This is a genomic window from Paenibacillus sp. 2003 (genome assembly GCF_031455635.1).
GTDB lineage: Bacteria > Bacillota > Bacilli > Paenibacillales > Paenibacillaceae > Paenibacillus > Paenibacillus amylolyticus_B.
In genome coordinates this window covers 230687-288357 of the sequence record NZ_JAVDTB010000005.1, presented here as the reverse complement: position 1 = coordinate 288357, position 57671 = coordinate 230687, and the positions used below count along the sequence as shown (strand labels likewise).

Here is a 57671-nt window from a genome sequence, read left to right as displayed (position 1 = left end):
ACCCATAACAGGAGAAATGGCAGAGAGTGTGACAATCCCCGATGATTCCGAATGTAAAGCGAATTGCTTTTGAGACGTAACGCAGTATCGATGTCAGGGGCCTGGGAACCGGCGATCGTGCCAACCATTACCGCAGCTGCAAGCATGGGACTAGCCGCGACAACAGGGTCGACATAAGCCAGACCGGCTAAACCAATCCCCATGACAAAATGTGTAGAGGTATCCATAAACGTCTCCTTTGTGTGGTGTATCGTTCTAAGGCATATTACTTCTCTATCTAGGTGATACCCATATATAGTGTATAATATCCGTCTGTCAGGATGCAAAACATCCCTAATTTCAAAGTTATGACAATTTCCTGTGACATACCCAATAAATGTACGTAGTTTGTCAAACTATTTTGGCAGTTCCTATGATAAACTTTATATCGGATACAGTGAGAAAAAGCGCCAGAGAACGTACGATACTATTCGAATGATATACAACGCTAAAATAATTTATGGGCATTGTTCCTTTTAACCGTTACAATATTATAGAATCTCATAATAAGTAGGTTTCTTTGAATACATATGTCACAGTAGATGGATGAAGCGAAACAAACGTGATTTTGGGTTCACATATGTATGCGTATTCATAAGAGAAGATACAGAAGGGACGAGGAAGATGCTGAAAAAGTACAAATGGACATGGATGCTGCTCGGGCTCGCACTGATAATGGCTGTGTATCTGATGTGGGGCACCGTATTTGCCAGTAAGGAAAAATTACCCGAGATTCGTGAAATCCAATCCTTTTCCATGGAAAATGTAGATGGCAGTACGGTATCACTGGAGGATACTCAAGGGAAAGTCCGATTGTTCTACTTTTATTTCACCAGTTGTCCGGATGTCTGCCCGATTACGACGTTTACATTATCCCAGGTGCAGGATCTGTTGAAAGAGGACGACACCTTCGGTAAAGATGTCTCATTTGTCTCTATTTCATTCGACCCGAAAGTCGATACAAGAGAGAAGATTAAGACGTTTGCGGACCGCTTCCACGCGGATTATTCCGGATGGTACTTCTTGCGAGGGGATATGGACAAAACCAAACAGTTGGCCAGGGATTCATTCCAGATCCTGATCGAAGGAGAGAATAAGGACGATTTTGCCCATATGAACATGATCGGGTTGGTGGATGAGAACAACCAGCTGCGCAAGGTATATAACGCATTTAATACAGAGGATGTTGTGCCAGCTGTCATTGCCGAGGATATTCGTAATCTGATAAAGGAATAATCATCTGATCATCATACTGTAAAGGCTGCCTTCAGGTTGGATATCAACCTAAGGCAGCCTTTTGGCATTTCTTTTAAAAGGAAGGATGTTCAGGGTATTGGATGTATGTCTCTAACCCGGCTTTCTCCAGCTGGGCAATGATATACTCATCAGGTGTTCCTTCCACACCCGCATATCCTCGTCGTGTATACATCTGTACTGCATCCGGGAATGCATCCCGAAGCACACCTCTAATTTTTTTGCCGGAACTGTCATTATCCATAAATAAATAAACTTCATCATATCCGACTTGTTTGCGCAATGTCTCCAGCTTAAGTGAATTAAGCGTTCCAAACGTGCATAAAATGTTGATTTCGGGTCCAACCAGACGTTTCAGTTTGCTTCGATCATTCTTACCTTCCACAATGACATGAATAGGCATGATATTCACCTCTTGTTCGAGAGCTTATGTCGACATTCCCCGGGAAATGTTGCAGCGAAAATCGACTGATTATATAAAAAGGACTCCTTTCTTTACACTGTTCACCACGCGGACAGGAGCACGTCTGATTTCTAAATTCTTCTTCACATACATCAGGAATTATTTCTGATCAGTAGTGGTCGTTACGGTTACGGATCGTTCCTTCGATCGCTGTTGTCTCCAAATTTCTGATTGATTTTATTTTTTATAGGTTGAAATATGGAGACAAAGGCGAACGCTACCGCTTCTTCAAAATCGATTCCGTCCCCTTCACTACTTCCAATGATCGTCCATACCTAATGATGATATTTAAGAAAAAGTTGAAATCTTGAAGACAGCGCTTATGCCCCCTAGGTCGTTCCGTTCGTGTGTAAAACGTTAGTCCATTTTATATAGTTTAGCTGTAAATGGGGGAATGATGCAAAGCTAATGAAAATACTGGCCTAATTGCTGTCATAACGGTAGGGAAGAAGAGCTTGATACAGGCCTAATTTAATATACTTTTGGGATCGGTGAGGGATGCTTCGCGTCTGGATGTATAGTATGGAAGCAGCAGCATACCAATCATTAATAAAACAAAGGCGATGAAATATGGCGATAACCCGACACGGAGTTGTCCAGCCGTGATGGGGCCGATAAATGAACCGATGGAAGTTGCAATGGATTGCAGCGAGAAAATGCGGCCCAACCTGCTTCCTCCACTCAGACGAATAAATAGGGTAGCCATAGCTGGAAAGATAACGCCTTTGGACATCCCGAGTGCAAACAATACGGTGGACAACGGAACCTGCGGAATAGCTGCCATCACAAAAAAACACAAGGACATTAACAGCACGCCCGCAACCAGACGCAGCTTGGGGGAATACCGGTTGAGGAATAACATGCTGAGTGTGAAGAGTGCCCCAATACTGATTATAGAGAACAGCAGTCCGGTAGACATGATGGACGATTGTCCTCCTCCCCGCAGGGGTAATTCGAAGAAGAGAATCCCTTGAGCACAGGCAATCACCAGAGGCAAGGCAAAGTATCGCCAGGACACCGGCAGGAATGCACTTGTGGCATCTGCTGGTAAAACGTCAGGTTTGGCAGGTACCGTTACTTTCTCATGCTGCTTGATGATGCCGCGGGGCATGGTCATAAAAGCAATGACACCTGTGAGAATAAGCAGATAGCCCAATCCTGAGAATGTAGCAGAGAATCCCATGGAACCCACAATGATCGCACCGGCTGCTGGCGATACCACAGATGCGAGGGTATGTACTACCCCATGACCTGACATATACTTCCCCTGTTTCACCGGATCGCTGGATAACTGTGCAAGCAGGGCGAGACATGCAGGAGACAGGAAGGCCAGCACAAACCCGCTGATGGAACGCAGCGCCAGCAGTTGCCATGGTGTCTGGACATAGGCTTGCAGGAGCAGGATGAATCCTGCACCGAGCAGACTGAATACAATGTAGCGGCGACTGCCATGTTTATCGATTTGTGTTCCAGCAATCAGATTGCCAGGAAGATGCGTTAAGGAATAGATGCCCATCATCCAGCCAATGAAGGTAGGGGCGGCTCCCAGCGAGATGGCAAAAGGGGTCAGAATGGGATACTGGGCGTGCAGATCAAATACAGCAAGGAACAAAAACAGGTATAGCCAGATGGCCGTTTTCACATAAGCCCCTCCTTGTTAAGCGATGCTTGTTCAAACTACAGGCCTTGAACGTGTTCCCCGTTCGCCCGGCAGAACCTCATGGTACTACTTGTACGCCCGGCGGGACGAACTTAGACCGTTTATTTTTAAGGGAGAGGGCTTAGCTGACAGCAGCTTCGGAAATCATGTATAATATTCGGGAGTGTTACGAATGAATTCTAATACGGAAGGTGTAGTCATGAACATAGAAGTAATCAAAGAGTTTGTAATGCAGAACTGGCTGGTGATCGTGGTTGCATTGATCATATTGTTCTTTGTTCTGAATGTGGTCAAAACCGTATTGAAATGGGCGATTGCCATCATCATTATTGCGGCTCTACTGATATACAGCGGCATCTCCATTGATCAGATCAAACAGACAGTGACAGACGTACAATCCAGCACGATGGACACATTGAAGAAGGAAGCAACCAGCATGATGCTTAAAGAGGCTTCCAAAGCGAAATACGTCAAAGGACAGGATGGAGCGTTCACCATCACAAGTCCCAATGTGGAGATTAAGGGCAGAACTCAATCGGATAAAGTTGATGTGACCTTCCGCGGAATTTCACTTGGCGAATGGAAACTCGACAATGAAACTATACGTACGTTTGTCGAACAGGCACAGGAGAACAAAACAGCACCAGCATCGTAGTAAAGGGGGAATCGGTACGTGCTGCAGAATTGGCTGGACAGCCTGAAGGAATTGAATGGCATCACGATTATGCTGTTGCTGATTGTGGCTGCTTCATTATTGCAGGGTTGGTCCAGAGGGGCTTCGCGTTCAGCAGGCAGACTCTTTGGGTTCCTGATGGATGGCATTATGGCGGTCATTGGTATTCTGTTGTCGATCGGTTTAACATTGTGGCTTGCACCATATGTACAGCAGTGGCTGTCTGAGTATGCTTCTGCCATGCCTAATCGTGAGTTGAACCGGTGGGAACAGATGTATTATACGTTGGTTACGGCGATTGCAGATTTTCCGCTGATGCGGTTCGCTGTGTTATTTGTATTAAGCTATGGACTCATCCGACTGATTCTCGGGTTTCTCTCTTCATTTATTTTTAGCAGCAGGCAGGGGTCAGCCGAGGAAAGTGCGCCTAAAGGTATGTTTAGTCGGTTGACGGGTGCATTCATTGGCACGATCATAGGCTCCGTCCGCGGAATGATTGTCATTGCGGTTTTGTTCATGATTGTCAGTCTTTACCCCGGGAGCATGTTCAGCCGATATGTGGAAGCATCTCCGATCTATATGCAAGGGGCCAAATCGGTTATCGAACCGTTGTCTGGCACGTTTATCAAGGACAAGCTACCCGTATTTACGCAGGCTGTGCAGAAGGAACTGGGCGGCATCCTGCAACGCAAATATGAAGTCATTGACCATAATATTCCGACGGATATTGAATCAGCCGCGAGTGAGATTGTCAAAGGCCAATCGACAGATGAAGCCAAAGCAAGAGCGCTATACGACTGGGTAGGTTCACGTATTCAGTATGACTATGGTAAAGTGGATGACTATGAGCAAAAGGGCATATGGCATGAACAGAATCCACAGAATACATTTGATACACGCAAAGGCGTATGTATTGATTATGCCCGTCTTTACGCCGTAATGGCCCGTTCACAAGGACTTGAAGTCAAAGTTGTTACAGGGCTTGGTTATAACGGCCAGGGAGGGTACGGTCCACATGCGTGGAATGAGGTGTATTTGAGTGATTCCGAGAGCTGGGTTCCGCTTGACCCGACATGGGCGATCAGTGGAGACTGGTTTAATCCTCCGAATTTTGCCGACACCCATCTAAAGGATCAATCAGCTTAGCAATACAACGGACAAGGGTCCGGAATATGACGACGTTGCCAGGTTATCATGCCGCGAAGAATCAGTTTGAGCGGTATGCATCAAGTCATGAAAGAGGTAGGATGGATGAAAAAACATTCCAATGAGAAGGATGAACTTACGGACAAACGGCGCTTCAGTTACCGAATGAACGTATTTTTCTTCGCTTCCTTTGTTATTTTTAGCGTTATTATTGTACGCTTGGCCTTTTTGCAATTCGTGGAAGGGCCGGAGCTTAGTCAGGAAGAAGCCAGTAACATTACCAAGGATGTACCACTTCCTCCTGTGAGAGGCACGATCTATGATTCCACAGGTGAAGTGAAGCTGGCTTATTCCAAGCCCATTCAGTCGCTATACTTGACGCTGTATAAAAACTATGGGGATGTTGATGGGAAACCAAATCCTAACATAGGGGAAGTGCAGGATATTGCAACCCGGTTGCATGATGTATTTGAACAGTACAAGCTGAAGGATTCAGAGTCACTTACAGTGGAGAAAATTATTGAAGAGATGGATTTGAACTCCCGCAAAGCGAACGGTTTTATGCCGCGTCTGATCAAGAGTGATCTGTCCGAGGGAGAAGTCGCTTATTTCCTGCAACATAAGGATGAGTTCAAAGGTATTCAGATCGTCGAGGAGAGTGTACGATTCTACGATCCGGATACGGTAGCGGTTCAGACCATCGGTTATCTGAAGAAGTTCAGAAGTTCGAAGTCCTTGGACAAATACAAAGAGGTGGACGAGGCCAATAAAACGCAAACGGATCCGGGCCTGGTGTATACGGAGAATGAATTTGTAGGCTTTGATGGACTGGAACTGCAATATCAGGATGCTCTCCGCGGCAAAAGCGGATATACATCCGTTGATGTTGATTTGCGTAACTTGCCTGAAGGTGTGGCTGGTTCTACCCCGCCGAAGAAAGGTTACGACCTGATTTCCAGCATTAACAAGAACGTTCAGGTAAAAACGGAACAGGCCATTCTGGATCAGTTGAGTTGGCTTCATCGGAATCAGGTATCCGGTCGATTACATCCAAATGCCAAGACCGGATTTGCGGTTGCGATGGAAGTGGATACCGGGAAAATCGTATCTGCTGCCAGTATGCCTGATTATGATACCAACATCTGGAGAACAGGCAGTATCACAAATGATCAATATGATGATATCAAATATGTGTATCAAAATGGTACGATTCGTTCATTCCCTCCGGATGACTCTAAAAAGCGAGCTGAATCGATCGTGCTACTTGGCTCCACCATCAAACCGCTTAGTGTCTTGATCGGTTTGAAAGAAGGTTTCTTCACTACAAATACCGTATATTCGGATAGAGGTTCAACGACCTTTGGTGGGGACAACCGCAGAGTCCAGAATTCATCAGGGCATGTGTACGGTGCGATGCGCCCGCATGATGCGATTCGTCATTCCTCGAACGTATTCATGATTGATGAGATTGGCAAGAAGATGTACTCAAAATACGGTGCGACCGGAATTGACAAATGGGATGAATACATGAAGCAGTTCGGCCTTGGGGTATCTACAGGGGTTGATCTGCCGAATGAATTCCTGGGCATACGGGATTACATGAACGAAACGGAAAGCTCGCTGACACGTCTCGTGTATGGCTCCTTTGGACAGCAGGGGAAATATACAACCATGCAGTTAGCACAGTACACTACAATGCTGGCGAACAAAGGAAAGCGGATGGAGCCACAACTGGTTAGAGAGTTCCGGGATTCGGAAGGCAACGTGGTCGAGAAAGTAAAACCGAAGGTACTCAGCACGGTGGAGTTTAACGATGCCTACTGGAATGAAGTACAACGAGGCATGGCAACGGAGGTATCTGCATTTAGCGGATTCCCTTATGACTTTGCCAGAAAAACAGGAACATCGACACAGGTAGTAGGGGGCAAACTGGTGGATAATGGGGTGTTTATCGCCTATGCACCACGTAATAATCCAAAGCTTGCTGTCGCTGTGGTTATCCCCGAAGGGGGCTTTGGTTCGAGCAGTGCGGCTCCGGTTGCGCGTGCAATCTTCGATGCCTATGACGAGGAATTCGGTCTCGACGGTGTTCCGAAAAAGGACAAAAATAAAGATTCAGATTCGGAATCAGGCACACAGTGATGTGAGGCATTGGTTACAGAGGGGACCCTTCGTGGGTCCTCTTTTTTGTTTTACGTGGAGAATGATCGTAAGAGTGAACTAATTAGTTGCATTAATATGTAACCATATGAGCTGTATCACGTTTATATAAGGGAAGGGTAAACGCGATCTGGAGAACGGGACAACGTTGATATGTCAGTGTTTACATTGAAATCGGTAGATGGGGTAGTGCAACGTTTCTGTTTACGAAAATGTAACCAAAAATTGAAAGACGTGACAGCTAACCTTTGGTAGACTTGTATGAGAAAGGATTAAATTTTGGATTGAACACGTTCACAATACGGATTAAATATTTTATTTTTATAGAGGAACGGGAGAGGCTTAAAACATGTTTAACCGATTGAGGAAGAAACCCATGACTGAGGAAGATACACCCGTCAACAAGCCTTCCACCGCAAGGCTGAATCTGTTTTTTTTCGCGGCATTTGTCATATTCAGTATCCTTATTTTCAGGTTGGCCTTTGTGCAGTTTGTAGAAGGTCCTGAACTGACGTATATGGAAACGAGTCGTAATACCAAAGACATTCCACTCGCACCTGTTCGTGGTCCCATCTATGATGCTACGGGAGAAATTGCGCTTGCTTACTCGGAACCTGTACAGTCCCTGTATGTGCTGTTATATGAGGATTATCGGAACGATGAACGTAGACAGGAAGCAGTGGAACTGGCTCATGATCTGGCGGCTGTGTTTAAGCAGTTTAATCCAGGGGACAAAGAGCAACCGGATGCGGAAGAGATCATCAAACGACTGGATCTGGATTACCAGAAAACGTTTGGCTATGTACCGAGGCTGGTGAAGTCGGATCTCTCGACCAAAGAAATTGCCTTTTTCATGGAGAAAAAAGCGGATTACCCAGGCGTTATGGTGCTGGAAGAAAACATAAGAAAATATGACCCGGATGGCGTAGCGGTTCAGGTTGTGGGATACACAAGAGAGTTCAAACGGGCACCAGATTCCATTGCCAAATATAAGGCCATCCGCGAGGGGGCAAGTACCCAGCGTGATCCTGGTCTTGTGTACCATGAAGAAGAGAAGGTTGGGTTTGATGGGTTGGAGCTTCAATACCAGGAAGAACTCCGTGGACGAAGCGGATATCAGTCCATTGATATTGACGCACGTAATCTGCCAGATGGAACGATGTTACAAACACCACCGGAGAAAGGCTACAGTCTGGTTTCCACCATTAACAAGGAAATTCAGATGGCCACACAAGAGGCAATAACGGACGAATTGCGAAGACTCCCTAAGGCAATTACCGGATACGCAGTAGCCATGGAAGTGGATACGGGGAATGTGGTGGCTATGGCGAGTATGCCGGATTATGATCCGAACGATTGGGATTATGACAAAATCAAATATGTGTTCCGGAATGGAACCACCGAGTCGTTCCCACCGAATGATGACAAGCCTAGTCGGGCGGAATCCGTTGTACTTCTTGGATCGGTAATCAAACCGCTAAGTGTGCTTATTGGATTAAAAGAGGGATTATTTACAGCAGGAGAGACCTATCACGATCAGGGATATGCGGTTTTGGGGAAAGACGGACGACAAGTGAAGAACTCGCATTCTGCTTATAATGGTTCTATTACGGCGAGAAGAGCGATTGAGAAATCCTCCAATGCCTTCATGATTGATATGGTGGGTAAACGTTTGTTACGTAATTATGGCTCAGAGAAAGGCATCGATGTCTGGCACAAACACATGCAGGAATTTGGCTTGGGTGTGTCCACTGGTGTAGATCTGCCTAATGAATTTCTGGGTAGGCTAGAATATACTAATAAAGACGAATCGGCTCTAACACGTTTGGCATTTGCCTCGTTTGGACAGCAAGCCAAGTACACCACGATGCAACTCGCACAATATACCACCATGCTTGCCAATAAAGGCAAACGGATGGAACCACATCTGGTGAAGGAAATCCGTGACGCGGACGGCAATGTGGTGAAAGAGATCAAACCTAAAGTGCTCAATGAAGTTGATTTTGCCGATGCGCACTGGAATGAAGTGCACAAAGGAATGGTCACCAAAGTAAGTTCATTTGACGGTTTCCCTTACGATTATGCCCGGAAAACAGGAACATCAGAACAGGGGACCGGACCGAACAAAAAAGAGAATGGTGTATTTATTGCCTTTGCACCACGAGATAATCCGAAGCTTGCTGTCGCTGTTGTTGTACCGGAAGGTGGATTCGGGTCAGTCAGTGCTTCACCAATAGCACGGAAAATTTTCGATGCATATGATGAAGTGTATGGTCTCGATGGAACGCCGAAAGGTAAGAAAGACGAAGGGAAAGACAAAGAGTAATGCAAAAGAACGTCTCGGAAGTTAGCTCTTTTAACATCGTGACCGAAAGGTTTATGAAGTGAATTAAATATATTTGGACAGGCAGGGGAAATAATCCCTTGCCTTTTTTTTTGGCTTCGGATAAAATTTGCACAAGGGAAACATTATTAGTCTTGATTAAAAATTAATACCTTGTACAACAAAATTAGATGTAGACAAGTATTTTAGGAGAGGGAAAGGGGACGGTTGAATTGTTAATGGTGAAAATGAGGAGTATCCAGAGGGGGTTCATTACGCTAGCGGCTCTGGTTCTGGTTATTGTACTTACGGCATGTTCCAGTGGTGCAGAGACGAGCAGTGGTGGCAAGCTACAAGTAACCGCTACAACGGGAATGATCGCTGACGTAGCACGTGAGGTAGGCGGGGCATATGTTGATGTTACCGGGCTAATGGGCCCGGGAGTTGACCCCCATTTGTACAAGGCATCCCAAGGTGATATTCGCAAACTGGAACAAGCAAAAGTCATTTTCTATAATGGACTGCATCTCGAAGGCAAAATGACAGACATTTTGGAGAAAATGTCCTCAAGCAAGCTGGTTACTGCTGTTACAGAGACTATTCCAGTCGAGGAGTTGCACTCAGGCAAAGATACAGGCGGCACCGAATATGATCCACACGTCTGGTTTAACGTCAGCCACTGGATGCATGCGGCAGAAGCCGTACGCGATACTCTCGTGGAGGCGGACCCGGACCATGCGGAAGAATACAAGGCTCAGGCAGAGGCGTATCTGGCGAAGCTCGAAGCACTGGATGCCGAGGTCCGTGAGAAGATTCTGGAGATTCCGGAAGCAAGCCGGGTATTGGTTACGGCGCATGATGCATTTGGATATTTCGGTCAGGCTTATGGCATGAAAGTGATGGGGCTTCAGGGCATCAGTACAGCAGCCGAATACGGTGCAAAAGATGTTAGCGAACTGCGGGATTATCTCGTAGATAACCATATCAAAGCAGTATTTGTTGAATCGAGTGTGCCTGCAAAAGCGATGGAAGCCATCATTGCCGGAGCAGCTCAAAAAGGACATACGGTCAACATTGGTGGAGAACTGTTCTCGGATGCCATGGGAGCTGAGGGAACGGAAGAAGGCACATACATCGGTATGATTCGCCACAATGTTGAGACGATTGTAGAAGCTCTGAAATAATGAATCACATGAGAGAGGAGTTACAGGATTATGGAAGATACAACTTTATTGGAACAAACTCCTACGAAACTGAACAATAGTCACTTGCAGGGAACGCAGCCAACATCGGCTCCTCTTAGTGTGAGGGATCTGGCTGTTGCGTATCACAAAAAGCCGGTGCTTAGCAGCGTATCCTTCGATATTCCGGAAGGACAGCTCATTGGTATTCTTGGCCCAAATGGCGCAGGGAAATCAACACTGATCAAAGCTGTTCTGGGACTGGTACCGAAGATGCATGGAGAGGTACGGATCTTCGGACAATCGTACCGGGAACAACGTCGCCGCATCGGTTATGTACCACAACGGGAATCGGTGGACTGGGATTTTCCAACGCATGCGCTTGATGTGGTGATGATGGGACGGTATGGTCATCTGGGATGGTTCCGTCGTCCGGGGAAAAAGGAGCGGGACCTGGCGGCACACTGCCTGGAGCAAGTCGGCATGGGCGATTACATGTACCGCCAGATCAGTCAGCTGTCCGGTGGACAGCAGCAACGTGTCTTTCTGGCACGGGCACTCGTGCAAGACGCAGATCTGTATTTCATGGATGAGCCATTTGCAGGTGTCGATGCCACCACAGAGAAAGCGATCATTTCGCTTTTGGAACAGTTGAAGAAACAAGGCAAGACGGTACTGGTTGTTCACCATGATCTGGCGACAGTCGAGGAATACTTCGACCATGTGCTGCTGCTCAATGGACGACTGGTGGCAGGTGGACCAACAAGTGAAGTATTTGTACCGGATACACTGCAAGAGACGTACGGAGGCCGGATTGCGATGATCGGAAGCCGGACGGAGAAAGGCCAGGTGTAGTGCATGTGGAACTGGATCGTTGCCATTTTGTCTGACCCCAATACACGTTGGATATTGCTCGGCTGTCTGTTGTTAGGATTCAGTAGTGGAATTATTGGCTCCTTCACCTTTCTTCGTAAACAGAGCCTGATGGGGGACACCCTTGCTCATGCTGCTCTGCCTGGGATCTGTATTGCATTTATGTTGACGGAAACGAAGTCGGTCGGATTATTCCTGTTCGGTGCTCTGGTGGCTGGCATTGTCGCTACCTTCGGAATCTCGTGGATTACACGCTACTCCCGAATCAAGCAGGATGCGGCGATGGGAATTGTGCTGACCGTATTTTTCGGGGTTGGTGTAGTGATGCTGACGCGCATCCAGCATGGGGCGAGCGGAAGTCAAAGCGGACTCGATAAATATTTGTTTGGGCAGGCGGCATCCATGGTCATGACGGATGTGTATGTTATGGGTGGCGTATGTCTTGTATTACTGATTGCCTGTCTTGCCTGGTTCAAGGAATTTAAATTGGTGAGTTTTGACCCGGGATTTGCACGTGGTATGGGTCTGCCAGTTGCCATGTTGGAGCAGCTCATCCTGCTCTTGACGGTAATCGCGGTGGTGGCCGGAATACAAGCCGTTGGTGTCGTGCTTGTTGCGGCTTTGCTGGTAACCCCAGCAGCAGCGGCACGTTGCTGGACCGACTCACTTGCACTGATGGTGGTATTGGCAGGCATATTTGGTGCACTGAGTGGTGCAACAGGCACGATCTTCAGTACGCTTGTACCTAATCTGCCGACAGGACCTGTAACCGTTCTTGCGGCTACAGTGTTGTTTGCCGGGTCAGCCTTGCTTGCTCCGCGTCGTGGATTATTAGCTCGACGGTTGCGTAGTATTCAGGCGAAGTCCGCATATATGCGTGAAGAGCGAGCTACACTTCACACTCTCGCTGCACAGCGAAATCAGCAGGAACGGAGGGAGGTGTAATGGCAACGTTTTGGATTATCTTGACGGCCGTATTGGTATCTTCCGCCTGCGCCATCCTCGGTTGTTTTCTGATTCTGCGGCGAATGGCTCTGGTCGGTGATGCGATCAGCCATGCGGTTCTCCCCGGTATTGCGATTGCTTTCCTGTGGAGCGGTTCCAGGGATTCATTGTGGATGCTACTTGGTGCAACGGTGTTTGGACTACTGACGGTGTTCTTCATACAGAGTTTGCAGGCGGGAGGACTCTCGTCTGATGCCTCAATCGGAATTGTGTTTACTGCACTCTTCGCAGTAGGTGTCATTCTGATTAGTCTGAACGCCCAGCATATTGATCTGGATCTGGACTGTGTCTTGTTTGGTGAGATCGCTTATGTACAGTGGGATACACTAACCCTTGGAGGTACGGATGTCGGTCCGAGGGCGGTCTGGATGCTGGGTATCACTTTGCTGGTCATCCTCGTCGTCATTGGGCTGTTCTACAAACAGTTCAAGCTATGTGCTTTTGATCCGGCGCTGGCTGCGGCCTGCGGCATTCCAGTAGTGCTGTTCCACTATCTGCTCATGGGACTCGTTTCGATGACGTCCGTAGCTTCATTTGAAAGTGTTGGTTCGATTCTCGTCGTGGGCATGCTGATTGTACCTGCGGCGACGGCTTATCTGCTCACAGATCGTCTGGGCAAAATGATTTTATATGCCGTCCTGATCGGAGCAGCATCCTCGGTTGGAGGTTACATCATGGCATACGCCCTGGATGCTTCCATTGCGGGCTGCATGGTAGCTGTTGCTGGAATTTTATTTGTTCTTGCACTGCTGCTGTCACCGAAACACGGCATCATATTCCGATACGCTCGTCGCAAATTCGCGGCACGTTAATTCATAGAGATTGTTAGCCGCCTGCTTTGCAGGCGGTTTTTTTGATTGGACTGTAAACGAAGAAAAATTCAATAGCAGCCCCTCCTGCTGGAGTGAGCTGCTATTGGGATGCCTAAAGTTTGAATGAGGTAGAAGAATATAACAATCCTTACGGTTTCAAAGGCAACCGATGAACCCCTTGGCTTCCTCCCGGTGCGGTTCCGAGATATAAATATTTCCCTTGGCTTACGGCCGTGGTGATGCCATACAATGTTCCTTCCGGATCATGCCAACTACTAATAAGCTCTCCTTCTGGTCCATATTCTGCAACAAGTCCGTGTTTCACCGGGGCACTGGCTCCATTTAACAAGGACTGTGGAACTTTGGACATCGTCGCTGCTAACCAAGGGTGACTATGCATGTAATCGGCAAAAGACAGACGGGTTGTGAATACCCCTACCCAGAAGTGTCCCTGTGCGTCACGGGTGATATTGTCCGGAAACCCAGCCAGATTCTCCGCAAAAATATCAGAGGTGCCTTGTTTGGGGCCTTTTAACCAGTACCGGGTCAACTGATAATGATACGATTCTGCGACTAGCACGAAGTCTTCTTCGGCAGACAGTACGACCCCATTGGCAAAATATAAATCCTTAAGCAGAACGGTCGTCTGCTTGGTCAGTGGATCATATTTCAACAATCGTCCATGCGGTTTATTCTCGGCAATTTCTTTGAACATGACTTTGCCATAGTTAGAGGTATCGGAGAAATAAATCGATCCGTCTTGCGCGATGTCCAGTTCGTTCGCCAGGTAGATCGGTCCCCCATCTACTTCAGTGGTTAGTACTTCGATGTTTCCGTTCGGGTCAATGGACAGGAGCCCTTTCTGAATATCCGCCACAATCAAATTTCCGGCAGCATCAAATTTCAGGCCGTTAGGTGTTCCGTGGGTATCGGCGAATACCTCTGCTGGCTGTGCCTTGTCCTCGGCGTCAAAGGTTACTCTGTAGATTTTGCCGTCGGAGTCACCCGCATACAGTCGCCCTTCTTTATCAAAAGTGATAAATTCCGGGAACTTCGCGCGGTCTGTAACCAATTCAGCGGAGCTAAGTTTGTTGTTCTCTTTCCAGGGACCCTCCTTCTCAAAAGAAGGAGCAGTAGGTGCAGACCAAACAGCGGGTTCTACCGGGGCGGGCATTAGCAGGAATACAATGATTCCCAGCACAATTACCCCTAGCAGGGTCAGGCTCCATCTACGAATTTGTTGACCAGTGGATCGTTTGCGTTGTTTTTGTTCTGTTGACATATTAATCCTCCTAATAATGTTTCTGTTGTCGTTTTTCATAGCGTGCAGTTAACTGCCACTACATGTTCCGGTGTGTCCTTCGTACCGACAGAGGCGTTATCCCCCTGTACTACTCACGTTGAGAGAGTTATCTCCGTCGAGCCTGGCACAGAAATAGAAATTGCATGCGACGGTTACGATTCTTCCACCCAAAGAGCATTAAATAATACGTTGTTTTTTTAAAGAAACAATGTTACCTTAACTCCAAAAAATAATGCAAATTTAAAAAAAATGAGCATGAGACCATTTTCGGTAACACTGTTTCTTATAAGAATCATAGTAACCAAAAAGAAACTATTGTGTCAAATTATTTTTTTATCAGGATGACTTCATTGACAACTTTTCTGCAAATGGTTAGAATGCCTGTTAGAAGTCGGAAACTTGATAACTAAATGAAGGTGATCCTTATCAGTGACGAAGACAAGCCCTCACCATCCAAGGGGCGGGCATTAAAAACATATCAGCAAGCTCGCCTGCAAAACACGGAAAATCTCCGTAAGCTTGTGGTTGATGCGGCAGCAGCCATTTTGCAGGAAGAAGGGCCGGAGGCTGTTACTGTACGCAGAGTATCGCAAAAGATGGGCTGCTCTACCAAGATCATTTACAGTTTGTTTGTTAATAAAGAGGGTCTGGCCCAGCAGTTGTATCTGGAGGGCTGCAAATTGCTCGCCAAGTGTTTGGAAGAAGTGCCGCCGTCCTCTGACTCCTTGCAGCATTTACTGGATTTGGGGGAAGCCTTCTGGCAGTTTGCGCAGAATTATACCAGCTACTACAAGCTGATGTTCGGAGGGGCTTTTGCCGAATTTAAGCCGGATGCAGAGAGTATGCAGGGAACGATGACTGCCATACACCGCTTGCTGATTCTAATTAGCACTGCCCAGAAGCAAGGACAGATTTCGGACCAGGAAGAGACCGAAACTCTTGTCAGTACTATATGGGCATCGCTGCACGGTGTAATCCACCTGCATATGGGCGGGTTCCTTGGTGATGTAAAGGCAGCCCATAACGTATATAAACAAACTATGAATTTGATGTCCCAATCCTTGTTTGCAGTATCCAAACCAGACAGAGGAGCGGACAGGGGATAATTGGATTTAATCTTGGCTACGGGTTAGGCTGGAAAACAGGCAAAGTGACAAAGGTTAAGCTAAAAGCGGTTCATCCTGTAGGAGGTGGATCGTTTTTTTATTTAGGAAATTATACATTACATAAAATGTAATAACTTCGAAGTGTAATCCTGAGCGGGTTATTTTGTTGCATACAGATGATCTGTGGTAAAATGTCGTTAGCTGTGACGTCCGGAGCGTCCGTTTTTACGGATGCCGGGCGATCTTGTTGTGAAAGAATGTTTAAAATAGATAAAGAGAACCTTTAAGTTGAACTGGAGATACATGGGGTACGGAGAGGGCAGAAAGGACCTAGAGAAACGAAGTGGTCACGTTTATAACCTGATTTTCTTCATTGTAGATCGAATCAAGAAAATCAGGGGATAACAGCGATCGAAAGGTTTTCTGCCCGCGTAATGCCCCTGATGGATATCCATGAGTTCAACTTGGAGAGAGAGACAACCTAGGAGGAACTACTGTATGAGTGAACTGAAATACAAATTGCTTGCATTGGATATGGATGGAACATTGCTTAACGATAATCATGAAATTACGCAGGAGACCGCCAAGTGGATTCAGATTGCCATTCGTCGGGGTGTGCATGTGTGCCTATCCACGGGAAGAGCCGTATTCCACGCGATGCCTTATGCGGTGCAGCTTGGGCTGGAGACACCGATGGTTACCGTTAACGGCAGTGAGGTATGGAAAGCCCCGCATGATCTGCATATGCGTCATCTGATGGACCCGGTATTGATTCGCAGAATGCAGGAGATCGGTGAGAAATACAACAGCTGGTACTGGGCATACTCCGTGGAAGAGCTGTTCAACCGTGATCGCTGGACGGACAATATTGAAGGTCTGGAATGGCTGAAATTCGGCTTTAATACCGAAGTGGATGAAGTTCGTCACCAGATCATGATGGAACTGCAACAAATGGGTGGTCTGCAAATGACCAACTCCTCACCCGTTAATATTGAGATCAACCCTGCTGGCGTATCCAAAGCTAGTGGTGTAGCGGAAGTCTGCAAGCTGCTGGGCATCGAGATGTCCGAAGTTGTTGCTGTCGGAGATAGTCTGAATGATCTGGCTGTCATTGAGGCCGTGGGTCTTGGTGTAGCGATGGGCAATGCGCAAGAGCAGGTGAAGGAAGCGGCTGATCTGATCGTAGCGAGTAACAATGAAGATGGCATCGTCGAAGTGATCCGTGAACATATTTTGAAGGGGGAGTAACCTTTGCTCGCAACCATTGCCTGGATTTTAATTGTGCTGCTGTTTGCAGTGGGGATGGCTGGAACTGTATATCCCATACTGCCTGGTGCTGTAGCGATTTTCTTCGCGTTTCTGGTCTACGGCTGGTTCTTTAGCTTTGATCCGTTTGGTGTGTGGTTCTGGATCATTCAGATTCTGATTGTTGTTGTGTTGTTTGTGGCTGATTATGTCGTTAGCGCATGGGGTGTGAAGAAGTTCGGTGGCTCCAAGTTATCGACCACGCTGAGTACCATTGGTGTTATCATTGGCCCATTTGTCATTCCGGCATTCGGACTGGTATTGGGACCATTTATCGGTGCTTTTATCGGGGAACTGATCGGAGGGTCTTCACCTTCCAAAGCCTCAAAAGTTGGATTTGGTTCGGTCGTGGGGTTATTTACGAGTACTGTGATGAAAATTATTTTGCAAATCGTCATGATTGTTCTCTTTATTATCTGGGTGGTAAGATTCGCCTAAACGTTCAGGATTAGCTTCAACGGGATGCACGTCCGGTGTGGAGGAAAGAAGGGGAATTGGTTTGTCTAAGAAAGAAACATTCATTAGGGGTACGCTCATTCTGGCGGCAGCTGCGCTGATCGCAAGAGTACTCGGATTGGTTCAACGGGTGCCGCTGGAGCATATCCTTGGAGATGTCGGTAACGCATCGTTTACGATCTCCAATACGGTATATTTAATGTTATTAACTGTAGCAACGGCGGGCATACCGAGTACACTTAGTAAAATGGTATCGGAACGCTATGCGCTCGGACGCGCGGGTGAAGCTCAACAGATCTACCGTGCAGCCCTGATCTTTGCGGCTGTTGCCGGGGTAGTCATGTCTGCTTTATTATGGTTCGCGGCACCTTATTATGCCACGTATGTCTCCAAAGTACCTGCATCGGTCAGCGCCATTCGCGCCTTGGCTCCAGCCTTGCTGCTTTTCCCGGCCATTGCGATGATGCGTGGATACTTCCAGGGACGCGGCAACATGACAGCGGGTGGTATTTCACAGATTGTTGAACAGTTCGCCCGTGTAGGTACAGCCATTATCGTGGCTTATGTCATGCTGCAATGGAATTATGATGACCAAACAATTGCTGCGGGTGCCTCATTTGGCGGGGTATTAGGAAGTGTGGGTGCATTTGGTGTCATGCTGTACTTCACCTTGAAGCTGCGTCGTAGCGACCGTGCGGCCCAATTGAATTACGAGCGTGCAGAGCAGTTACCGATGCGAGGTATCTACAGTGATATCTTCAAGCTGTCTATTCCTATTGTGTTGTCCTCACTTGCAGTTCCAGCCATTAACTTCATCGATTCATCCCTTGTGGTACCACTGCTTAGTGGCCAGATTGGACTCGAAGAAGCGACAGGTGTACTTGCGATCCTGGGTGCGAAAGCCCAAAGTATTGCGGGTATTCCTCCGATTCTGGCTATCGCTTTGAGTCAATCGTTGGTGCCTGTCATTTCAGCAGCATTTGCCCGCAAGGATGAAGCGCATCTGAAGAGTCAGGTTACACTTGCGTTGCGCATTTCGATTCTGACAGGTATGCCGATTGTCATTGCGCTTTGTGCGGCAGCATATTCGGTCAACGGATTGCTGTTTACCAATCTGGATGGAACGCCGATCATTGCCTTGTTAACATTCGGTACCATTTTCCAGATTACGATGATGACCACCAACTCCATTTTACTCGGGGTAGGGAAACCACGGATTACAATGATCAGTGTCGCAGCAGGTGTTGTGATCAAACTGATCGCAAGTCTGATTCTGGCGCCGATCTTTGGCATTTACGGCATTATCATTGCAACGGCCCTTTGTTTCCTGGTCATCACGTACCTGAATCTGCGGGTCCTTCGCAAAATCGTTGATTTCTCCATCATGGGAGATCGTTGGAAAGGGTTTATCATTACAGTGTTGCTTGCAGCAGGTGTAGGATTTGCAACGAACTGGATTGGGAATACGATCTTTGGACTGTTCCTGCCAGCGCGTGTATCCTTCTTGTTTACCTGCCTTGTGGTTGGTGTGCTTGTGGTGGTGGTGTATCTGGTTCTCATGGTTGTGCTGCGTGTACTGCGCAAGGACGAGCTGGGCAGTTACCCCCGTATTCTGCAAAAAATTCTTCGTCCACTTATGCGTCTTCAACGTGGAGCTGGGCAAAGAGGTTAAAAATACAAAGTGCATTATTCAAGCATTAATATTTTGTGAAAATAGGATATAAGCTCATGGATAAAAGCTCTGTCTGCTGTTAAGCGGACAGGGCTTTTTGTATAGTTAAAGCGAGCTGATTGAATGAGCTCGAGATTAGCCCCGTAAGCAAGGATTAGCGGTATATCGGGTATCCACATCATCCGTCTTTGACTGCTCTATATGATCTTTAGCATTAGTGTGTGATCGCTTTAGTATCATGAGCCAGTGCTGTTTTCAGCATGCCATACCGGTGTTCGTGACTCATCTCAAACAGCCATGGGCGGCGAGGTGCCGTCAGATAACCGAGACTATCCCGAGTCTGAAGCCAGTCCTGTCTGGTGATCGGTTCATAAGGCGTGTCTCCCCATACGGCGAGCAGTTCCGGACTATATAATCGCTGTCCTTCTGGAAGCCATTCCTCATCCAGTAACGCCTGAGCGTATAATGTATGTTCACCCGCCTCGTCTTCATGATTGGTAAACAGGCCAGGCCAATATTCAGCGCGTGAGCCACGATGGGGAACCAAACGTGCGAACTCCAACACTTGTGTGTGTACTTGCTCCACGCCAAACAACAGGGCGTATAGGCCTTTGCCAAACATAATTCGCTCATCCAACTTGCCAAAATGTTCAATGACGCGTCCTGCGAGTCCTGCTCCCCGTCCAAGAGGAAAGACGATATGATTCAGACCGGCCAGATTATGCAGATGGAATGCGGGTTTGGAAAGTACTTCTTTTTGAAAATAAGGGTGCTGCACCACCCGGCTCTCGATATAGTTCTGCTCATTAATAATTAATGCCACACTAAGCAGTGAACTGCACCGTTCCAGCCAAAAGCGTTCCCAAAACGGCGTCATAAACGCCGATACGTGAAAGTGCGATAAGAGATGGAAACAGCTTCGTCCGATCCGGCGACTGTTCATATACAGCAAAAGCTGGGGATATGCATCTTGGAAAATGAGTGCATTGCATCGCTCCAGCAGCCGATACATATGCTCGCGATCGCTTTGATTCTGTAGATTATGCATTAAGTCACTTTGAAGATCTGTCATGTGATATCCTCCGTTGCGAGAGACCATATGGGCCAGCAGTGCCCAATGCAGTTCGGGATATTGCTCATAACATTCCAGATAGGCTGCCGTGCGGGTGATATTACTCCGATTATGCTCCTGGGTCAGTGTCTTAATCTCTTCCAGAATGATGCAATCTTCTTCGCAGACGAGTGCGCTTTGAACCTGGTCCGTGCGTGCAAAAGATTTGCCGCTGGCAGGTAACAAACGCTCCACCTCAGACTGTAAGGCAGCTGCTGTATCGGTATCCCACTCGATGTCACGCAATGGGTGACGAAGCTGTGCTGAAGCTTGCCATGCCGCTTGTTTGCCACGCCAGATTTCACGGGCAGCACCCGGAATGGAACGGACAATCTGCAGAAGGGACCCGTGATGCTGTTCGCTGGAAGAATCGGTTCTGGTGGAAGTCATGATGTGACATCCTTTCATGATGTTCTGGGTTTAATTTCACAGACCATGTGGTTTATTCTAAGTATGCGCTGATTATTTGACTTCCACTCGCCAATTTGCTTCACTTAGGGTAAGACAAGGTACAGAAAGGGAGATGAACCGAATGGAACAGATTACTTCCAAACCGGCTTTTGATGTAGCTATCCAATCCCCACGTTTGACGATTGCCGTATTCAAGGCAGACTGGTGTGGCGACTGCAAATACATCGATCCGTTTATGCCTGAGGTTGAAGAGAAATATGCACGTGAACTGACTTTGATTGAGGTCGACGTGGATCAGGTTGGAACGGTTAGTGAAGAGCAGAATATTCTTGGCATTCCAAGCTTTGTGGCGTATTCAGATGGCCGCGAACTCGTACGGTATGTGAACAAGCTTCGCAAGTCAAGAGAAGAGATTGAGCAGTTCCTGGATCGCGCAGTTGAGGTGTACAACACGATCCATAAATGATGTTATACAAGTTCAAATGATGAATATTCACACAGACACTCCGATGACAGAATAACCTTTTGATCGCTGTTATCCCCAGATTTCTTTGATCCCTTTTATTAGGGGGAAATCCGGGGATAAAGGCGAACGCTTCGCTTCTTCAGGCTATTTCTGTCCTCTCCGTTATTGTGTAAATGTTTCATTGAACTTATATAAATGTATGACAGGTTCATGTTGTTAAAGGGTATACTAGATGAAACGCCATTTCTCTTGAAATAGGGAAATGGCGTTTGTGTGTTCAGGATTCTGTTTAAGACCCAATTCAACTGGCATATCCCTCAATTACATAACTCCAATGACCTGTGGGTCATTAATTCACCAGACGTTAACATTTTGTCACAAAGCGCGACGTCAATGAACATTTTATCCGGTATAATGAATTTAGTTGTGAAATAAGTGTCAAAGTACCGAAACAAGCGGAGAATATTCTTCGCCATCTTAAACCAACAGCGGGTGAGAAAAAATTGAAACACTTAACTTTGTTTAAATGGTTAACCGTATTAACCTGTCTTGTCATGTTTCTGGCCACTTTTGGTGGAGGCATCGTAACCAAAACGGAATCAGGCCTTGGCTGCGGAACAGAATGGCCTTTATGTAACGGAAAACTCGTTCCGGCACATACTGTGGCTTCACTTATTGAATATTCCCATCGTGCTGTAAGCGCACTGGCTGGATTGTTGTCCATTGCCTCGTTTGTTGCTTTTCTGCAGTTCGGCAAGTCACGCCGTGACCTGCAATTGTTTTCTTTCTTAACTCTGGTATTTGTTATCGTCCAGGGAATCATGGGGGCTTTTGCCGTTGTCTTCTCCCAATCTTCAGCAGTCATGGCACTGCATTTCGGCTTTGCACTGATTGCTTTTGCCAGTTCCCTAATGATGGCGCTGGGCATCAGGCAAGAGGCCAAAGATGGCGGATTGGAGCGACTGAATAAATACCCTCGAGTTAGTAAAAAATTCAGGAATCTGGTCTGGTTCTCCACCATTTACACATATCTCGTGGTATACACGGGTGCATTTGTGAGTCACACGGATTCTGCCGGCGGATGTTGGGGATTTCCGCTCTGTAACGGTCAGATTATTCCTGAGCTTTCGGGTGGGGTTGCAGTTGCCTTTGCTCACCGTGCAGCTGCTGCGTCGCTCGTGATTGTTATTGCGATCCTGGGTCACTTCGCTTACCGTAATAATCCGGACAACAAGGAAATGCGTACTCTGGGTGTGGTATCCGTTGTTCTTATTCTGATGCAAGTAGTCATTGGTATTTTCATGATGGTGACAATGAACCGTCCGGAAGTATACATGTTTGTAGCTCTAGCTCATATGCTGGATATCGCCATATTATTCGGAGTTTTAACGTATATGAGTTTCCTGGTGTACAAGCTGCATCGCCCGGTTAATCGGTTCTAAGATATAGATCCATTCTTTTTCCAAAGGTACTTGGGCTAAATATGAAAGTCCACCATCCAGTGATGTACATCATTGGATGGTGGACTTTGTTTGATGTCAGGGGGATCAGGGCAACCTATGGCAAGCAGCAATTACACGGAATGGATGATGTTTTACGTTTAATGTGATGAATTTTTGTTGATTTGGAAAAGAGGAGGTTAGATATGCTGCGAACGTTGTTGGGGGAAAAGCCACGTATAAACGAAGGTAAATTGAAGGCAGCGATGGACGCAATGGCGCATACGCTTGAGTTATTTCAACGACAAATGCATGTGGACCATGATCCCACGCATGACTATCGGAAACTGTATGTGTGGACTCAGGGACTCATCTCCTCACTGGATGAACTGGAGCAAAGCTGTTTCGCTGCTGCTCATTTTCGCAATAAGGTCGTTGCAGGCTCAACGGATGATATGACGGCGACTGAAAAAGCCGAGTATGCACGGTATGTGTATTTCTACAAAGATGGCTTTATCCGCTGCTTTGCCATCCTGGATAAAGTGGGCACGGTATTAAATGAAATATTCCAGTTGAATACTTCAAATACCAAAGCGCATTTTTCTTATTTTACAGTGTTAAGGCAGTTCGATTATGCGAGGGAGCACCATGATCTTGCGTTGCAATTAATACAGATCAAGGACTCTTATCGTGAGCCGATGAGCAAGCTGCGCAAACGACGTAATATGGAAATTCACTACATGAACTCAGAAATGCATGATGACCTGTGGCAGTTACACCAGACCTTGCAAGGTAAAGTGAAATTGGAGGATTTGAATCAGCATGTGCAGGAAATGCGTCAGGGCGTGGATATGGTCTGTGAAACGTTAACAGCCTCTTATCGTTATATCAACAGAATATGGAAAAGAAATAATTCCCTTTGACAAATCGGAATACTTGGAATATACTGAATTTCAATCGAATGTTACACGGATATAATTGATATTTCGGAAGTTACGTTCACATTATAAAGCATAAACTACATGAACTTATAAAATCCTACAACAACATATTTCTTATCGAGAGCGGCGGAGGGACAGGCCCGATGAAGCCCGGCAACCGATTTGTAACGACATGATACATGTATCATTCGTTATAGATGTTAGGTGCTAATTCCTACAAAATGGTGCAAGACACGATTTTGGCAGATGAGAAGGTATATTCTTTCACGTGAAGAGCCCTCTTTGTATCTGCAAAGGGCTCTTTTTTTGTACTTTAAGGGGAGTTTTCCTTTAGATCGGGTAAAGATACATGTAGGTGGTTGGAAAGGGGCAAGTGCGATTGATTGAATTAAAAGGTTTAACGAAAATGTACGGCAAAGGGGCAAAATCTACAACAGCTTTATCCGAGCTGAATTTGAGCATCCAAAAGGGCGAAATCTACGGCGTGATTGGCCATTCTGGAGCGGGCAAAAGTACATTGATTCGCTGCATTAATTTGCTGGAACGGCCTACGGAGGGTGAAGTATGGGTTGATGGGATCAACCTGACTGAACTGAGCAAAACCGAACTGCAGCAACAGAGACGCAAGATCGGGATGATTTTTCAACACTTTAATCTGTTATCTTCGGCAACGGTATATGATAATGTGGCTTTTCCACTAAAGCTTGTGAATACACCCAAGGATGCCATTGATCGGAAAGTGAAGGAAATGCTTAATCTCGTTGGTCTGGAGAACCATAGCAACAAATATCCAGCTCAATTATCAGGTGGACAGAAACAACGTGTGGGGATTGCGAGAGCACTTGCGAGTGATCCGAATGTACTTCTCTGCGATGAGGCTACTTCAGCACTTGATCCACAGACGACAAATTCAATCCTGAAGTTATTGCTCGACATTAACGAAAAGTACAACCTTACGATTGTGCTGATTACACATGAGATGCATGTCATCCAGAACATCTGTGATAAGGTGGCTGTCATTCATCAAGGTGGTATTGTGGAACAGGGACCTGTAACCGAGGTGTTCCTGAAGCCGCAGCATGCGATTACACGAGACTTCATGATGCGTGACCATGAAGCTGGACTGGCTCTGGAAGAGACCGCTCTGGCGAATGCAGGCATTGAATTGCAGGCAGGTGTTGCTTCGAAACTTGTGAAGATATCCTTTCTGGGGAACAAAACATATGAAGCGATTTTGTCCAGAACGGTTCGTAAGACGGGTGTGGATTTTGCCATCCTGCAAGGAACGATCTCTACGATCAAACAGGTTCCGTATGGACAACTGACCGTTCGGTTCGAAGGTGATTCCAATGCGATTGATCGGACGATATCCGAATTGACCGCTGAGGGACTTGATGTGGAGGTGCTTCGTTAGATGGATTTTTCAACAGTTCGTTGGGAAGAGGTTGGTAAAGCTTCCATAGAGACACTGCAGATTTTGGGTGTATCAGGCCTGTTCACCGTTATCTTGGGTTTACCGCTCGGAGTTCTGCTGTTCATGACAGCCCGATCTGCTTCAATGAAGTCACGGACAGTCTACACTATACTATCCCTGATTGTTAATATTTTGCGCTCGGTCCCATTTATCATATTGATTGTTGCTCTTATTCCATTCACTCGTATACTTGTCGGTACAGCTACGGGGGTTCTTGGCGTCATACCTCCTTTGGTTATTTCAGCAGCTCCTTATTTTGCTCGATTGGTGGAGACAACGTTGCGAGAAGTTGACCGGGGGGTAATTGAAGCAGCACAGTCGATGGGTGCATCGACCGGACAGATTGTAAGACGGGTGTTGTTGCCTGAGGCACTGCCTGGCCTGCTCGCTGGGATAACGATCACCATCGTTACGCTAGTCTCCTATACGGCGATGGCGGGCATGGTTGGTGGTGGAGGTCTGGGAACACTGGCTATTAACTACGGATATTTCCGTTATCAAAATGAAATCATGATTATATCCGTGGTGTCGATGATTATTCTCGTGCAAATTCTCCAGATGGCTGGAGATCGCTTGGTTACATTTTTCACCAGGAAATAACACATAGATAACATGATGGATATGCATTCATGCGGACGCCACATGAAAAAAATGATTAGAGAAGGGGTTTTACACATGAAAAAATGGTCTTTTGCTCTACTTAGTCTTATGTTAATTGCGGTTCTCGCAGCTTGCGGAAACAATAAGGACGCTGATAGCGGCGCAGATAATTCAGCAGGTGCACCACGTACGGTTGAATTGAAAGTTGGAGCTTCACCTACACCACATGCAGAGATTCTGGAAAGCATCAAGCCTGAACTGGAAGCACAAGGTATTCGTTTGCAAGTCGTTACGTTCAATGACTATGTACAACCCAACCAGCAACTTGCTGATAAAAAATTGGATGCAAACTTCTTCCAGCACCAACCTTATCTGGATACAGAGAATAAAGAACGTGGATTCAACCTCGTTTCTGTAACACCTGTTCATGTTGAACCTTTTGGTGGATACTCCAAAAAGATTAAGTCTTTGGATGAATTGGCTGACGGCGCAAAAGTAGCAATTCCAAATGACCCATCCAATGGTGGACGTGCTCTGTTGTTGCTCGCGAAGGAAAGTATCATTACGCTGAAAGACAACACAAATATTACATCTACGATTCAAGATATCACAGCCAATCCGAAGAACCTGGATATCATCGAGCTGGATGCAGCTATGATGCCTCGTCAATTGGATGAAGCGGATCTGGTATTCATCAACGCTAACTATGCGCTTGAAGCAAACCTGAATCCAGCGAATGATGCTTTGTTGATCGAAGATCTGCAAGGTAACCCATACGCGAACATCCTCGTTTCCCGTGAGGACAACAAGGATGCAGATGCAATTCAGAAACTGGCTGCTGCCTTGCACTCCGAAGAAGTGAAAGCATTCATCAAAGAACGTTATAAAGGTGCAGTTGAACCTGCAACTGAATAATTCACGATATGTATGATATGATGTGAAGCTATTAAGAATAAGCCGTATATCTCTTCTGAAGAGATATACGGCTTATTTTATGTTTCTTAATCTGAGCTGACGTGGGGATTAATAAGGGAAGGGTTAGGGCTTATCTTGTTTCTCCGCGTTGGATGGATGCCCAGATTGGCGGTAGTATGATAATTCATTCTGATCAGCATACTGCTGCTCATCTGCTTCTTGCAGGTACGTTCTCTCGGAGGGAGAGAGTGTTTCTTCTTCTCCATGTGAGCTTTTGATCTTGTATCTGATCCAACCGATTAACCCAAGGACGACAATCAGGATCAAGGCCCATCCTTTTTTGAGCAAAAGAAGAGCACTGAATTTCTGGGAAGCCGTATACCCGATCCCGCCCATCAGAAGACTGTTGAGCCCTATAGTGGATGTTTTGTCAGTCGAAGCATTGTACTCCTCGTAGGTATATCCTGCATTGATGCTAAGTCGATTAAGGACAGTTTCCTCGAATGCCTGGCGGCTCTGTTGAAAGTTAGCCGTATCTGTAACCAGAATGGCTGTGATGTACCCTTCGCGTGTCAGGAGTTTTACATTGTAATTGACCATGGCTTGCTGATCAGCATTCTTAAAACCAAGGGAGTAGACTAACTGATGTTTGGTACTGTCATATGCCGGTTCGATTTCCCACCCCGTTATGTACGTTCTGTATTCAGGATCAAGTTCTCTGTTATCTTCTTCTGTGCCTCGGATATAACTGCTTAACAGTTCTTCGGCACTCAAATTTTGATCGTCATCATGGATATGACCTGTTTTCACGTATTCAAACACAACATACCACGAGCCGAATTCACTATTGCTGGCTAGGCTTCCGATTTCATTCCCGTTAGGCTTCCCATCACTGTTAAGTATCGAGCGTTGGGTATTGGCCTTATCCAGATAGGAATGGCTTTCAGGGACTTCCAGGGTGGCCTTACCGTCCAGAGAGACAGATGCAGGTCCAGTAATCCAATCGTACTCATCAGGCGCTTGCTCGCTCTCACTTGCCGCTGATACCTGTAAGGCACTAGAAACTGTTAATAAACTCAACATTAAAAGCGTAAGAAATGATATCCATCTTTTGTTCTTCATATTCATGTAGAAGTCCTTTCGAGTTATATCCTCGACAGTACCATAGGTGTTTGATTTCAATCAAGATATATTTGGAATTTAAGGTGGATAATCCCTTGTGGATAAGCGAGTTGTAGGAGGACGATAAATCTTTTATACTGGATAGTGACTGCTCTTTGAAGAGGGGGATGAACGTGAAGGGAAAGGTTGCCCTCATAACGGGAAGTGCCAAAGGTCTTGGTAAAATGACGGCCCTCAGTCTGGCAGATCAGGGGTGTCATATTGCCCTCAACTATGTACACAGCAGAACAGAAGCTGAGGCTTTAAAGGCTCAGATTATAGCCAAGGGTGTGCGGTGCATTGCCATCCAGGCTGATATATCCAAGGTGGAAGATATCTCTTCATTGGTTGAGCAGGTGGAAGGCAACCTGGGCAGCATTGATATTTTGGTGAATAACGCAGGTCCATTTGTCCGTGAACGACGATTATTTGCGGATTATTCTGAAGCTGAGGTCCAGATGCTTGTGCAGGGAAATCTGTTGGGACCGATGTTACTGGATCAGCGTGTATTGCCAGAGATGAGACGCAAGCAATGGGGGCGCATTATCCATTTTGGCTTCAGTCATGCTGGAGAAGCGAGATCTTGGCCTCATCGCGCCGTATATGCAGCTGCCAAGGTGGGTCTGGTATCTTTTACAAAGACACTCGCGGTTGAAGAAGCCCCGTATGGAATTACGGTTAACATGGTATGTCCAGGTGACATTCGTGGTGCGAACAAAGAGAAAACGATTGATGAAATGGCAGGCATCACCGACGAGGAAACGCCAAGAGGGCGACCAGGCAGCGGTGAAGATATTGCACGAGTGATTACGTATCTGTGCCTTGATCATTCCGATTTTATAACAGGTAACATTATGGATGTATCTGGAGGACTTGATCCGATTCGTCCAACCATACAGCGCGAGGATACTTAAAAGGTGAATTGAAGGATTGTACGTGGAAACGGGTCAAAGGGACAGATGAAATGTACTCTCTGCATATGCACACAAAAAAAAGAGCCCTCCGCTTCATGCGAAGCGAAAGGCTCTTGAGGTTTATTTCGTGAAGGATTGATTAGAATACTTGTACGACTTCTTGTACACCCTCAACTTCTTCGAGAAGGGCACGTTCAATCCCGGCTTTTAAGGTAATGGTGGAGCTTGGGCAACTGCCGCAGGCACCGACCAGTTTCAGCTTAATGATGCCGTCCTCCACGTCGACCAGTTCCACGTCACCGCCATCGCGCTGCAGGAACGGACGAAGTTTATCAAGCACATCAGATACCTCATCATACATGGTGCTTTGTGCGTTTTCGCTCATATTGTTCAACTCCTTTCCTTCCTATATTATATTACAAATGGCCACAAATTAAAATGGTCAAACAAAGCAGGTGAACTTAAATGAGACCGATTATTGAATTTTGTGCCAATAATATGCATTTTGGCACAGATGAAGTCATGGATCAACTGGAAGAAAATCCAGACTATGACGTGATTGAATACGGCTGCCTAACCAACTGCGGCCAATGTTCTATGACTCCATTTGCACTGGTGAATGGCGAAGTTGTCATCACGGACAAAGTGGAAGATCTATATAACGCCATTTTGGCCAAAATTGCCGAAGCCGATGTCTGGGACGAGCTCGATCTCGACTAACCGAGATGGCGCTTGGACATCCAGAGCACACCACTTTTCAAAATACGAGGTACACGTCCCATCATGGACGTTTTGCCCATCAGCCCAAACCCAGACTTCTTGCCGAGTGCGCCGAGTGTGCCACGAAGCTTGAGTGGATGTGGATTGGGCTTTTCGCCTTTCCAGAGGGCATGCTGAATATGGGCGATCTGCTCACCCTGCACTTCCGCAGCTTGACCGCTAGGTGCATAAGGGACACTGGCACAGTCACCAACGACATACACATCGGTATATTCCGGGATTTGGTAGTATTCATTCAGGACGACACGTCCTTGAGGGTCTTTGGTTACGTCCAGATCCTGTACCACTTTTACGGGCTGAATGCCTGCAGTCCACACGACAGCATCGGTTAGGATCTGTTCATCCCGGTTATAGATGGCGTTCGGTTCAACACGTGAAATGGCGATATGCCCGCGTGTCTCTACCTGATGTTCGTTGAACCATTCATGCACATACACAGACAGACGTTGTGGGAAAGCGGATAATACACGTTCACCACGATCCAAAATGCTGATGTTTAGATCGGGTCTGCTCTCACGAAGTTCAGCTGCCATCTCGACACCACTTAATCCTCCGCCTACGATATGCACATTGCCATAGGCTTTGACTTCATTAAGGCGCAGGTAGGTCTCGCGTGTTTTGCTAAAGCTCTGAATGGTACAGCTGTAGTCTTCGGCGCCAGGCGTGTTGTGGAAACGGTCTGTACAACCAAGTCCGATGACAAGCTTGTCGTACACGAGCGGGTCTTGGCCTTCAAATTCAATCTGACGCTGTTCCAGGTCAATCGAAGTAACTTCTCCATAACGGTAAGTGACTTTATCGCTCACTGGAAATTGGATACGCAGGTCATAATCAGATACGGTTCCTGCTGCGAGTGCGTAATATTCTGTCTTTAATCCCTGAAAGGGGCTACGGTCCACCAAAATAATTTGTGTATCGGATGGAATTTTACCCTCCAGAAGTTCCTTGATGATTGTGAGGCCGCCATAGCCGCCTCCAAGAATGACGAAATTTTTCATGACTCGGCTTCCTTTCTGCATCAGTCCCACTGAAATGGGGCTGTAAACTGTGGAGCAGCTATGCAATAACATAGCTGCTCCTTTTGTTATGATTTGAATAATTAAAAAGTAGACGTTGAAAATTGAAGATATTATTCAGCAGTTTGCACCACTCGAATTCAAACGTCTCCCTATAATGAAAGCTTCGTTCTGGAGTGGTGCTGGTGCAATATTGGTTGTGGATGGAGTTATGTCCTATTCGTACACTTGAATTTCATTGTAGAACGTATCACGTTCTACCGGAATACGTCCTGCACCTTTAATGAGCCATATGAGCTCTTTACGTGTAAGGCCTTCAGGTGTGAGTGCACCTGCCGCATGACTAATCCGTTCGCGAACGATCGTGCCGTGTGCATCTGAAGCACCAAATCCAAGGGCAACTTGAGCTAGCTGTGGACCGATGTTAATGAAGTATGCTTTGATATGATCGATGTTATCCAGCATCAGACGGCTGATCGCAATTGTTTTGAGATCCTCATAAGCCGAGTTACGACGCATAATACTCGCGTTTTTACTTTTTGGCTGCATGGAAAGCGGGATAAAGACCATGAATCCGTTGGTCTCGTCTTGCAATTCACGGATCTGCACCATATGGTTGACGCGGTCCTCATAGGATTCGATCGATCCATACAACATCGTAGTATGTGTACGCATGCCGAGATTATGAGCTGTGCGGTGCACCTCAAGATAACGATCCACGTTGGCTTTGTCTACACGCATTTTTTTGCGATATTCATCCGAGAGAATCTCAGCGCCGCCACCAGTCAATGTTTTCAGACCTGCTTTTTGCAGCTCTTGCAGAACTTCTCTGATACTGAGTCCGCTAATCCGAGTGAAGAAATCAATCTCGGCTGCTGTATAAGCTTTCAGTGTAACATCCGGATATTTCTCGTTTAAAGCACGCAGGGAATCGACATAATACTGAAAAGGTACATGGTTGTTATGTCCGCCTACGATATGGAACTCACGTACGCCCGGATGAATATGCTGTTCCACATAATCGATCATTTCCTGACCGGATAATGTATAAGAACCTTCTTCACCCTGGTCTTTACGGAAATTACAAAAAGCGCAGCGGGCTTCGCATACGTTCGTAAAATAAAGACTCATGTTTTCGATGAAATATACTTTCTTGCCATTTTTCCGCAAGTTGGCCTCATTGGCCAGCTGGCCCAAAGTCAGCAGATCATCTGTTTCATACAGATATACGCCGTCTTCTACGCTCAGCCTTACGCCGTTCTGCACTTTCTCAACGATTTCAGCCATTCTTTTGTCTGTGAACGGTGTTACCAATGTAGACATACTGTTTCCTCCTGTTCTTAACCGGATTTGAGTTGTGTGTAGGATCTGTATACAGAACTACATAGCAAAGATGCGGTCATCTGCCGCTTCCTTATAAGGACTAACTCTTATTTACCCGGTGCAGCGTGTGCTGCATATGAAAGCTAAATTTTTTCAAAAAATGGAGTCTGTTGACTCATATATGCATTGGGGACTGCGTTGCAGTCTCGAAATGTGAAAAAAATTACAACTCCAATTATGACCATCGTCTGAATAAGTCATGACAAAATATCGACATTTCAGTGCGACCACCTATTCATTATAAACCTCGTATCGCGGGGGTTCAATACACTGGGAAGAAAAAGGAGTTCAGGGGGAACGCGGAAAGAGGCAAACATGACTTGAGACCCTTGACGGGGTGGAGTATAATTTAAAGAAGAGTTAATGAAAGGTTGTTCAAAAGTACGCTTTTGATTACGAAGGGTGCCTAGCGGCATCTCAGCGTCGAATATGGGATTCAGCCGAAATGTCCGTTGCTCACGTAGTTTTGCCTACGCTCCGCTACTCCATTTCTATCTTCATCCCATCTTCTTGGTACTGAAAAGCGCCCTTTTTGAACATGATTTTATATGAAAAAGGAGAGTGACCTGGCATGATTAACATCAGCGAAACGGCTGCTGACAGATTGAAAGAGATGCTTGCACAGCAAGAGACACCTGGTATGTTCCTGCGTCTTGGCGTAGCACCGGGCGGTTGCACCGGATTTTCGTACGCCATGGGCTTTGACGATAAAGAGTCCGATGAGGACCTGTATATGGATATTCAGAACATGAAGGTTGTAGTCGAGAAGGAAAACCTGAAATATCTGAATGGACTTGAAATTGATTTTGAAGAGTCCGGTATGACGGGTGGGTTCACCATCCATAATCCGAACGCAGTAGCCACTTGTGGTTGTGGATCTTCTTTCCGTACGAAGGAAGATGCGGGTGTTCCTGATAAGGATTGTTAAGAAACTGAGTTGTACAGCGGTTTCCCAATTCTGTTTTGAAATAAGCAGTTTGCAATTCCTTTAATAGATAGCCTCTGAATTGTATCCGTTTTGCACGGGCATGATATCAGGGGCTTTTTTGCGTGTACTGAAAGTATCATGGTTGACAAACTTAGTTGTAACAATTATAGTTACAATATAAAGTTCAAATATAAACAATATCGATAATTTAAAGGAGAGATCAAGATGAACATTGCAATCATTGGTGCAACAGGCAAAGCAGGAAGTGTAATTTTGAAAGAAGCAGCAGACAGAGGGCATAAAGTAACGGCAATCGTTCGTAATGCATCCAAATTGGAAGATAAAAGCTTGAATACGCTGGAGAAAGATGTATTCGATCTTACAGCTGAAGATGTTAAAGTGTTCGATGTGGTTGTAAATGCATTTGGTGCACCAGCGGGTAAAGAAAACCTGCATGTGGAAGTAGGACAAGCGTTGATCAACATCCTGAAAGATGCACCAAACACTCGTCTGATCGTTGTGGGTGGAGCAGGAAGCCTGTTCACTGACGAGTCCAAGACATTGCGTCTCTTTGAATCCCCAGGATTCCCTGATGCTTATAAAGCAACTGCAACGAACCAAGGCCAAAACTTGCAGGATCTGCAAGCATCTTCAGGTATTCAATGGACATTCCTGAGCCCGGCTGGATTCTTTAATCCAGAAGGTGTACGCACCGGCAAATATCAAGCAGGCAACGACGTTATTCTTGTGAATAGCGAAGGCAACAGCTACATCAGCTATGCAGACTATGCGATTGCTTTGGTTGATGAGATCGAGAATCCACAACACGAAAACGAGCGCTTTACCGTTGTTGGTGAAGTGAAGTAACACTTTTAAATTATAATATGGAACATACAAACGGACGCTGATCTCCAAAGATTGGTGTCCGTTTTTTTTATGTTATCGAAGAGGGATGTTCTGCAATAACGTTAGACAGGTTAGATGATTATCGTCCAATTTCCAACTAGTCCCATGAATATATGTTATATTATTCTAAAGATGGAAGAGAAATGTGAATATGCGAAAGCCATCTTCTCTTCATTGGAATTTCTGCGGGTTCAAAAGTATAAGGGAGTGAACAGTTGTGAAGATGTATTCTAATGGAGTTATACTATTGATCTTTGTGGTTTTTATGATGAATGAATCGAGTGGTTCAGGGTTATCCCAATATCCAAACGTTAAAAATGCGCTGAATCAAATTCACATCACTTCTCTTTATCCGAAAAATAAGAATGGACAGACATATGGTTCTGCCGCATATGCGACTTCTCCAGAAACGGAACCAGATTTAATCTTGGCTACTGGTGTGGATGGTACAGAAGGATATCTGCTGAAAAAAGACATGGATGGCGAGCAACCAAAAACACCTGAAGAAGCTATTGCGATACAGAACAGCAGATCACCAGACGGATGGGATATTCCACTGTATGACAAGGATGGTGAAACCGTAATTGGTGTATTTCATATTGGAGGAAAGTGAAAGTAACCAGATTAGGATCAAATGTGGTGCTACCATGAAACGTTAATGAAATGACCACCATTCGGGCAGTTGATCAAAAGGGTCGGCTACTTTTTTTATGTAATGGCAGAATAACGCAACCAGTTAATGAACGAATCGTCAAAATGATGAATATACTTCTGCACATTGGAGGGGACTTGATGTATTTTAAACCTATCCGTATTGTAATGGGGCTAGTTTTTTTTATCATTGCTGGGTGCAATAACGAGGTCACGATGTTGGGTACAGATGAACTCACGATCATAGGTGATCAAAAGACTGCTACAGAATATGTTAAGGAAAAAGGTTATAAAATTTCTTCGTACGATGGTCAAGTTCAGAAATACACTCTAAACAAAGACAAACTACTCTATGGGAAAACGGAAACGATACCATATAGACAGACATGGGGGGTTCAAAAAGTAGAACCCGAACAGTATTTTGGGATGGAAATATCGGTATATAGCTTTACAGTAACAAACCATCCTCTGGGAACGTTTGACGATAGTAAATCCAAAGTTTCAATATTACTTTGTGAAGGCAAAGTTATAGGGGGGACATCCTTCCCAAATGCAGCAATGGATGGGGCACCATATTCGTTGGATGGAAAAACATTGGAAGAAGTAACGGGAAAAAGTTTTCAAAAATGGAGTGAAGAATGGAAAAAGAAATACGAAACTTAATTGCGCACAAATAGTTGCGATACGAAAACCTAATGAAACTATACTTTTGTTGAGAGGAGGGATGAGATGGATTGGCTTATGAGGATGAATCGGGCATTGGATTATATTGAAATGAACTTAGTAGGCGAGATCGAATTGAAGGAAATTGCTCAATGTGCTTATTGTTCTTCACATCAGTTTCAGAGAATGTTCTCGTTCATTACCAATGTTTCACTTGCGGAATATATACGAAGAAGACGGCTGACTCTGGCTGCAATTGAATTGCAGAATAGTGATAGGAGAGTTGTTGATATTGCCATAAAGTATGGGTATGAATCACCGGTATCATTCGCAAGAGCTTTTCAATCGGTGCATGGTGTTAATCCAGCGATGGCTCGTGAAGAAGGGACTGCCCTCAGAGCCTATCCGCGGCTTTCCTTCCTTATTTCGATTAAAGGGGAAGAGCCTATGAACTATCGTATCGAAACAAAAGAATCCTTCGAAATATTTGGAATAGAGAAAGTGTTTCAATTAAACGGAGTAGAGACCCCCGCAGAATTATGGAAGCAAAGCCACGAAAATGGCGAGGTTGAAAGACTTGCTACAAATGCCGGTGATCTACCAAACTCTTTGAATTCGAATTATCATAAAGTACATGCTGTGTGTAGCTACAAAAAAACTGGGGAAGATACTTTCCCATACATGTTGGGTGTATTTAAAGGTGAAACAAGTAAACCCGATGGTTACACAAGTATAACGATACCAGCACACACGTAGGCGATCTTTTCCTCTGATCCCTTTACATGGGATAAATTCGATGAAACCATTGAAACCTTATATAGACGATTCTTTTCTGAATGGCTTCCTACTACAGGATATGAACAGGTCAACGGAATGGAATTTGAAATTACTGGAGTTAAAGGTGGACTGAATTTTGTTGAGCTATGGTTTGCTGTAAGAAAAATATCTTAGTTTTATTTCTTTTAGATTAGTCCTTGAATGATAACTTAATAAAGACAAATGGAGCAACCAACTGTGTCCGATTGGTTGCTTCTTTGTTCATTCACCTAACGGCAAGGGAAAATGCAACATTTTTCCTGTTAAACAGGTCAATAAAGATGTACGAAATAACGTTATGAGAAGAAGGTGGAAAAACTGAAGATTCGTATAATCACGTTAATATTTTTTATATCCACCGTTTTCTTTATCTCAAATGCACAAGATGTTAACGCTTTGTCATGTGCTGAATCGGGAGGTCCCCAAGAACAGTTAGAAATATATGATGGAGCTGTTTATGGTGAAGTAAAGCAAGTAAAGGTCGACTTGAAGCAAGAAGGGTTTACAGGGAGCAAAGAGAAAATTAGATATATTTTAGTGGAAGTTGAGAGGAGTTGGAACACTGAAGTTGACTCTCAACTAATTATCGCAACTAACTTCACATGGGGGTTTGATTTTAAGGAAGGTAACAAATACTTACTATACTTTAGCGAAGTGGATGGTGAATTAAGTAGTAGTCCGTGCAGTTTGACCATCGAAATGAATCATTTGAACCAGGCAACTCAACTATTTGGAGAAGGATATCCACCAAAACAACAAGTAAACTTAGAACACAAAATGTGGTTTATGTTTGAGCAAGATATTGATTTGTTTATCGTAGGTGTAGTAGTATTTGCGGCGATCTTTATCTTCTTCATGAGAGTAAGGAAGAAAAAGCGCAAAGTATAATTTGGTTGCGCTAAACGTGAAGCTTTTGCTAAAAGAAAAAGTCATTTGAACTAGGCATGGGTTCCTGTATGACCTATTACCCCCTTTACTTAAACGAGGATCGAGGCGTATAATCCGTTGAGACATTAGAGTAAGTAAGAGGGGAAAAAGTTATGAATAATGGATTAATCAACGCGATCATTGCGTATATCATGTGGGGGGTTCTCCCGCTGTATTGGAAATTGTTCGAAAATGTACCGGCAGGCGAGATTTTATCGCACCGGGTAGTCTGGTCATTTGTCTTTATGGGGATTTTCGTTGCCGTTCAACGTCGTTGGAGTGACATGAAGCGCATTCTGACCAGTCGTTCGACCCTGCTGTCCCTTACCGCGAGTGGGCTGCTAATTGCTATTAATTGGCTTATCTTCATCTGGGCAGTTAACAATGGTCATGTCGTTGAGACAAGTCTGGGCTATTATTTGAACCCGTTACTGAATGTGTTGCTGGCGGTTGTCTTCCTTCATGAAAAACCAAACCGTGGACAATGGCTCGCGATTGCCATCGCTGGTGTAGCGGTGCTTATCATCGCTATCGACTACGGACGTTTCCCATGGGTTGCGATCTCATTGGCCGTGTCATTTGGCTTGTACGGTCTGGCGAAGAAGAAGATTAAGCAAGACGCTTCTGTGGGCTTATTTTCAGAGACAGCTGTAGTTCTGCCCGTCGCACTCGGCTACTGGATCTACTTGGCTTTCGTTGGAAAAGCCACGGCATGGACGCTGCCTGCACCGATGTTCTTCGAACTGTTACTTTCCGGTGTGGTGACGGCGCTGCCGCTGCTGTTCTTTGCAAGGGCGGCTGCTCGAATGTCGTTGTCCACACTCGGCTTTGTACAGTATATTGGGCCGACAATCATGCTGATCCTGAGTGTGTTTGTGTTCAAGGAAACGGTCTCGCCAGTTCTGCTCGTTGGTTTCGCGCTGATCTGGACAGCGCTTATCGTATACGCTGCCGCATCAATGCGTGCTACGAGACTTGCTAAGGTAAGCTGAACAGATGTATCTGAATCGTTATAAATGCCCTGCCCGCCTATGAGGTGGACAGGGCATTTATACGTTTATGAAGAAAAGATAAGATAGCCCAGCAAAACTAAAAAGGCAGCTGATCAACGTTGTGGTAAAATACAGGAGTACTAATCAAAAATAGTAATAAGAAAATGAGGAGGCAACAGATATATGATGGTCAATGACCTGTACCGTAAACGTGGTTGGTTCTTTTTAAAGAATGATGTAGTTCAGACACTATTTCAGTTTTCTATTTCAGCGATAATTGGTGTTATATACGGGGTTATGCTCGTCAACGAGACGATAGGTGGGCTTATTAATAAATTGCTCCCGAGCACGGATGGTCCGGATCTTCATTTATATCTGCCCGTTGTGATAACGGTGTTCATCTACTCGTGTTTTATTCAGAAGAGACAACGGATTTTACTTGAAAAAATCTCATTTAGTTGTCTCCATATTTTTGTTGCCCTGCTAGGCTGTATTTCTTCAGTTGTTGTGTTATTGGTGATCTAAACCAAATCCTACGTATCTACACCTTCAGCCCCATCAACTGCATCAATGACACCGACAGCGAGTGTTGTTACCGCAGCAGCAGCTAAAAGATTCTTGGCACCAAGCTTGACTCTGTCCTTATCTTCCTCTTGCATGCCCACAACAACATCTTTACCGCTGTTATATACATACTTGGCTGATATCGCTACACCTTTTGCGGTATTGGTTACAGCACCTCCAATATCGGCAAGTCCCGCGTCTATGGCGGTATCATCTTTTCGAATTGCACCACTGGCAAGATCATATGTGCCACTAGCCAGTTGTCCAACGGTTTTGCCTGTATTAATCGTTGCTTTCTCTACGCCGTTTCCGATTTCTTTGATAAAGGGGCTTCCTGCGATCTCACCAACAACCCTCACGCTGCCGCCGAGTACTTTCCCGGTTACTTCCCCAGCTAACTGACCTAGCCCTTTTAAAAAACTCATCCTTATGCCTCCTCTCCTATAAAAAGTTGATCCTATGTGTTATCTCAATAAACTTATTATATTCATATGTAAGCCAAAAGAACATCAGTCTCCAGCCCGAGTGGTACACCCCTCCTCGATTGATCGCGACACGCTTTAGAAGTTCCACAAGGAGCAGCAACGTAGTGAAGGGGGCGGAATCGATTCTGAAGAAGCGAAGCGTACGCCTTTATCCCCGGATTTTCCTTATCAGGGGAATTCATAAAATCTGGGGATAACAGCGATCATAAGAACGATCCGCCACCGGAACGCCACCACGCGGCCCCCTCAACGCACTTCATCGCCAAAAGGCGCTCATCCCACCGGGAACAGCGCCTCAAGCCCTTGTTTTACCTTGCTACCTAATCCATTTGACTACACACGGTTTTAGAAGTGTCTCAAGGAGCAGCAACGTAGTGGAGGGGGCGGAATCGATTCTGAAGAAGCGGAGCGTGCGCCTTTATCCCCGGATTTTCCCCTTATCAGGGGAATTCATAAAAATCTGGGGATAATAGCGAACATAAGAACGATCCGACACCGGAACGCCACCACGCGGCCCCCTCAACGCACTTCATCGCCAAAAGGCGCTCATCCCACCGGGAACAGCGCCTCTAGGCCTTGTTTTACCTTACTACTTAATCCATTTGACTACACACGGTTTTAGAAGTGTCTCAAGGAGCAGCAACGTAGTGGAGGGGGCGGAATCGATTCTGAAGAAGCGGAGCGGTCGCCTTTATCCCCGGATTTTCCCCTTATCAGGGGAATTCATAAAAATCTGGGGATAACAGCGATCATAAGAACGATCCGCCACCGGAACGCCCACCACTGCTCCCATCCAAACTTCTAACCTCTCCGTGTTCTAGTCAATAAATCCTTCCATGACAGCCGTTGGCATCATATTAGACTGCCATGCGCCTTTGCCGTAGCCGCCGTTGTATCCTGGTGTAGCCTGAGGCTCCCAGTAGAATACACCTTTTCCTTTGCCATTTGGCAGATTGCGGATTTGGTTTTTCATCGCGGCAACAAAACTTTTACCAGCTGCAGCCTGGTTATTGTCCATGCCAATTTCGGAGATCATGATCTCTTTGCCATAACGGTTGATCATATCCTTGGCGTTGTTTACCGTATTTGTCACAGCGGTGTTCCAGCCGGAAGCTGAAGGATAGAGGGACATGGCGATCATGTCAAAGTTAGCTCCGTTATTGATCAGACCACCAATATTCCATACATAGAGGGCGTTATCATCTCCACCTGCCAGATGCACAATGGTTTTGGTACCGCTGCTCAGGGATTTCACGGCATTATGGCCCGTGTTCACCAGCCACGCATAGTTTTTCATGTTAGTGGATGCTTTGCCATCTTCCCATAACATGCCGTTGCTTGTTTCATTCCCGATCTGTACCCAGTCTGGGGTAACGCCTTTGCTTTGCATCGCCGTCATAACTTCACGAGTGTGGTTCCATACCGCATCCATGAGCTGTTGGAACGTATAATTTTTCCAGGCAGCTGGTTTGGTTTGTTGACCAGGGTCTGCCCAGGAATCGCTATAGTGCAGGGTAAGCATTACACTCATTCCGGCATTCTTGGCACGTTGTGCGAGTGCAGCCGCACGATCCTTATTCATGTAACCGTTCCCATAATCATTCGAAGGATTAACGAATACCCGAATGCGAACGGAGTTGATTTGATAGTCGTTTTTCAAAATATCAATAATGTCGCGCTGTACCCCGTTTTTATCTTTCCATTTGTAACCTTGGGCTTCCATTCCGGGAACCCAACTGATGTCAGCTCCTTTGGCGAAACTTGGTGCTGCGCTGGCATGCTGACCTGCGGGCAACATGATGGAGGTGAATAACAAAACAAAAGCCAACATGATGGATGTCTTGAAACCCCTTACATTTTTGAACATTACAAGATGCCTCCTCGGATTTAGGTTGAGTTGCATCCTAATTATAGCCATCTTGGTTTGCTCTACTAAAGGGTCTATTTCCAATATTTTGGGTGTTTTCTCAACCTCTCTACAGAAAATGAGAAAACAAAAAGCCGTCCGAAGACGGCTTTTCTACCCGTGGCGCTTTTTGAAACATTGATCCGTATCCCGCGCCTCCACCAGACTCTTTTAATTTGAGCTAGTGGATCGGGTAAGGGACACGTTCAACATGTGATTAGAAATGTTGACGCACCTCCTTTCCTTGTGGCAAGAGTATACAACACCTGGTTTCGGAAAGCTAGTCTTTTTTACGTTTTTACGCAAAATTATTTTTCAGTCTGGAACATCGTGATATCTCGTGCATAATGGCTCTTTGTTCCGTCATTGTTTCGGATGCGCACACTGTCTTCACTGATCCGCTCCACAATGCCACAACCGACCTCGCAATAGACGCCAGCCGGGTCTTCCTGCCATGCGCTTACCATACATTGGGATAGTGCAGCCGTGAAAAATTCTATATTTTTTTGTAACGTTCTAGGTTTGTTGGATTTCATTATATACTCCTTTAATCAAATATATTTGGAATGAGAACAAGCAACCGGACCAAATCACACTGTACTTCACTTTACTCTGTCTATTGACCTTTGTAAAGGGATGGAAAAAGTTGCGGCCATGAGGTATCATTTACATAAATTTTACGTAGCGTTTACACTGCGCTGACGCTTGATGTTGATTACGAATAGTACAATTATATGAGAACTTCTAACCAAGAATAGATATGCAACACATTCGGAGGCCATACATGCATAGAGACGTCAAAACAGGCAACTACGTTAATCGTGATTTGAGTTGGGTTGAATTTAATCGGCGCGTACTTCAGGAGGCCCAGGATCCAACAACGCCTCTGCTGGAACGCATGAGATTTCTCGGCATTGTCGCTAGTAATCTGGACGAGTTCGTCAGTGTAAGGGTGGCAGAGACAAAAGAGAAGATCAAGGCCGGATTCACGCAAAAAGATTTTACAGGATACACGCCTTCGGGATTGTACCGCAGATTGATCAAACGAACCGGGACCATGGTCGCCGAACAGTATAAAACGTATCGTGAACTCATTCGTCTACTAGCCAAAAAAGGCGTGAACATTCAGGAATATACAGATCTTAATGTGACACAGCAGCGCGCAATGGACCAATACTTTCATGAAATTATTTTTCCGGTACTCACACCGATGGCGATTGACCAGAGCCGTCCGTTCCCGCTGGTACACAACAAGTCTGTCTATCTGTCCGTGATGCTTCAGAAGGAAGGGGAGCAAGAGGGCGAGCCGTTTATGGCTATTGTTCAGGTGCCTTCCAATCTGCCGCGAGTAGTTCAAGCTCCCATTCGGGCGAATAGCAAAAAGAAAACATTCATACTGATTGAAGATCTTATCAAACATCATATCCATACGCTCTTCAGCGGATATATCTCGCTTGCTGCACAGGAATTCCGAGTGACCCGCAATGCGGATCTGTTTATTAATGAAGAAGAAGCGGAAGATCTGCTTGAGGCTATTGAAAAAGAATTGCGGCGCAGACGCCGCGGTGCTCCTGTACGACTGGAAGTCTGCAAGGATTTTCGTCCGGATGCCTTATTGGAATTGCAGGATGAATTTGATATTCAGGACCCGGTATATGAAATTGATGGACCACTCGATCTGAGTTTTCTGGCGGGATTCGTGGACAGTCTGGAAAGTTTCTCACATCTGAAATACAGTCCGGTGAAGCCAGTCTACCCACTTGAGTTTCTGCCAAGAGAAAGTCATTTTGAGCTGCTGCGCAAACGCGATGTGCTGGTGCATCATCCGTACGAATCGTTTGAACCAGTCACTGATTTTATATTGGAGGCTTCGGAAGATCCAAGAGTTCTGGCCATCAAGATGACATTATATCGGGTCAATGGCGATTCACGCCTTATTCCGGCACTTGCACTTGCCGCTGAGAGTGGTAAGCAGGTCACGGTGGTGGTTGAACTGAAAGCCCGGTTTGATGAAGAGCGCAACATTGCTTGGGCCCGTAAGCTGGAGAAAGCCGGATGTCACGTGGTATATGGACTGGTTGGACTCAAGACCCATGCCAAAATCATTCTTGTCGTACGCAGGGAACAGCAGGGTTTGAGACGTTATGTTCATGTAGGAACCGGTAACTATAATGAGAGTACAGCCAAAGTGTATACGGACGTGGGATTGTTCACCTCTAATCCGATTATTGGGGAAGATGCATCCGAATTGTTCAATGAGATTACCGGATACTCCGGTCCGAAGGCATTGCAGGCGTTCCGCGTAGCTCCGGATGGTATGAAGGATGAACTGTTTGCACTGATTCGTAGAGAAACGGAGCACGCGCTGAAAGGGAAACCTTCCAGAATCATTGCCAAGATCAACTCCTTATCCCATCAGGAAATGATTGATGAATTATACGAGGCTTCTCAAGCCGGCGTGCAGATCGATCTGATTGTGCGTGGTGTATGTTGTCTGCGTCCGGGAGTAGAGGGGCTCAGTGAAAATATTCGGGTCATTAGCATTGTGGATCGTTTTCTGGAGCATTCACGGTTGTTTTATTTTGAAAATAGCGGCAACCCGGATGTATTCATCTCCAGTGCAGACTGGATGACACGTAACCTGAATCGAAGAATTGAACTGATGTGTCCCGTATTTGATCCAGAGCTGAAGAAGATGCTGGTCGATATTCTTAATCTGTCCCTTATGGATAATGTCAAAGCCAGAGAGCTTATGCCTGGTGGCAATTATGTATTTGTAAAAAATGAAAAGCCCCCGCTGAGAAGTCAGACGGAGGCCATGGGTATTATCCCTTGGAAGCCTGCTGAATGGAGTGCGTTAACGTAACTCCCCAGGCTTCCTTCAGATCCTTGACGGCCTCTTCCAGGCCATCAAGTTCCAGTAACGGCTCAGCTGTACAGGTGAATTGCACCTGCAGCGAGTCGTTTTCTTTTGTTGCTTCAATCGCAGCGATGCTTTCGGATCGATTGATGGCTTCCGCTACGCGCAGCAGAGAGCCAATACGATGAGCATGGCGCTCATCCGAGTTTTTCAGAATGTCCCGGTGCTTATTCAGAAGCTGGGGCGTTCTTTTTTTGGGATGATAATCAGCTGCACTGGCACTTAGAATGGTCTCCCGATGAGAAAGTCCATAGATACTTGAATTCATGATCCAATAGGCCGAGTGCTGTGTATAACGGAAATAGTTAATCTGCTTACCTGCCATGTGCAGCATGGAAGATGCATACAGGATTCGGGCATCTGCTTGATCAGGAGGGGTACCTTGTAATGCCGTATATAGGGTAACCGTATCCTGATGAATCCGTTGCAGACGTTTCTCTGGAATAGGCGGACCAAAATGGATAAAGTTGCGGATACTGTCCTTCAGCGCGTCCGGAACGACCGGCTGACCTCCAGCCATGTAATCTCGCAATAACCCGTCTCGTAGACCCGCACCACTAACCACATAACGATCTCCCTGTATTAACTGGAAGACGGTTCGCAGGATCAGTACGCCGGGCACAATGATGTCTGCGCGATCTTTGGCGAGCCCAGGTACCTTTTTGCGCTGTGCCGAGGTGAGGTGAGGCAAGGAGCGAGCGATGTTCTCCATCGCTTCCTCACTGATCTCATAATGATGGGTGACAGGCAAAGAATACTGGGTACGCTTCTGTTCCACTTTGGCGAGTGTACGCATTGTGCCGCCAAGTCCGATGAGTGGCAGGCCGGGATGCTCACGAATCCAATCCTGTCCACGGAGAGCCTCAATGACTTCGTTGCATAATGCATTTGCATTCGCCTCGGTCCACTGATCTTCGCCCCCATAACGGGCATGTGAATTCACTGCACCAATAGGGAGGGAGATGCTATGTAACCTCTTCCGATCCCGAAAGACCGTGATCTCTGTGCTGCCGCCTCCAATATCTACGACGAAACCGTCTGCCAGATCAATGGACTGAGTGACACCAAGGAAACCGTAATAGGCCTCCCGATCTCCGGATACACATTCGATGGTAAGCCCCGTCTCTGTCTCCAGCCATTCGATAATCTGCAGGACATTGCTTGCATTACGAATGGCTGCGGTAGCTGCTGCACGGATCAGTTTGGTCTGATACGCTTCACAGGTCGCTTTGAATTGACGCAAGATGGTGATGGCTTTATCCAAAGAATGGCGAAGGATGGTACCATCTGGCTCAACAACGCTGCTCAGACGAGCGGCGTATTTGTCTTCATGAATGATGCGATAGGCTGCGTCCTGATCCAGTTCATATATAACTAGACGAATGGAGTTCGAGCCGATATCAATAATTCCTAAGGTTTCATTAGTACGTTTCATAAGCATCTCCTTCTACAGAGGTTCAACTACCCGAAGTGAAGAAGGGCAGCCATGGCTTCCGGTGAACCCGGCGGTGTGGCAGAGAAGGGCGTAGTTAGCATAACAACAATGATAAAGACGATGAAACAGGCAAATATAAGACAACTCACGGCAAAGCCGCGATTACGCTTTTGCATAAACAGTCGAATACCTGTGACAAAGAGAAGTACCGTAACAGCTACCAGAACGATCGACATTGCAAAATAGGCTACGCCATAAAGTGATTTGAAAAATGCTTCCATTTGTTCTGAACGCTCCTTAGATCCTCATATTTAAGCCCTTCCAAGCCATTCCTTAGTAGCATACGACAGATTGACTTGTTTGAAAAGGAAACCGGGCGCTTGTTCCCGTTTCCGCCATCACCCCTGGGACAGGTTACATGGAAAAGGGGCCTTTGCCGTGGACAGACATCCAAGAAAGCAAGGCTTCTGTTGAGTATGTATAAGGAAGGACTATTGTTTCAAGGAAGGAGATCAACCCATGTCGAGACAACTTGCAAGCAAATGGCGGAAGACAGCGGCTCTGATGAAATACCCGGTAGCGGCTGTCCATATCCCACAGACCAAGGCATTCAACTCGGGTAATCTGCTGCAAATGCTCAGTCGTTATGGAATGGTGTATGTCAAACCTATTGTAGGAGGCGGTGGTTACGGTGTCATTCGGGTATCGGCGAGCGGTGGGGCTTATCGATACACCCATATGAAAACGACCCGTTCTTTCGCCAGTTTCAGCCAGATGTATCGCTCTCTGGTGCGTGTAAAGGCTAGACGCAGGTACTTGATCCAGCAAGGCATTCATCTGGCAACGATTCAAGGGAGACCTGTTGATTACAGAGTCAAAGTTGTCAAAACCGAACGAGGCTGGGTATTCCGCTCTTTAGTAGGGCGACTCGCTCGTCCCGGACTCTGTGTGACAAATCTGAGCAAGGGTGGCACCATGTTATCAGGAAGGCGAGCTCTTGGTTTATCCCTGCCACATATATCCGGTCGGCACAAACGCCGGGAGATGCGTTCACTTACACTGACATGTACGTACATTATGGAAAGTCAGTTCCCTGGTGTAGGTCAGCTTGGATTTGATTATGGACTGGATTATTCAGGCAAGATTTGGATTTTGGAAGTGAATACCAGACCTCAATAGAAAATGAATGGGAAAACTCAAGAAAATTCAAGAAAAACCGATAATATATAGAAGAAAACGTTATGAAAACCGTTTGAAATTTTACATTACTGGGTAATTTACTCGCAACAAGTCTTGAAACTATGAATTTATTCCAAAAAAAATACGCTGATAAACGTTCTGACAGTAGTACAAACTTCCTGTGCATAAATATTGTCCACACTATACATGTTGATTACTCTATACTTTTTCCATTTATCAACAAACTATGCACAGGATTTCCACATATGATTGTGGATAACAAGAACGCTTGTTCTCTATATGAATCTCTGATATGATAGTTTTGAGGAAAAAAAAGGAAAGGTTGTGGCGGGAAATGGCTATGTTATCCGATGAGATGTTGTTGGATTCCTACCATAAAGCGATTGAGTTGAATCTCGAACGAGATTTCATCGCACTGCTGTTGGCAGAAATCCATAAGCGCAAACTGGGTACCGACGTATCTGCCATTCTTCACTAGAGATCCTCATTGCAGGCAATGTTACAGGTTTCCGGACAAGTCCCATAGTGAGACAGGCCATGGCGTGCTCGTCTGACAATGGTGACAGTACATCACATGATTGCAAACGTTTTCGACTTCGTCTGCCGTGTCAGAGGAAGGGTGGGATACGTAGGGGCTGTATGGTCCGGTGTAATCATCCAATTTGCCGCATTCTAACAGTCCCTGAAGGCAGTGGGGGCAAGCCTGCTCCGGTACAACCAGACCGTTACACAGCGGGCATATATAAGACAAGGGTATCCCTCCTGATATGGATTCACTCAGGAGTAAGATACCCTTTTTTGTATCAATATATGTTATTTCAGCAAAACTAGCGTTTCATGTTACTGCTGTGTCCTGGGGACAATTTGGCATCCGGATCGAAGTATACCTTTGCATTGTTGACGGCTGTTGGAGCTTCGCCGAATCCGACAGCGATCAGCTTCAGTTTACCTGGGTATGTTGTGATATCTCCGGCAGCGAAGATTCCTGGAATGGATGTTTCCATGCGGGAATCAACAACGATGGAGTTACTGTCAATTTCGATACCCCACTCGGCAATTGGTCCGAGAGAAGAGACAAATCCGAAGTTAACGATCACGTCATCTACTTCGATTTCCTGAGTTTCTTTGGTTTTCACATGGGAAAGGGTTACTTTGGTAATCGTGTCATCCCCATGAAGTTCCGTGATTTCAGTCGGTGTAACGACATTCACCTTGGAATTCATCAGGTTTTCGACACTGTGCTCATGTGCACGGAACTTGTCCCGGCGATGGATCAGCGTCACTTGCTCAGCGATAGGCTCCAGCATGAGTGCCCAGTCTACCGCGGAGTCACCGCCGCCACTGATCAATACTTTTTTGCCGGCGAAGGCATTTAGATCACTGATGAAGTAGTGCAGGTTGCTCTTCTCGAACTTGGCAGCACCTTCAAGCTCCAGACGACGTGGTTCGAATGCACCTACACCAGCTGTAATAATGACGGCTTTGGCATGATATTCATTCTCATCCGTCTTCACGACGAAATGTTGCTCATCCTTTTTCTCCACCGATACAACCTTTTCTTCAAGGCGGATGTTTGGGTTAAAATGACTCATTTGCTCAACCAGGTTATTCACCAGTTCTTGAGCCGTTACTTTCGGGAATCCGGCTACATCATAGATGTATTTCTCCGGATAAAGAGCGGCAAGTTGTCCGCCAAGCTGTGGCATACTTTCAACCAGTGTAACGGATGCCTGACGCATCCCACCATAAAACGCGGCGAACAGACCCGCAGGGCCTCCACCGATAATAAGTAAATCAGTCATATCATGACTGGAATTTTGTGCAGTCAAGAATCAACAACACCTTTCATATTTTAATAGGTAGTTAACAGAAAGAATGTGCAGGCTACGTATCGTAACCGGCATTGGTGCTGAACTGTCTTTCCTATTATAAACGGTGTATTCAGGGTTGCAAAGTTAGCGGCGTCACGAAACTGGGAACAATTGATGAAGATCAGATGAGAATAGGATGAAATTGGAAATGAAAGGTTATGAAAAATAACAAAAAAAACCTTGATCTTTACTAGAAATACAGATATCCTTGACCTGTACTATGTGTTTTTTTGTCTAATTTAGAGTCAATATGTAATATGAAGACAGATCCCGTGTTTTGTAGAATCTTGTGGTTAATTTCACAACTTGAAACGATAACTTGCGTGCAAACGTATCAATTTCATAAACCTTTAGTTGCTTCAATCAAGTCTAGATATAGATCAAAACGGTTCGATACGTCGATATCTAGTTTCATAAAATCCATTTTTAGTGAGTTATGAAATTGATGCAAACGTTTAAATAAATTCGCGAAGTTAACATTTGTTGTCATAATGGGCAAGACATCATCAATATTTGTAAGTATGTGCATTTTGCATCTCACCCAAGATCGGGCTGATGCAAGTGAAACCGGAAGGGGTATAGACATGAGCAGTATTCCCAAAATCGTCATCCTCGGCGCGGGCTATGGCGGGATTCTGACAGCCCAGCGGCTGCAGAAGGAATTGAACTATAACGAGGCCGACGTCACATTGGTGAACCGGCATGATTATCATTATATTACTACACATCTACATATGCCGGCAGCCGGCACGGATACCATTGAGCATGCAAGAGTCCCTATTTCCAAGCTGATTGATGAGTTCAAGATTGATCTGGTCAAGTCTTCCGTGAAGGAGATTCGTCTGCAGGATCGGAAGATTATTCTGGAGGACGGCACGTTATCCTATGATTATCTGATTATTGGACTAGGCGGTGAGCCTGAGACCTTCGGTATTCCGGGCATGCTGGATCACGCCATGACAATCCGCAGCATTAACTCGGTCAGACTGATTCGAGAACACATCGAATATCAATTTGCGATGTACAAAAACGATAACAAACGAAATCGTATTCGGTTTGTCGTAGGTGGAGCGGGTTTCAGTGGTGTTGAATTCGTAGCTGAACTTGCAGATCGTATTCCACAGCTGTGCAAGGAGTTCGACGTGAATCCGAAACATGTGCACATCTACAATGTAGAGGCAGCGCCTTCAGCTTTGCCTGGATTTGATCCGGAACTGGTAGAGCATGCGATGAATGTGCTCAAGAAGAAGGGCGTTACTTTCAAAATTGGTGTTCCGATCAAGCAATGTCTCCCGGACGGGGTTATTGTGGGTGAGGGTGAAAAGCTCGATGCGGCTACAGTCGTATGGACCGGCGGTATTCGCGGTAACTCACTGCTTGAACAGGCAGGCCTTGAAGTGATGCGGGGACGTGTGAAGGTAGATGAGTATCTGCGTGCGCCTGGACATGAGCATGTCTATGTCATCGGTGACAATTCACTGGTCTTCAACCAGGAAGGGCGTCCATATCCGCCAACAGCACAGATTGCGATGCAGCAGGGCGTGAACTGTGCCAAGAACGTCGTGGCATCCATTCGCAAAAAACAGCCACAACCTTTTGTATTTACGAGCAAGGGTACGGTTGCTTCATTGGGTAAAGGTGAAGCCATTGCTGTTGTAGGCGGCAAGAAATACAAGGGCTGGAAAGCGGCTCAGCTGAAGAAGCTGGTTGATCTGCGTTATCTGTTCATCATTGGTGGTATTCCGCTAGTCCTGAAGAAAGGGCGGTTTTTTGGATGAGACATTGCAGTGTTCAGGTCCGGGGACTATTAACACGTGAAGAGCTGGATCGATACAACGCCCTGATGCAGGTCGGTGGTTATCTGGAGGAACAGGATCAGTATGATCTGGCCTACATCGTACAGAAAGAAGTGGATATTCTCATTATGCCTGCGATTGAGCGGCTTAAAGAGAAAGGTCGTGACCGTGACCGGGCCACAGCCGAGTTCCTCGAATCGCTGAAAGCGGTAGATGAGGAGGATGAAGATTAAGACTTTATATAAGTTGGACTAAAGATGTTTACACATCCACTTCAATGACAGAATAACCTATGCTTCCGATGTAGCTTTCTTTCAGAAAGCTTGTAGCTTCGCTTTTTCAGGTTTTTTCTGTCCTTTCCGTTTTTGTATAAATAAATAGTTCAAACTATATAGATCTAAATCAAGCTTGAGGTAGTAGAATATTGATACACAATAAAGCACCGCTGACAATATCCTTTACAGGAGATGTCGCGGTGCTTTATTGTGCTTTGCATTATGTTTACAGCTTAAGCATGTCTTCCAACGTTTCTTCGTTCAAGAGGCTTCCCACATAGAACGAACCGAATTCGCCATAACGGGCACTCACTTCATCAAAACGCATCTCATAGACAAGTTTTTTGAACTGAAGTGCATCATCCGCAAATAGCGTAACGCCCCATTCCCAATCGTCGAAACCGACAGAGCCGGTAATGATCTGTTTCACTTTACCCGCATAGCTGCGACCAATCATGCCGTGACTGCGCATCATGGTGCGACGCTCGTCCATGGACAGCATGTACCAGTTGTCATTCAGCTCACGTTTTTTGTTCATCGGATAGAAGCAGATGTATTGTCGTTGTGGCAGAACGGGTTTCAGACGGGCGATAATCTCCGGATTCTGCATCGGGTCTTCGCCTTCTTTGCCAAGATAGTTGCTCAGTTCCACTACACTAACGTAGGAATACGATTTGGTTGTGTATTGAGCAAACATCGTTTTGTTAAACGCGTTCTCAACAGCCTTCAGATCTTCCAGCGTTTCACGCAGGTGCATCATGACGAGGTCTGCTTTTTGACCTACAACCGTATACACGACTGTACTTCCTTTGGAAGAATCCTCGACTTCTTTCCATTCTTTCCAGAATTCCTGAAGCTCGTCCAGTGCTACAGCGCGTTCTTCATCATCTGCTGCTTTCCAGGCGGCCCAGTTAATCGAGCGAAAATCATGCAGGGCATACCAGCCCTCCAGTGTTGATGCGGCTTCGTTCATTGGTTGTGTTCCTCCTGCAAGGTATATTTCCAAATCCCTATAAGAGGTTGTTCAAAAAGTCCGCACTGAAAACCGGTCTTTTTGAATACGCACTATAAGGGACGGGTGAGTGCTTTATCGTTTACATTGTATCCCAACATGAAGGAGAAGGGCAAATGAACAGTACATAAATATAGGGGAATTTGTCCAGAAAGTTCGTTGCTTCGCCACATTTTTTGCGGTACACTAACTACTATCCAGAAGTGAAACCCGAAAGTGTGAAAGAAGAGGTGAATGTCGCCCGATGCAATTTATACCTGTGTTGGTATTAATGGTATTATTTTTTGTTATGATGTTTGGTATCGGTTTCATTCTGAACATGCTGATGAAGACCACCTGGTTCCCTTCCTATCTGTTCATCATTGTAATTCTGCCTGTTGTTGTATACTCTCTATGGGATCATTCGTCGTCTCTGATGTCACATCTGGGTTCTTTCCAGCTTGTGGACTATATGACGGGCGTAGCGGGACTGGCTGGTGCGGTAATCAGTGGCTGGACGATCCAGAAGTTACGTTTGGGTGGGTACAGAATGTTTTAGATTGTTGGAACGAGGTAACACATGCCACTGTAATCGCGTAAAAGTCTTGTCTTTGTCGTAAACGCTTACGAATACAAAGGGAAGGCTTTTTTGCTGTTCATTTATATTAGAAGGTTTATTGTACACTTGTACTTCATATACATCTGGAGAACATTCTCTTTAGATATTCCCTTGTATTCTGCGGCTACAGCTTTTATAGTATTCTAGCGGCACTCGACATTTTTATTTTAGAAATTTGCTTAATTCGGCGAAAACGTGAATGATGTCGACCTAGGACGAAACGGAGCGAGAACAGGCCATCTTTTTACCTGTTTTTGAACATTTGAGGATCAGACATTTATGATAGAATAGATAAACATACTTTTGGGGAGAAGGAGATCAGGCTATGCGCATGAAGAATCTGCACCATTATACTGAACATCATCGCTACTGCGTATACAGGGAGTTTGGACTTAGCGCCCTGGATGACCGTATGCTTACAGGAGCATATCAGCCCATGGTAGGTGCTTTTGCGGTTGGCTTGTATCGGCTGTTGTTTCAGCATCTTCCCGGTGAACAGGTCGGTTATTCGCCGCTTGAACAGCAACGGAGGCTGTTCATGACACTTGGGCTAGAGCCAAGTGAGAAAGGGCGCAAATATTTGTTAGAGCAGACATCCAAGCTTGAGGCAGTGGGTCTACTTCAGACTTCACGGCTATATATACCGGAAAATGATGATTACATCTACGAATATGAGCTGCAACCGCCGCTCTCTCCGGCAGAGTTTTTCCGGACACAGCATTTGACACTGCTGCTTCGTGACAAGATTGGCAAATTCGCCGTCCTTTCCCTGCGTTCCGGGTTCTCGGCAGTGGAAAATGGGGACGCGCCTTATCCGGCAGCCAACAAAGAGAATATTTCCGTTCCCTTTTACGATATATTTGAATTGAATACCCATGTGATTGATTACGAGTTGGAGCAGGCTTTGTCGGAAGTATCAACTACGGCTCAGCGGACAGGCACGAACGATGCAGCGGAAGAAAACAGTTTGAACTATGCCGACATTATTTTGCGTTTTCCGCGCGAGTCGGTCAATCGCCGTCATGTAGAACAGTTGCGTTTTGATCATGAACAACTGGGCATTGTGAATTATGTGGTGAACAAGTTCAACCTTAGTGTGCAGGATGTATGCCGTCTGCTGGATGAAGATGATATCTTCACTCCACAGGGCCAGCTGATTCTGGATGATCTTCAGCATAAAGCGAGCATGCAGTTCAGACAGACGAAGAAGCGCCATGAGCAACAGACTGTACAGGCAGCCAAGGTCGTGGCACTGAGGCAGCATATGGAGGAGCCAGAGCGGAAAGAAGACTCCGGTGAACCACCTGTTGAGCATGGGGTACAGATGGAATATTACGTCGAAGTACCTCCGCAATTCATGACGAAGTGTGATATTCATCAATACAATATGATGTTGCGTAACGAGCCGTATACCCGGCTGTTGCAGACGTTCTTCCCAGGTGCAGTACCGGACAATCTGATTGATATATTTGAGAAAATTGATCTGAGCTACAAGTTGCCTGGTGAAGTCATCAATGTATTGATTCATTATCTGATGGCATTACTTGTATCTGGCGGAGAGCAGCGGATTAACCGTAACTTCGTTGAGGCCATTGCCTCCAACATGTTGCTCAAACAGGTGAACTCATATGAGAAAGCTGTGCAATATATTCGTGATCAGGCCAAGGTCAAAGGTAAACAGGCTGCTGGTGCAGCTGGAACCCGTACCCGTACATACGGCAAAGGAACCAAAGCTAAGCCCGAAATTCCGATTGTACAAGACATAAGCAACGATGGGGATGCCGTATCTGAGGAAGAGTTCGAAGAGATGATGAGATTTGCCCAACAGATGCAGGCGAGTAAACAAAAAGGAACTTCATAACTCCCTGACCAAAAAGAAGTGCAAGTCCACTTTTACCAAAAAAATAAGAGCCATTCGCAAAGTATTGATGCGAATGGCTCTTATTTTTAAATCATGCTTTGTATGTTCCATCGGATGGACCTATTCACGGGTTAGTGGATGTTCTAATTCTGCATGACCCATTAAACTGTCAGTTGCATCTCCATCAACGAGCAAATCAATACTGGTTACTTCATCAAACTGAAAAAAGGTTCCTTTCAAAGCATCGATCGCTAAGAGTTCTCCGCCAGACCCTAATCTTGCTTCATCAGGAATATGAACATCTAGTGTTAATGTTCCTTGATCAAAAGTAGCAGAAAGTAGTTCAATATTACTCCACAATGGGATTAGTTCGGTTTGATCACTACTTTGAAGGGCCGCATAGGTCTTACTGTATTTTTCGGAGTCATCTTTGAATGTGATCTCCTTCTTATGTTGCTCTATTTGTAATAGTTGATCATCCGCGTAAAAAACCCCAATTTCCTGAGATTCTTCATTTTCTTCGCTCGGATTAACGGTTGGTGCTGGTGTCGTACTTGCCGGATCGGAACCCTGCACTGGACTAGAAGAAGTAGGTTTGCTGCCACACCCTACCGCTAGTATGCTTATTGCACATATTGCGATAGCCACATAGATTCTTTTTTTCATAGAAGCACATCCTCTTGAATTATTCACTGCCCTATAGCTTCAAATACTCTTTTATCCCATCCACAATGGCCTGTGCTGCTTTATTTTGATTGCTTTCTGACATCATGGCCTCCTCCTCCATCTGGTTGCTTAAGAATCCGATTTCTAGAAGAACCGCAGACATCGTGGTTTCTCGAATGACCTGGTAGTTTCCGTTCTTAACGCCACGATCTTTAAATCCCAAGGCATCGATCAGATTTTTATGAATGAGGGTCGCCAGTGCTTTACTACTCTCCCGTTGGTAATAATACGTTTCCGTTCCTGATATCTGAGGAGCAGCAGGGACGCTGTTACCGTGTATAGATACAAACACATCTGCGTTGAGATCGTTGGCAAGTTTGACACGTTCCGGTCGTGTAGGGTAGATGTCTGTTTCCCGAGTCATCATTAGTTCTATGTCAGGTTCCTTTTCCAAAAGAGCCTGCACTTTTAGCCCTAAAGCAAGGGCAAAATGTTTCTCAGGTTGCTTGGTGTAACTTATTGTACCTGGATCACTTCCTCCATGTCCCGGATCAATAACGACTATTTTTTTGCCGCTATTCACAGGAGTGGCAGGTGCAGGTTCATTTGCCATACTTAGATCAAGGATAAATTTGCCGGCGATTGTCTGTTGTGTGTAATTCACCGAACTTATATTGTTTAATTCGATTACAATTCGAACCTGAGGAGGATCATTTTTGAAAAGAGAATAACGTATCTCAGTAACACTTGGGAATTCGTTAACATCCAATCTTCCCATGGATCCTCCAGAGGGGACCTGTCCCATATTTCCGAAGTTGGTGGATGGGAAATCCAAGATAATCCGTTCGGGATTTTTTAGTGTAGATATGACTGGAGCAACTTCATGGTCTAATGAGACGACGAGTTGATTATTGGCATACGTTATATCATGAACCAGGTTAGTGCCTGCATCATTTCCATGAGAAGGTGAAGCTGGTTGTGATACATTATTGCTGGTTAGCGTAACAATCTTGTTTTTGTTATTCCAGCCCACTCTCAGACCCATCTCTTCACTAACAAAACGTAGGGGGACAACAACCGTATTCTTGATCATTTGTGGAGCGATATTAAGTTGGACGGTGTTGTTCTGGACTGTAGCTTGATCCTTTCCAACGGTCAAGGAAATTACATTGGAAGCTTGTTCGATATTTACATTTTGTGTCTTTTGGTCCCATTTCACCTTAAATTTTAAATTCTCAGCGACTACCCGAATAGGAATCATAATATTGTTTCTTACATTAACGACTTCAATATCATGGGGTAAAACTAGCTCCTGGCCATCTAAAATAATTTTAGTTTGATTCTTAGCTGCATGGGTGTGCAGGGGAATTAGCAAGAGTAGCAGCGTACTGAATAGTAACAGGATGATAGATTTCTTCATTTTACACCTCGGTTTTAATTTGCGTAGTACTAGACTCCTAACGGGGAAAAACCAATCACCTCCTGTTTCTTTTATGAAAACCAAAAAAATTACTATAAATTTCCGTTCACTAATATGAACGCTACAAACGACATAAAAGTCGTAAAGAAAATCGGTTTACTACAAAATATGGACAAGAGAACTGTTGTCAGTAGGTAGGGGATAAGGAAGGGGAGTTAAATAATGATGTTATTTATCTAATTTAAACCACTGCTGAGATTCTTTCCGAGTCATTTTTTTTACAGGTTTAACTTTTTTGCTTGTGGTATTGTATCTGAAAAGAATCCATTGATCTGAAGGATACTCGCTAATGTAATCCATATTTCTTCCGCTCTTATGCCACAAAATTAAACCGGTGCTAATATAGTTGGTTGCTCGAGGGAGATAAACAAATCGGTCTTTCTTCGTATCGTATATTGCTAAAATACTTTTCTCCGTATTTCCATAAGAAAATGCAATGATGTCTTCTTTTGGTGACCAATTATATGATGAAATGGTTTCGACATCGTGTTTACCTGTTTTTTCAAGACGTTCGTTTAAAATGATATACTTTCCTGTTTTACAGTTCACGAGAATAAGATTGCTACCGGCACTTTTTTCTGCTCGGATAGCAATCCATTCATTAGATGGAGATTCAGCAACACTTGTGATATCCACCAGATTCACTCCAAAGTCTTCCGTATGTAGGATGTGTTTGTCTTTACCATGAGCAACCGCGATAGTGTCAATGATGTTGTGCTCAAAGTCGGCAGCAGCATCTAGCTTTAAGGTGTTCGCGGTTACAGTGATGTTGTCACCTTTCCAGACAATTTTATCTGAGCCCATTGTTTTCCTGAACTTAGCTATACTCTGATACGTCGAAGAGTTGATAGAAGTTGATTCAGCATTAATGTGTGCTACTTTATCAGAAGTATGAAACGAAGTTGGTGCAGTGGATAACGTGCCTAAGCTACCTAAAACAATGATGCTTGATAATAAAGCATGGGTGTATTTCATGATTATCACTCCTTCAGTTGGGAGGCAGATACGTGATGTGATTCCCTCCAGATCGTTGTGACATTTCAGAGAACTAGTTTACTTATAGGTGTTGCAGAAAGCAGTGGCTTGTAGACTACTCCAATCTTTGCTTATCATTATTCATTTGTAAAGATATAAAATTAAAGAGATGATTTGAAGTGAGATGATTTCAAAAAGGCTGATTAGTCCTGTAAATAACAAGCCTAAAAGGACGAATACATATTTTTTTATTTTATGTGGCTTTCTGACTCTCTCTGGTGTCTAATTCATTGTAAATCAATGGCAAGGGATTCGTGGATATGAAGCCAAGGGGATGACGCAGGACTTTATTGAAGGTACGACAGAAGAAGCTATTCAAAATTTAGAGATCCCAACGTTCGAACAATTAGATAATGATACCTGGGATTTCGAAACGATGAAGGGTTTTCAGTTTTCGTTCCTATTCGTAGAGTTTGTTGTTCAACAATATGGAATAGACCAGTTAAACAAATTGATCCGTAACCCCCAAGGATTTTAATGGTATTTTTCAATCTTCTGAGAAGGAATTACATCAGAAGATGGTGGAATTTATAAGTAAGTAACCCATACAAAAGTGTATGTTGCCCGGGGGATGAACCGGGCTTTTTTAATTGACTAGATATGTTTCTAATGTTCAATACTCCAATTCATTAAGCTAACTAG

55 protein-coding genes, 1 pseudogene and 1 riboswitch (1 of these 57 cut by a window edge) are annotated in these 57671 nt (G+C 45.4%); of the genes and pseudogenes, 36 read left to right on the top strand and 20 right to left on the bottom strand.

What is annotated here, in order from left to right:
* On the bottom strand, nt 1-227 hold the beginning of the coding sequence (locus J2X75_RS21375) for a metal-dependent hydrolase (RefSeq protein ID WP_310339861.1). It extends 754 nt beyond the left edge of the window; 227 of the gene's 981 nt are visible here — the first part of the coding sequence; the start codon lies at nt 225-227; the stop codon falls past the left edge of the window.
* Nucleotides 228-663: 436 nt separating this feature from the next.
* Between J2X75_RS21375 and J2X75_RS21370 the strand changes: the two genes are divergently transcribed.
* Nucleotides 664-1275 (top strand): SCO family protein, encoded by a 612-nt coding sequence (locus J2X75_RS21370; RefSeq protein WP_124117453.1) that lies wholly within the window; start codon nt 664-666, stop codon nt 1273-1275.
* Nucleotides 1276-1348: 73 nt separating this feature from the next.
* Here J2X75_RS21370 and J2X75_RS21365 read toward each other — a convergent pair whose 3' ends face one another.
* Both J2X75_RS21365 and J2X75_RS21360 read right to left on the bottom strand, forming a co-directional pair.
* Complete coding sequence (locus J2X75_RS21365; RefSeq protein WP_192135859.1) at nt 1349-1696, bottom strand: toprim domain-containing protein; 348 nt, start codon at nt 1694-1696, stop codon at nt 1349-1351.
* A 526-nt stretch (nt 1697-2222) separates the two neighbouring features.
* A complete protein-coding gene (locus J2X75_RS21360) occupies nt 2223-3398 on the bottom strand; it encodes an MFS transporter (protein ID WP_310339855.1) in 1176 nt (391 codons plus the stop codon).
* A gap of 190 nt (nt 3399-3588) precedes the next feature.
* Here J2X75_RS21360 and J2X75_RS21355 point away from each other — a divergent pair, with 190 nt between their 5' ends.
* The 8 genes from J2X75_RS21355 (at nt 3589) to J2X75_RS21320 (ending at nt 13589) form a co-directional block, all read left to right on the top strand.
* The gene (locus J2X75_RS21355) at nt 3589-4071 is read left to right on the top strand and encodes an ATPase (RefSeq protein ID WP_174806458.1); all 483 of its coding nucleotides are present in this window, start codon (nt 3589-3591) and stop codon (nt 4069-4071) included.
* Nucleotides 4072-4089: 18 nt separating this feature from the next.
* Nucleotides 4090-5235, top strand: a complete 1146-nt coding sequence (locus tag J2X75_RS21350) for a transglutaminase domain-containing protein (RefSeq protein WP_124117457.1) — start codon at nt 4090-4092, stop codon at nt 5233-5235.
* Nucleotides 5236-5340: 105 nt separating this feature from the next.
* Nucleotides 5341-7377 carry a peptidoglycan D,D-transpeptidase FtsI family protein gene (locus J2X75_RS21345; RefSeq protein WP_310339851.1) on the top strand — a complete coding sequence of 679 codons (2037 nt, stop codon included), beginning with the start codon at nt 5341-5343 and terminating at the stop codon, nt 7375-7377.
* A gap of 394 nt (nt 7378-7771) precedes the next feature.
* Nucleotides 7772-9721 (top strand): peptidoglycan D,D-transpeptidase FtsI family protein, encoded by a 1950-nt coding sequence (locus tag J2X75_RS21340; RefSeq protein WP_310339849.1) that lies wholly within the window; start codon nt 7772-7774, stop codon nt 9719-9721.
* Nucleotides 9722-9957: 236 nt separating this feature from the next.
* On the top strand, nt 9958-10902 hold the full coding sequence (locus J2X75_RS21335) for a metal ABC transporter solute-binding protein, Zn/Mn family (RefSeq protein ID WP_192135871.1): 945 nt from the start codon (nt 9958-9960) through the stop codon (nt 10900-10902).
* A gap of 30 nt (nt 10903-10932) precedes the next feature.
* Nucleotides 10933-11754, top strand: coding sequence for a metal ABC transporter ATP-binding protein (locus J2X75_RS21330; RefSeq protein ID WP_244898219.1), 822 nt, complete (start codon nt 10933-10935; stop codon nt 11752-11754).
* Nucleotides 11755-11757: 3 nt separating this feature from the next.
* On the top strand, nt 11758-12717 hold the full coding sequence (locus J2X75_RS21325) for a metal ABC transporter permease (protein ID WP_310339846.1): 960 nt from the start codon (nt 11758-11760) through the stop codon (nt 12715-12717).
* Entirely contained in the window at nt 12717-13589 is an 873-nt protein-coding gene (locus tag J2X75_RS21320) for a metal ABC transporter permease (protein ID WP_036673312.1), read from the top strand. The genes J2X75_RS21325 and J2X75_RS21320 overlap by 1 nt, the downstream gene beginning before the upstream one ends.
* A 148-nt stretch (nt 13590-13737) precedes the next feature.
* Here the strand turns inward: J2X75_RS21320 and J2X75_RS21315 are convergent, their stop codons facing one another.
* Nucleotides 13738-14871, bottom strand: a complete 1134-nt coding sequence (locus J2X75_RS21315; protein WP_310339843.1) for an SMP-30/gluconolactonase/LRE family protein — start codon at nt 14869-14871, stop codon at nt 13738-13740.
* Between the two features lie 431 nt (nt 14872-15302).
* Between J2X75_RS21315 and J2X75_RS21310 the strand changes: the two genes are divergently transcribed.
* The 4 genes from J2X75_RS21310 to J2X75_RS21295 all read left to right on the top strand — a co-directional run bounded on the left by J2X75_RS21310 (nt 15303) and on the right by J2X75_RS21295 (nt 19431).
* On the top strand, nt 15303-15998 hold the full coding sequence (locus J2X75_RS21310) for a TetR/AcrR family transcriptional regulator (protein ID WP_310339841.1): 696 nt from the start codon (nt 15303-15305) through the stop codon (nt 15996-15998).
* 498 nt (nt 15999-16496) lie between these two features.
* The gene (locus J2X75_RS21305; RefSeq protein ID WP_091020802.1) at nt 16497-17246 is read left to right on the top strand and encodes a Cof-type HAD-IIB family hydrolase; all 750 of its coding nucleotides are present in this window, start codon (nt 16497-16499) and stop codon (nt 17244-17246) included.
* A 54-nt stretch (nt 17247-17300) separates the two neighbouring features.
* Nucleotides 17301-17741, top strand: coding sequence for a DUF456 domain-containing protein (locus tag J2X75_RS21300; protein ID WP_047841365.1), 441 nt, complete (start codon nt 17301-17303; stop codon nt 17739-17741).
* Nucleotides 17742-17802: 61 nt separating this feature from the next.
* On the top strand, nt 17803-19431 hold the full coding sequence (locus J2X75_RS21295; protein WP_307542276.1) for a putative polysaccharide biosynthesis protein: 1629 nt from the start codon (nt 17803-17805) through the stop codon (nt 19429-19431).
* Between the two features lie 214 nt (nt 19432-19645).
* Here the strand turns inward: J2X75_RS21295 and J2X75_RS21290 are convergent, their stop codons facing one another.
* Nucleotides 19646-20932 carry a DUF2515 family protein gene (locus tag J2X75_RS21290; RefSeq protein ID WP_310339838.1) on the bottom strand — a complete coding sequence of 429 codons (1287 nt, stop codon included), beginning with the start codon at nt 20930-20932 and terminating at the stop codon, nt 19646-19648.
* A gap of 142 nt (nt 20933-21074) precedes the next feature.
* Between J2X75_RS21290 and J2X75_RS21285 the strand changes: the two genes are divergently transcribed.
* From J2X75_RS21285 to J2X75_RS21260, 6 genes are all read left to right on the top strand, one after another.
* Complete coding sequence (locus J2X75_RS21285; RefSeq protein ID WP_307416179.1) at nt 21075-21419, top strand: thioredoxin family protein; 345 nt, start codon at nt 21075-21077, stop codon at nt 21417-21419.
* A 503-nt stretch (nt 21420-21922) separates the two neighbouring features.
* Nucleotides 21923-22861, top strand: coding sequence for a COX15/CtaA family protein (locus tag J2X75_RS21280; protein ID WP_310339834.1), 939 nt, complete (start codon nt 21923-21925; stop codon nt 22859-22861).
* A gap of 203 nt (nt 22862-23064) precedes the next feature.
* Entirely contained in the window at nt 23065-23781 is a 717-nt protein-coding gene (locus tag J2X75_RS21275) for a Cthe_2314 family HEPN domain-containing protein (protein ID WP_310339832.1), read from the top strand.
* 129 nt (nt 23782-23910) lie between these two features.
* Nucleotides 23911-24052, top strand: a riboswitch (SAM riboswitch).
* Between the two features lie 126 nt (nt 24053-24178).
* Nucleotides 24179-25213, top strand: a complete 1035-nt coding sequence (locus tag J2X75_RS21270) for a methionine ABC transporter ATP-binding protein (protein ID WP_307542284.1) — start codon at nt 24179-24181, stop codon at nt 25211-25213.
* The gene (locus J2X75_RS21265) at nt 25214-25873 is read left to right on the top strand and encodes a methionine ABC transporter permease (RefSeq protein WP_307542286.1); all 660 of its coding nucleotides are present in this window, start codon (nt 25214-25216) and stop codon (nt 25871-25873) included.
* A gap of 75 nt (nt 25874-25948) precedes the next feature.
* Nucleotides 25949-26788 carry a MetQ/NlpA family ABC transporter substrate-binding protein gene (locus J2X75_RS21260; RefSeq protein WP_310339829.1) on the top strand — a complete coding sequence of 280 codons (840 nt, stop codon included), beginning with the start codon at nt 25949-25951 and terminating at the stop codon, nt 26786-26788.
* Between the two features lie 123 nt (nt 26789-26911).
* Here the strand turns inward: J2X75_RS21260 and J2X75_RS21255 are convergent, their stop codons facing one another.
* Nucleotides 26912-27910, bottom strand: coding sequence for a DUF2167 domain-containing protein (locus J2X75_RS21255; protein ID WP_310339827.1), 999 nt, complete (start codon nt 27908-27910; stop codon nt 26912-26914).
* A 173-nt stretch (nt 27911-28083) separates the two neighbouring features.
* On the opposite strand from J2X75_RS21255, the gene J2X75_RS21250 reads away from it, so the two are divergent.
* Nucleotides 28084-28863, top strand: a complete 780-nt coding sequence (locus J2X75_RS21250) for an SDR family oxidoreductase (RefSeq protein ID WP_076319815.1) — start codon at nt 28084-28086, stop codon at nt 28861-28863.
* A 139-nt stretch (nt 28864-29002) separates the two neighbouring features.
* Here J2X75_RS21250 and J2X75_RS21245 read toward each other — a convergent pair whose 3' ends face one another.
* Nucleotides 29003-29248, bottom strand: coding sequence for a NifU family protein (locus tag J2X75_RS21245; protein ID WP_053783253.1), 246 nt, complete (start codon nt 29246-29248; stop codon nt 29003-29005).
* 80 nt (nt 29249-29328) lie between these two features.
* On the opposite strand from J2X75_RS21245, the gene J2X75_RS21240 reads away from it, so the two are divergent.
* Nucleotides 29329-29583 (top strand): YuzB family protein, encoded by a 255-nt coding sequence (locus J2X75_RS21240; RefSeq protein ID WP_036605750.1) that lies wholly within the window; start codon nt 29329-29331, stop codon nt 29581-29583.
* Here J2X75_RS21240 and J2X75_RS21235 read toward each other — a convergent pair.
* Nucleotides 29580-30641, bottom strand: coding sequence for an NAD(P)/FAD-dependent oxidoreductase (locus J2X75_RS21235; RefSeq protein WP_036673332.1), 1062 nt, complete (start codon nt 30639-30641; stop codon nt 29580-29582). The genes J2X75_RS21240 and J2X75_RS21235 overlap by 4 nt on opposite strands.
* A 234-nt stretch (nt 30642-30875) precedes the next feature.
* Nucleotides 30876-31982 (bottom strand): aminofutalosine synthase MqnE, encoded by a 1107-nt coding sequence (gene mqnE, locus J2X75_RS21230; protein ID WP_310339823.1) that lies wholly within the window; start codon nt 31980-31982, stop codon nt 30876-30878.
* Nucleotides 31983-32613: 631 nt separating this feature from the next.
* Between mqnE and J2X75_RS21225 the strand changes: the two genes are divergently transcribed.
* The 8 genes and pseudogenes from J2X75_RS21225 to J2X75_RS21190 all read left to right on the top strand — a co-directional run bounded on the left by J2X75_RS21225 (nt 32614) and on the right by J2X75_RS21190 (nt 38450).
* On the top strand, nt 32614-32970 hold the full coding sequence (locus tag J2X75_RS21225) for a HesB/IscA family protein (RefSeq protein WP_062837974.1): 357 nt from the start codon (nt 32614-32616) through the stop codon (nt 32968-32970).
* 225 nt (nt 32971-33195) lie between these two features.
* Nucleotides 33196-33837, top strand: a complete 642-nt coding sequence (locus J2X75_RS21220) for an NAD(P)-dependent oxidoreductase (RefSeq protein WP_310339818.1) — start codon at nt 33196-33198, stop codon at nt 33835-33837.
* 256 nt (nt 33838-34093) lie between these two features.
* Nucleotides 34094-34489 carry a hypothetical protein gene (locus tag J2X75_RS21215; RefSeq protein WP_310339816.1) on the top strand — a complete coding sequence of 132 codons (396 nt, stop codon included), beginning with the start codon at nt 34094-34096 and terminating at the stop codon, nt 34487-34489.
* A gap of 179 nt (nt 34490-34668) precedes the next feature.
* A complete protein-coding gene (locus J2X75_RS21210) occupies nt 34669-35190 on the top strand; it encodes a hypothetical protein (protein WP_133387461.1) in 522 nt (173 codons plus the stop codon).
* Between the two features lie 66 nt (nt 35191-35256).
* A pseudogene (locus J2X75_RS21205) lies at nt 35257-36141 on the top strand (AraC family transcriptional regulator).
* Nucleotides 36142-36315: 174 nt separating this feature from the next.
* Entirely contained in the window at nt 36316-36894 is a 579-nt protein-coding gene (locus tag J2X75_RS21200) for a hypothetical protein (protein WP_289390327.1), read from the top strand.
* A 152-nt stretch (nt 36895-37046) separates the two neighbouring features.
* Complete coding sequence (gene rarD, locus J2X75_RS21195; RefSeq protein ID WP_310339811.1) at nt 37047-37925, top strand: EamA family transporter RarD; 879 nt, start codon at nt 37047-37049, stop codon at nt 37923-37925.
* Nucleotides 37926-38108: 183 nt separating this feature from the next.
* Entirely contained in the window at nt 38109-38450 is a 342-nt protein-coding gene (locus J2X75_RS21190; protein WP_249912824.1) for a hypothetical protein, read from the top strand.
* Nucleotides 38451-38458: 8 nt separating this feature from the next.
* Here J2X75_RS21190 and J2X75_RS21185 read toward each other — a convergent pair whose 3' ends face one another.
* The 3 genes from J2X75_RS21185 to J2X75_RS21175 form a co-directional block, all read right to left on the bottom strand.
* Nucleotides 38459-38914: a hypothetical protein gene (locus J2X75_RS21185; protein WP_310339808.1), complete on the bottom strand. Its 456-nt coding sequence runs from the start codon at nt 38912-38914 to the stop codon at nt 38459-38461.
* Between the two features lie 877 nt (nt 38915-39791).
* Nucleotides 39792-40841, bottom strand: coding sequence for a glycoside hydrolase family 53 protein (locus J2X75_RS21180; RefSeq protein WP_397384054.1), 1050 nt, complete (start codon nt 40839-40841; stop codon nt 39792-39794).
* A 347-nt stretch (nt 40842-41188) separates the two neighbouring features.
* Nucleotides 41189-41416, bottom strand: coding sequence for a hypothetical protein (locus J2X75_RS21175; RefSeq protein ID WP_017692425.1), 228 nt, complete (start codon nt 41414-41416; stop codon nt 41189-41191).
* Between the two features lie 248 nt (nt 41417-41664).
* Here J2X75_RS21175 and ppk1 point away from each other — a divergent pair, with 248 nt between their 5' ends.
* Complete coding sequence (gene ppk1 / locus J2X75_RS21170) at nt 41665-43746, top strand: polyphosphate kinase 1 (RefSeq protein WP_091020823.1); 2082 nt, start codon at nt 41665-41667, stop codon at nt 43744-43746.
* Here the strand turns inward: ppk1 and J2X75_RS21165 are convergent.
* On the bottom strand, nt 43706-45235 hold the full coding sequence (locus J2X75_RS21165; RefSeq protein ID WP_310339806.1) for a Ppx/GppA phosphatase family protein: 1530 nt from the start codon (nt 45233-45235) through the stop codon (nt 43706-43708). The genes ppk1 and J2X75_RS21165 overlap by 41 nt on opposite strands.
* 26 nt (nt 45236-45261) lie before the next feature.
* Complete coding sequence (locus J2X75_RS21160) at nt 45262-45516, bottom strand: hypothetical protein (RefSeq protein WP_017692428.1); 255 nt, start codon at nt 45514-45516, stop codon at nt 45262-45264.
* 238 nt (nt 45517-45754) lie between these two features.
* Between J2X75_RS21160 and J2X75_RS21155 the strand changes: the two genes are divergently transcribed.
* A complete protein-coding gene (locus tag J2X75_RS21155) occupies nt 45755-46414 on the top strand; it encodes a YheC/YheD family protein (RefSeq protein WP_124117505.1) in 660 nt (219 codons plus the stop codon).
* A 355-nt stretch (nt 46415-46769) separates the two neighbouring features.
* The gene (gene sda / locus J2X75_RS21150) at nt 46770-46913 is read left to right on the top strand and encodes a sporulation histidine kinase inhibitor Sda (protein ID WP_017692430.1); all 144 of its coding nucleotides are present in this window, start codon (nt 46770-46772) and stop codon (nt 46911-46913) included.
* 21 nt (nt 46914-46934) lie between these two features.
* On the opposite strand, the gene J2X75_RS21145 is transcribed toward sda, so the two are convergent.
* Nucleotides 46935-47186: a hypothetical protein gene (locus tag J2X75_RS21145; RefSeq protein WP_124117506.1), complete on the bottom strand. Its 252-nt coding sequence runs from the start codon at nt 47184-47186 to the stop codon at nt 46935-46937.
* Between the two features lie 76 nt (nt 47187-47262).
* Nucleotides 47263-48237, bottom strand: a complete 975-nt coding sequence (locus J2X75_RS21140) for an NAD(P)/FAD-dependent oxidoreductase (RefSeq protein WP_210437008.1) — start codon at nt 48235-48237, stop codon at nt 47263-47265.
* A 653-nt stretch (nt 48238-48890) separates the two neighbouring features.
* Between J2X75_RS21140 and J2X75_RS21135 the strand changes: the two genes are divergently transcribed.
* Nucleotides 48891-50084, top strand: a complete 1194-nt coding sequence (locus tag J2X75_RS21135) for an NAD(P)/FAD-dependent oxidoreductase (RefSeq protein WP_145325110.1) — start codon at nt 48891-48893, stop codon at nt 50082-50084.
* Nucleotides 50081-50335, top strand: a complete 255-nt coding sequence (locus J2X75_RS21130; protein WP_017692433.1) for a hypothetical protein — start codon at nt 50081-50083, stop codon at nt 50333-50335. Before J2X75_RS21135 ends, J2X75_RS21130 begins: the two co-directional genes overlap by 4 nt.
* Nucleotides 50336-50603: 268 nt before the next feature.
* Here the strand turns inward: J2X75_RS21130 and hemQ are convergent, their stop codons facing one another.
* Nucleotides 50604-51350, bottom strand: a complete 747-nt coding sequence (gene hemQ, locus J2X75_RS21125) for a hydrogen peroxide-dependent heme synthase (RefSeq protein ID WP_310339799.1) — start codon at nt 51348-51350, stop codon at nt 50604-50606.
* A 283-nt stretch (nt 51351-51633) separates the two neighbouring features.
* Here hemQ and J2X75_RS21120 point away from each other — a divergent pair, with 283 nt between their 5' ends.
* Nucleotides 51634-51927, top strand: a complete 294-nt coding sequence (locus J2X75_RS21120; RefSeq protein ID WP_124117510.1) for a YuiB family protein — start codon at nt 51634-51636, stop codon at nt 51925-51927.
* Between the two features lie 385 nt (nt 51928-52312).
* Nucleotides 52313-53848 carry a replication initiation and membrane attachment family protein gene (locus J2X75_RS21115; RefSeq protein ID WP_307542314.1) on the top strand — a complete coding sequence of 512 codons (1536 nt, stop codon included), beginning with the start codon at nt 52313-52315 and terminating at the stop codon, nt 53846-53848.
* Nucleotides 53849-53968: 120 nt separating this feature from the next.
* Here J2X75_RS21115 and J2X75_RS21110 read toward each other — a convergent pair whose 3' ends face one another.
* The 3 genes from J2X75_RS21110 to J2X75_RS21100 all read right to left on the bottom strand — a co-directional run bounded on the left by J2X75_RS21110 (nt 53969) and on the right by J2X75_RS21100 (nt 56969).
* Nucleotides 53969-54514 (bottom strand): GerMN domain-containing protein, encoded by a 546-nt coding sequence (locus J2X75_RS21110; RefSeq protein ID WP_310339794.1) that lies wholly within the window; start codon nt 54512-54514, stop codon nt 53969-53971.
* 31 nt (nt 54515-54545) lie between these two features.
* Entirely contained in the window at nt 54546-55934 is a 1389-nt protein-coding gene (locus tag J2X75_RS21105) for an N-acetylmuramoyl-L-alanine amidase family protein (protein ID WP_310339792.1), read from the bottom strand.
* A gap of 228 nt (nt 55935-56162) precedes the next feature.
* Complete coding sequence (locus tag J2X75_RS21100) at nt 56163-56969, bottom strand: hypothetical protein (protein WP_310339790.1); 807 nt, start codon at nt 56967-56969, stop codon at nt 56163-56165.
* Between the last annotated feature and the right edge of the window lie 702 nt (nt 56970-57671).

Coding starts and splice junctions, on each gene's coding strand:
- J2X75_RS21100 (WP_310339790.1), bottom strand. CDS start 56,969: ATGAAATACACCCATGCTTTATTATCAAGCATCATTGTTTTAGGTAGC.
- J2X75_RS21305 (WP_091020802.1), top strand. CDS start 16,497: ATGAGTGAACTGAAATACAAATTGCTTGCATTGGATATGGATGGAACA.
- J2X75_RS21265 (WP_307542286.1), top strand. CDS start 25,214: ATGGATTTTTCAACAGTTCGTTGGGAAGAGGTTGGTAAAGCTTCCATA.
- J2X75_RS21370 (WP_124117453.1), top strand. CDS start 664: ATGCTGAAAAAGTACAAATGGACATGGATGCTGCTCGGGCTCGCACTG.
- J2X75_RS21335 (WP_192135871.1), top strand. CDS start 9,958: ATGGTGAAAATGAGGAGTATCCAGAGGGGGTTCATTACGCTAGCGGCT.
- J2X75_RS21135 (WP_145325110.1), top strand. CDS start 48,891: ATGAGCAGTATTCCCAAAATCGTCATCCTCGGCGCGGGCTATGGCGGG.
- J2X75_RS21115 (WP_307542314.1), top strand. CDS start 52,313: ATGCGCATGAAGAATCTGCACCATTATACTGAACATCATCGCTACTGC.
- J2X75_RS21105 (WP_310339792.1), bottom strand. CDS start 55,934: ATGAAGAAATCTATCATCCTGTTACTATTCAGTACGCTGCTACTCTTG.
- J2X75_RS21290 (WP_310339838.1), bottom strand. CDS start 20,932: ATGACTTCCACCAGAACCGATTCTTCCAGCGAACAGCATCACGGGTCC.
- J2X75_RS21220 (WP_310339818.1), top strand. CDS start 33,196: ATGAACATTGCAATCATTGGTGCAACAGGCAAAGCAGGAAGTGTAATT.
- J2X75_RS21300 (WP_047841365.1), top strand. CDS start 17,301: ATGGCTGGAACTGTATATCCCATACTGCCTGGTGCTGTAGCGATTTTC.
- J2X75_RS21185 (WP_310339808.1), bottom strand. CDS start 38,914: ATGAGTTTTTTAAAAGGGCTAGGTCAGTTAGCTGGGGAAGTAACCGGG.
- J2X75_RS21255 (WP_310339827.1), bottom strand. CDS start 27,910: ATGAAGAACAAAAGATGGATATCATTTCTTACGCTTTTAATGTTGAGT.
- rarD (WP_310339811.1), top strand. CDS start 37,047: ATGAATAATGGATTAATCAACGCGATCATTGCGTATATCATGTGGGGG.
- J2X75_RS21345 (WP_310339851.1), top strand. CDS start 5,341: ATGAAAAAACATTCCAATGAGAAGGATGAACTTACGGACAAACGGCGC.
- ppk1 (WP_091020823.1), top strand. CDS start 41,665: ATGCATAGAGACGTCAAAACAGGCAACTACGTTAATCGTGATTTGAGT.
- mqnE (WP_310339823.1), bottom strand. CDS start 31,982: ATGTCTACATTGGTAACACCGTTCACAGACAAAAGAATGGCTGAAATC.
- sda (WP_017692430.1), top strand. CDS start 46,770: ATGGCTATGTTATCCGATGAGATGTTGTTGGATTCCTACCATAAAGCG.
- J2X75_RS21165 (WP_310339806.1), bottom strand. CDS start 45,235: ATGAAACGTACTAATGAAACCTTAGGAATTATTGATATCGGCTCGAAC.
- J2X75_RS21180 (WP_397384054.1), bottom strand. CDS start 40,841: ATGTTCAAAAATGTAAGGGGTTTCAAGACATCCATCATGTTGGCTTTT.
- J2X75_RS21130 (WP_017692433.1), top strand. CDS start 50,081: ATGAGACATTGCAGTGTTCAGGTCCGGGGACTATTAACACGTGAAGAG.
- J2X75_RS21155 (WP_124117505.1), top strand. CDS start 45,755: ATGTCGAGACAACTTGCAAGCAAATGGCGGAAGACAGCGGCTCTGATG.
- J2X75_RS21325 (WP_310339846.1), top strand. CDS start 11,758: ATGTGGAACTGGATCGTTGCCATTTTGTCTGACCCCAATACACGTTGG.
- J2X75_RS21190 (WP_249912824.1), top strand. CDS start 38,109: ATGATGGTCAATGACCTGTACCGTAAACGTGGTTGGTTCTTTTTAAAG.
- J2X75_RS21245 (WP_053783253.1), bottom strand. CDS start 29,248: ATGAGCGAAAACGCACAAAGCACCATGTATGATGAGGTATCTGATGTG.
- J2X75_RS21110 (WP_310339794.1), bottom strand. CDS start 54,514: ATGAAAAAAAGAATCTATGTGGCTATCGCAATATGTGCAATAAGCATA.
- J2X75_RS21140 (WP_210437008.1), bottom strand. CDS start 48,237: ATGACTGATTTACTTATTATCGGTGGAGGCCCTGCGGGTCTGTTCGCC.
- J2X75_RS21240 (WP_036605750.1), top strand. CDS start 29,329: ATGAGACCGATTATTGAATTTTGTGCCAATAATATGCATTTTGGCACA.
- J2X75_RS21365 (WP_192135859.1), bottom strand. CDS start 1,696: ATGCCTATTCATGTCATTGTGGAAGGTAAGAATGATCGAAGCAAACTG.
- J2X75_RS21355 (WP_174806458.1), top strand. CDS start 3,589: ATGAATTCTAATACGGAAGGTGTAGTCATGAACATAGAAGTAATCAAA.
- J2X75_RS21315 (WP_310339843.1), bottom strand. CDS start 14,871: ATGTCAACAGAACAAAAACAACGCAAACGATCCACTGGTCAACAAATT.
- J2X75_RS21310 (WP_310339841.1), top strand. CDS start 15,303: ATGAAGGTGATCCTTATCAGTGACGAAGACAAGCCCTCACCATCCAAG.
- J2X75_RS21160 (WP_017692428.1), bottom strand. CDS start 45,516: ATGGAAGCATTTTTCAAATCACTTTATGGCGTAGCCTATTTTGCAATG.
- J2X75_RS21285 (WP_307416179.1), top strand. CDS start 21,075: ATGGAACAGATTACTTCCAAACCGGCTTTTGATGTAGCTATCCAATCC.
- J2X75_RS21340 (WP_310339849.1), top strand. CDS start 7,772: ATGACTGAGGAAGATACACCCGTCAACAAGCCTTCCACCGCAAGGCTG.
- J2X75_RS21225 (WP_062837974.1), top strand. CDS start 32,614: ATGATTAACATCAGCGAAACGGCTGCTGACAGATTGAAAGAGATGCTT.
- J2X75_RS21210 (WP_133387461.1), top strand. CDS start 34,669: ATGTATTTTAAACCTATCCGTATTGTAATGGGGCTAGTTTTTTTTATC.
- J2X75_RS21175 (WP_017692425.1), bottom strand. CDS start 41,416: ATGAAATCCAACAAACCTAGAACGTTACAAAAAAATATAGAATTTTTC.
- J2X75_RS21235 (WP_036673332.1), bottom strand. CDS start 30,641: ATGAAAAATTTCGTCATTCTTGGAGGCGGCTATGGCGGCCTCACAATC.
- hemQ (WP_310339799.1), bottom strand. CDS start 51,350: ATGAACGAAGCCGCATCAACACTGGAGGGCTGGTATGCCCTGCATGAT.
- J2X75_RS21120 (WP_124117510.1), top strand. CDS start 51,634: ATGCAATTTATACCTGTGTTGGTATTAATGGTATTATTTTTTGTTATG.
- J2X75_RS21275 (WP_310339832.1), top strand. CDS start 23,065: ATGCTGCGAACGTTGTTGGGGGAAAAGCCACGTATAAACGAAGGTAAA.
- J2X75_RS21320 (WP_036673312.1), top strand. CDS start 12,717: ATGGCAACGTTTTGGATTATCTTGACGGCCGTATTGGTATCTTCCGCC.
- J2X75_RS21260 (WP_310339829.1), top strand. CDS start 25,949: ATGAAAAAATGGTCTTTTGCTCTACTTAGTCTTATGTTAATTGCGGTT.
- J2X75_RS21330 (WP_244898219.1), top strand. CDS start 10,933: ATGGAAGATACAACTTTATTGGAACAAACTCCTACGAAACTGAACAAT.